Origin of the sequence: Xanthomarina spongicola (assembly GCF_003148645.1) — a bacterium.
GTDB classification, from domain to species: domain Bacteria; phylum Bacteroidota; class Bacteroidia; order Flavobacteriales; family Flavobacteriaceae; genus Xanthomarina; species Xanthomarina spongicola.
Genome location: NZ_QGGP01000002.1, coordinates 62,672 through 120,342 on the forward strand (window position 1 = coordinate 62,672; position 57,671 = coordinate 120,342).

Consider the following 57,671-nt stretch of genomic DNA (forward strand, 5'->3'; position numbering starts at 1 on the left):
GTAGCTTCATAAGTAACAGCTGCTGTTTGTAATTGAATTTTTTTTGATTTAGAATTAGTATTAGAAAAATGTTGACTGAGTCTATTCTTGATGTTTTTGCTTTTACCTATGTAGATAATTTCTCCTTTATCATTATGAATATAATAAACACCAGTAGTATGAGGAAGATTGTTTAATATTTGCTTTAAACTAGGTTCCATTTTGAAAGTTGGTTCTACTACTATAGCATCTTGTACAATCACTTTTTTAATGTCCTTAGCAAGTAGCATTTTAAAAAGTTTTATAGTAGCCAATGCATCTCCATTAGCTCTATGTCTGTCGCTTACTGGAATACCTAATGATCTAGCTAATTTTCCTAAACTATAGGATGCTTGATCTGGAATAAGTGTTTTAGAAAGCGAAACTGTACATAAGGTTTTTCTTTTATATGGGAATCCTAATCGTTTGAATTCAGTTCTTAATATTCTGTAGTCAAATTCGGCATTATGAGCAACAATCACACAATCTTCGGTAATTTCAATAATACGTTTAGCTACTTCATAGAATTTAGGGGCATTTTTAAGCATATTGCTATTAATACCTGTAAGATTTACAACAAAAGGTTGAATGTCTCTCTCAGGATTAACCAGACTAATAAATTGATCGACTACTTGATGCCCATCAAATTTATAAATAGCTATTTCTGTAATGCCTTCTTCGTTATACTTTCCACCTGTGGTTTCTATGTCGACTATTGCGTAAATAAGATATTCGTTTATTTAAGTCGTAAACTGAAAAAATACGACTATAACTGTTTGTTAATTATAATTTCGTTCTCCAAAGATACTACTTCCAACACGAATCATGGTACTACCACAATCAATTGCTAATTGATAATCACCACTCATTCCCATAGAAATAATATTCATTTCTGGATGTATAGTTTTAAGCTGATTAAAAACGTGTTTTAGTTTAAAAAATTCGCTTTTAATTTGCTCTTGGTTGTCTGTAAAGGTTGCCATCCCCATCACACCAACCACGTTGATGTTTTTTAATTCTGAAAATTCTGTTGCTTGTAAAATCTTTGAAGCATCGCTTGCTGTCATTCCAAATTTAGAATCTTCTGAAGCTATTTTTATTTGAAGTAAGCAATCTATAACTCTATCATGCTTATTTGCTTGTTTATTTATTTCTTTAAGCGTTTTAAAATTTTCAACTCCATGAATTAAACTTACAAACGAAGCCATGTATTTTACTTTATTTCGTTGTACATGACCAATCATATGCCATTTAACATCTTTTGGCATTTGCTCATGCTTTTCAGTCATTTCCTGGATTTTGTTTTCCCCAAAAACACGCTGTCCAGCTTGGTAAGCTTCCAAAAGGTCGCTAACAGGTTTAGTTTTAGAAACAGCAACAAGTGTTACATGTTGTGGTAAGGTAGATTTTATGTTTTGTAAGTTTTGTTTTATGGACATTTTAAAATTCGTAAATAGTGACACCACTTCTTAGTTTTGGCTCAATATAAGTGCTTTTTGGAGGCATTTTTAAACCATCCTCTGCTATCTGTTTTAGTTCTTCTACTAATACAGGAACCATAACAAAACCAACTTTAAATTCACCACTATCTACACTACTTTTAATATTTAAAATATCTTTTTTTCCATTGATATAAGTAATTCTTTGATCGTTTCTTAAATCTTCAATTCCTAAAATAGGGTTTAGAATGGTTTTATATAGAATTTGAGAATCTAAACCATCTAAGGATGTTTCAATATTATAAATGGTTTTTCGTAAGTATAGAGAATAGAAATCGCCATCTAAATACATACTGAAATGATGCTTCTTTGTTGGTTGATATGGTATTTTCCCTCTATTTTCAATTCGATAGAAAGTATCCAGCTGAATTAAAAATTCTTCTTTAGTTAACCCGTTTAAATCTTTAATCAATCTATTAAAAGCATGAATTTGTAAATCGGATTCAGGTATTAAATAACTCATAAAAAAATTATAATCCTCATCTCCATGATGGTCAGGATTTGCATCTTTTAAATCTTTATAAAGTAAATATGAAGAAGCAGATCGATGATGTCCATCTGCAATATAAATTGTTGGAATATTATTGAATTCTTTCTGTATAATTTCTATTGTTTCGGGGTTGTCAACCTTCCATAGATAATGTGTGTCTCTATAGGTAGTAGTAAACTCAAATTCGGCTCTTTCTTTATGTGTTTCGTTTATTATTGAATCTATTACTGCATTATCTGGATAGGTTAGGAGTACAGGTTCTGCATTAAAACCAACAGTTTTTAAGTAATCTTTAAATACAATTTCCCTATAAGCAATGGTGTCTTCATGTTTTTTAATAACATTGTTTTCGTAATCAAGAGCACTTGCAGCTGCAATAATGCCATTAAATACTTGATGTTCTCTATCTACAATTTTATAGATATAATAACAAGGGTTTTCATCTTGAGCAAAAATATTATCTTCTATAAATTCTAAATATCTGTTTCTAACTAGGCTATATCTTGCTTCACCAGAAATTTCTTTGTCGAATCTATATCCAGGATTTACAATTTGTAAAAATGAAAACGGATTATCTCTAAGTCTGGATTCAAGCTGTTCCTTTGTATAGCTTTGGTATGATCTAGCTGCCACAAGACTTACTTTGTCTCGTGTAGGACGTACTGCTTTAAAAGGAATTATTTTAGCCATAATTTGTTTTTTTATGTCATTACGAGCTTATTTATTTAAAAAAAACGGATAATCTTAAAACGTGACTTTTCCAAAGAGATTGTCACGACCTTCGTCTTTGTAATGACAGCGCTTTTTTATTTTAAAAACTGCTTAGCAACTTTCTCTGCTTTTCTGCTTTCAGAATAATCGTAAAAGCCTTCCCCAGATTTCACACCTAGTTTTCCAGCCATTACCATATTAACTAGTAAAGGACAAGGTGCATATTTAGGGTTTTTAAAGCCATCGTACATGACATTCAATATAGATAAACATATATCAAGGCCAATAAAATCTGCTAGTTGTAATGGTCCCATTGGATGAGCCATGCCTAGCTTCATAACAGTATCTATTTCTTCAACACCAGCAACACCATTATAAAGTGTTTCAATAGCTTCGTTTAGCATTGGCATTAAAATTCTATTTGCAACAAAACCTGGATAATCGTTTACTTCGGTTGGAGTTTTACCTAATTGTTTAGATAGTTCCATGATAGTATTTGTAACCTCATCGCTTGTATTGTAGCCACGAATAATTTCCACCAATTTCATAATTGGAACAGGATTCATAAAGTGCATACCAATAACCATTTTTGGTCTGGATGTAACAGCAGCTATTTGTGTAATTGAAATAGATGATGTGTTACTAGCCAGAATAGTATCTTCTGGACAAGCGTCGTCAAGTTGTTTGAAAATTTTAAGTTTTAAATCAATATTTTCTGTTGCAGCTTCAACAACTAAACTTGCGTATTCAACACCTTCGTTAATATTAGTAAACGTTGTTATGTTACTTAATGTTTTAGCTTTATCTGCTTCGGTAATTTTTTCTTTAGCAACCATTCTATCTAAGTTTTTAGAAATGGTATCCATACCTCTTTTTAAAGAAGCTTCGCTAATATCTATAAGTTGTACTTTAAATCCACTTTGAGCAAAAGTATGTGCAATACCATTTCCCATGGTTCCGGCTCCTATTACTGCTACGTTTTTCATTGAAAATTTATTTTCATTCCCTTGAAAAAGGGAATCTTGTTAATTTTTATTTTATAATGTTTGCGTTTTTTTTCTTTTGTAAAATAATAGAAATGAGATTAAAATTGATCAATTATCATTGTTGCTACACGTAAGGCTTCTGTACCATCATGTAATGTAACTATTGGTGATCTGTTGTTATTTATAGCGTCTGCAAAAGAATTTAATTCATCCAGAATAGCGTTGTTGTTAGCTATTTCAGGATTGTCGAAATAAATTTGTTTTTTTACGCCTTCTGCATTTTGAAGAATCATATCAAAATCTCCAGGATTTTTTGGTGCATCTTTCATTTTTACTACTTCGCATTTCTTTTCCAAGAAATCTACAGAAATATATGCGTCTTTTTGAAAGAAACGCGATTTACGCATGTTCTTCAATGAAATCCTGCTAGCAGTTAAATTTGCTACACAACCATTTTCAAATTCTATTCTGGCATTGGCAATATCTGGTGTATCGCTAATTACCGAGACACCACTTGCAGAGACATTTTTAACTTTAGATTTTACAACACTAAGGATAATATCTATATCATGTATCATTAAATCTAAAACCACAGGAACATCTGTACCTCGAGGATTAAATTCTGCCAATCGATGTGTTTCAATAAACATAGGATTAACAATTTGATCCTTTACAGCCAGATATGCTGGATTAAATCTTTCAACATGCCCTACTTGCCCACGAATATTGTGTTGTGCTAAAAGTTCTCTAATATGCTCGGCTTCTTCAACCGTATTTGTAATAGGCTTTTCAATAAAAATATGTTTACCTTTATCTATGGCTTTAATGGCACATTCGTAATGCGAAAGCGTTGGTGTAACAATATCCACCATGTCAACAGCATCAATTAAAGCATCAATAGAATTGAAGTATTTATAACCAAATTCTGCCTCAATTTTTTTTGCATATGTTTCATCTGCATCATAAAAACCAACCAATTCATATTTTTCAGATTGATTAAGAAGTCTTAAATGAATTTTCCCAAGGTGTCCAGCACCTAGAACTCCAGCTTTTAGCATGATTTTACGTTTTCAACAAAAATAAGATTTTACTTTTAGAAATAGGATAATAGAAAATAGAAATTAATTGAAAGTTTAAAACTTTAAACTTTGAACTTGTTGCTTATTGAATTATTTTAGCCTTGAAAATTCACCTACCATTGAAAGATACTTTTAAACATAAAGGATTAAGACAACAACTTGTTGAAACTATAAAAAGCAAAGGCATTAAAAATGATAAAGTTTTAGAGGCTATTGGTAAGATTCCACGACATTTATTCATGGATTCCGGTTTTTTAGACCACGCTTATCAAGACAAAGCGTTTCCTATTGCTGCAGATCAAACTATATCTCAGCCATATACTGTAGCTTTTCAAACAGAATTATTGCAAGTAAAACCAGGAGATAAAATATTAGAAATTGGTACAGGTAGTGGCTATCAAACAGCTGTTTTGTGTGAACTTGGAGCAGTAGTTTATAGTATAGAAAGACAACGTGAGCTCTATAAGAAAACGAGTAAGTTTTTACCAAAATTAGGATATAGAGCCAAGAAACTTATTTTTGGTGATGGTTATATAGGCTTAAAAGCAGAAGCGCCATTTAATGGTATAATAGTAACAGCTGGTGCACCTTTTGTGCCAAAACCTCTTCTTAGTCAGTTAGCAATTAATGGTCGTTTGGTAATACCAGTTGGAGACGATATTCAAGTAATGACATTATTCATTAGAAAAGGAGTGAAAGATTTCGAAAAACATGAGTTTGGCGAATTTAGATTTGTACCTTTATTAGAAGACAAAAATTAATCTTTAGGCAGATATTCCATTGGGATTGGATTATCTGGAGTTTCTTGAGTCCAATAAATATTTAAAACCCACCATCTTTGGCCATCATTAAGCAATTGAATACTATTGATACCTCTCATAAAAGGTTCAGTATCGGTTTCACTATAAAAAGATTCATAGGTGCTGAAAACTTGAGTTATATTTCCAAATGTATCAACTTTCCTATAAATTTCTTTTTCAAAAAAACCATTTTCAACTAACCAAGTTCCAGAAGTATTGATATAATCTAAAGGAGTCATAAAACGAGCTTCATAAATACCTTCTTTGTTTTTTCCTGAAGGGATAAGCTTTGCATCTGGCTTGAATAAGTATTTAAATAAATCCCAATCTCTTTCTTCTCCTTTTTCACCAGAAATTACAGCATAAAGAGTTTTTATAGTGGTATCTAGTGTTTCTACTTTATACGAATATGCATCAGTGTTTTCTTGGGCATTTAATGTAAAAGAAAGTAATAATATAAATAGTAAAGAGATTAGTTTTTTCATTTTAATTAGCATTTAATGAAATTAAAATTAATGTTTTTTGAATAAAATGAGAGTTAAAAGATTAATAATTCTAATTAAAACTTTTTTTAACTCTGTCCAATCTTACTTTATTCTCTCGATCTTTTATTGTGTCTCGCTTGTCAAAAAGTTTTTTACCACGTGCTAGAGATATATCAAGTTTAGCTAAGCCTTTTTCATTAATAAATAATCTGAGAGGAATAATAGTTAAACCAGTATTTTTAACCTCTTTTTCAAGTTTTTTAAGCTCTTTTTTATTTAATAAAAGTTTTCTTGTAGCTTTTGGCTTATGATTATAATAAGTTCCATAAAGATATTCTTCAATAGTCATATTAACTACAAACAATTCACCTTGTTCATTAAATTCACAAAAACTTTCAGCAATAGAGGCTTTGCTATCTCTAATAGATTTTATTTCTGTTCCTGTTAAAACAATTCCAGCTGTATACTTATCCAGTAATTCATACTGGAATTTGGCCTTTTTGTTTTTTATGTTTACAGTTTTTTGCATGTTTGCCAAAGGTAATTACAATAAATGAAATTACAAGAGTATACAATAGAGTAATAAGATTTCTGAAGTTTAAGCTAGTTCAAGAGCAATATCTATCATTTCTTTAAACGTTGTTTCACGTTCTTTGCTAGTAGTACGTTCGCCTGTTACTAAAGAGTCTGAAATGGTTAAAATAGTCAACGCATTTACATTATGTTTTGCAGCTACAGTATATAATCCAGCAGTTTCCATTTCAACACAAAGTACTCCAAACTTAGACCACTTTTTATAAGATTCAAAATCGTCTGCATAAAACTCGTCAGAAGTAAATACATTTCCTGCTTTAAGAGGGATATTTTTCTTTTTTGCTACTTCAACTGCTTTTAGAAATAAGCCAAAATCTGCAGTTGGAGCATAATCTGCACCACCAAAGCGAAGCTCGTTTACACCAGAATTAGACGATGCTGCCATTGCCAATACTATATCTCTAATTTTAACATGTTTTTGGTAAGAACCAGAACTACCAACACGAATCAGGTTTTTAACACCATATTCTGTAATAAGCTCATGAGCATAAATGGAGATACTAGGCACTCCCATTCCTGTTCCCATTACAGATACACGTTTTCCATTGTAGGTTCCAGTAAAACCAAGCATGCCTCTAACTTTATTAAAACAAACAGGATTTTCTAAAAATGTTTCAGCAATCCATTTAGCACGAAGTGGATCTCCTGGCAGTAAAATAGTTTCAGCAATTTCACCTTTTTTTGCTTCAATATGAACACTCATAAGTTTAAATGTATTAGTTAGTTAATAGCCTGAATTCTGTAGAGTTGATTTGGTATTAGTAACAATAGTTATACCTGATGAGGTTCCAATTCTATCTGCTCCAGCATCAATATATTTCATAGCAGTTTCAAAATCTTTTATTCCACCAGAAGCCTTTATTTTAGCTTTATCTTTAATGGTTTTTTTTATCATTTTAACTGCAGTTAAGGTTGCACCTCCTTTAGAAAAACCAGTTGAGGTTTTAATAAAATCTGCATTAGCATCTAAACAAATCTGACAAGCTTTTAGGATTTCGTTTTTAGAAAGCTCGCTAATCTCTAAAATAACTTTTAAAGGCGTTCTACCAATACCTAGTTTAACATCGCAAATATCTTTGTATACAGCTACATAATTTTTGCTTTTTAACATGCCAATATTAATCACCATATCAATCTCGTCAGCTCCATCTTCTACAGCCTTTACAGCCTCAAAAACCTTAGCTTCAGTGCTCATGGCTCCTAAAGGGAAACCAACAACAGAACACACTTTTACATTGCTTCTGGTTAATAAATGTTTTGCTAATGCTACATAGTAACTATTGACACAAACTGAATAAAAGCGATGCTGTTTAGCTTCATCACAAAGTTCTTTTATATCTGTTTTAGTGGCAGTTGGTTTTAAAAGGGTATGATCTATATAATTGCTTATGGACATGATTTGTAGATTATAGGTTAAGTTGTAGCAAAAATACGATTAACTGTTCATATTATCATTAAAAATTTTGAACTTTATTACAATTTTATGATTATTATAATTTTTAAATCAATTAAGATTAAGCAATGTTTTTTAGTTGAAAAAAAAGTTTAAAAAATTTTACTGCGTATGTTTTTGATTTAAAGGTAGATGAAGCGTTATGGTAGCTAACATGATAATTGTCAGTATTTAGTTTTTATTATGAAGCTAATTTTGTGTTAAATAATAACTAAATATTTTACCAATGAAAAAAATAATTTTTAGCGCACTAATTGCATTTTTATTTGTTTTTAATGCTCAAGCACAAGACATCAACACTGAAACAACAAATGACTATAGTAAATGGCAAGCTCGTTTTAGAGTAATAGCTGTAATTCCTTCTCCAGGAGATAATTTAGATGGTGCAGATGTAGATATTTCAACATCTTTTGTCCCAGAATTAGATTTTACATATTTCTTTACTAAGAATATTGCAGCCGAATTAATTTTAGCAACTACTAAACATGATGTAGAGGTTGGAAATCAATTTGATAGTGCAGATTTAGGTCACGTATGGTTATTGCCACCAACGTTAAATCTACAATACCATTTCTATGCAGGAGATTTTAAACCATATTTAGGTGCAGGTATTAATTACACCATTTTTTATGGTATAGATGCAGGTGATGTTGTAGGAATGGATTACGAAAACTCATTTGGTTTTTCTTTCCAAGCTGGAGTTGATTATAACATAAATGACAAACTATTTTTAAATTTAGACATTAAGCAATTGTTACTTTCAACAGATGTGGATGTAGATACTGGAGAAGGCGTGTTGCCAGTAGAAGTAGATATAAACCCACTTGTAATAGGTGTTGGTGTTGGAATGAAGTTATAAAATAGATTTAATAAATTTTTAAAAAGCCACTTATATAGTGGCTTTTTTATTTTATAAAGGTTTTTAGATTGTTTTCTTTTAACTATTAAATATGTATCCTATCGAGTATAATAATTAAGTAGGATTTTATTATAAACTAATCTTTAGTAAAATAATAAAAACAAAAAGCAACGTGCCTCTTTTAAGATTTACGTTGCTTTTTCAATTAACTAACCAACTTATATGAAAAACGTTTGTTTTCTCGTTTTATTATTTAATATTCTTCTGCTACTAAACTAGATTGATTTCTAAACACCAATTTGTTATCAAAAGCATCGAGAAGAATAATGCTATCTGTTGTAACTTCCCCAGACAATATTTCTTTACTAAGCGCATTAAGCACTTCTTTTTGAATGACTCTTTTTACAGGTCTAGCTCCATATTCTGGATTATAACCTTTTTCAGCTAAATAAGCAATGGCTTCTTTAGTTGCATCGAACGTAATGTTTTGTTGTGCAAGCATTTTTGTAAGGCCTTTTAATTGTAATCCAACAATGTCTGTAATATTATCTTTTGTTAGAGGAGTAAACATAATAGTGTCGTCTATTCTGTTTAAGAACTCAGGTCTTACACTTTGTTTTAATAAAGCCAATACATCAATTTTTGCTGCTTCTATAGCAGATTCTACATCCTGAGTAGCTTCAAAACGTTCTTGAATTATAGAACTTCCCATATTAGAAGTCATAATAATTATGGTGTTTTTAAAGTCTGCAACACGTCCTTTGTTGTCTGTTAGCCTTCCTTCATCTAAAACTTGAAGTAATATATTAAAGGTGTCTGGATGCGCTTTTTCAATTTCATCTAGTAGTACAACAGAATAAGGCTTACGTCTAACAGCTTCTGTTAATTGTCCACCTTCATCGTAGCCAACATATCCAGGAGGTGCTCCAACCAATCTACTTACAGCATGACGTTCTTGATATTCGCTCATGTCTATTCTTGTCATTGCATTTTCATCATCAAACAAGTATTCTGCTAAAGCTTTTGCTAACTCTGTTTTACCAACACCAGTTGTACCAAGGAATAAAAAGGTTCCAATTGGTTTTTGTGGGTTTTGTAAACCAGCTCTAGAGCGTCTTACAGCATCACTTACTGCAATAATGGCTTCTTCTTGTCCAACAACACGTTTGTGTAGCTCATCTTCCAGCTTTAATAGTTTTTCACGTTCGCTTTGAATCATCTTAGTTACTGGAATTCCAGTCCATTTGGCAACTACTTCTGCTATATCTTCATAAGTTACTTCTTCTTTAATTAACGAGCTTTCAGATTGATTTTCTTGTAATTCTTTTTGAAGTTTTTCTAAATTCTCTTGAGCTACTTTAATTTTTCCATAGCGAATTTCAGCTACTTTACCATAATCTCCATCACGTTCAGCACGTTCGGCTTCAAGTTTAAAGTCTTCAATATTAGCTTTTGCAGTTTGAATATTATCAACTACTTCTTTTTCGCTTTTCCATTTGGCATTTATTTCATTTCGCTCTTCTTTTAAATTCGCTAAATCTGAGCGTAATGATTTTAATTTTGCCTCATCTTTTTCACGTTTAATGGCTTCAATTTCGATCTCTAATTGCATGATTTTTCTGTCTAAAACATCTAATTCTTCAGGTTTAGAGTTGATTTCCATACGTAATTTAGATGCAGCTTCGTCCATTAAATCAATAGCCTTATCTGGTAAAAAACGATTAGTAATATAGCGTTCAGATAATTCTACTGCGCCAATAATAGCTTCGTCTTTAATTCTAACTTTATGGTGTGTTTCGTATTTTTCTTTAATTCCACGCAAAATAGAAATAGCACTTTCTGTATCTGGCTCATTGACCATAACTTTTTGAAAACGTCTTTCTAGAGCTTTGTCTTTTTCAAAGTATTTTTGATACTCATCTAACGTTGTTGCACCAATAGCTCTTAATTCGCCACGAGCTAATGCAGGCTTTAATATATTTGCAGCATCCATGGCGCCTTGGCCACCACCAGCTCCAACAAGTGTATGAATCTCGTCTATAAACAACACAATATCTCCATCACTTTCTGTAACTTCTTTGATTACTGCTTTTAAACGCTCTTCAAACTCTCCTTTATATTTTGCTCCAGCAATTAATGCTCCCATATCAAGGGCAAAAATTTGCTTATCGATTAAATTTTCAGGAATATCTCCATCTACAATTCTGTGTGCTAAACCTTCAGCAATGGCAGTTTTACCTGTTCCAGGTTCTCCTACAAGAATTGGATTGTTTTTTGTTCGTCTAGATAAAATTTGAAGAATTCTACGTATTTCTTCATCACGACCTATAACAGGGTCTAATTTACCATCTCTTGCTAATTGGTTTAAATTCTTAGCGTATTTGTTTAATGAATTATAAGTCTCTTCCTGACTTTGTGATGTTACTCGGTCTCCTTTTCTTAACTCATCTATGCTCGCTAATAATTCTTTTTCTGTAGCTCCTTGATCTTTTAACATTTGAGCAATTTTACTATTGGATTTAAAAATAGCCAGGATTACATGTTCTATAGACACATAATCATCCTTCATTTTTTTAGCAATAATTGATGCTTCGTTAAGTGTTTTTCCAGCTTCACGAGACAACATGATGTCTCCACCAGATACTTTAGCATAACTTTCTAATTGCTTATCTACAGCCTGTAGTAAAACCGGAATATTAATATTCAGTTTTTTTAGGATAAATGGTAGTACGTTTTCATCAACTTCAGAAATGGCTTTAAAAAGATGCTCATTTTCTATTTGTTGATGCTCTAAGCTTTGAGCAAGTTGTTGTGCTTGCTGAATAGCTTCTTGCGATTTTATGGTATAATTGTTTAAGTTCATATTTATTATTTATTTACATTCTTCACTATCGATCTGAATGATATTTTTATTCTTTATGTTTACACGAACTATAAGTCAATTATCTTACCAATTCAAAAAGCAAGACAAAATGTCTGAAAACTCTAATGATAGCGTGACTTTTAGTCAGTTTGTAAGATTTTATATTCGTTTCGACTTATATAAAAAATAATTTGATTTCCATGAAGATGGGAATGATAATAATATTAATCTATGGGATTATTTAATAAAATATTTAGTGGTTCGTCTGAACCTAAGGAAGAAAAGCTATTGCCTTGGATTGCCTTGTCGAGAGTTGAACAATTGCAAGAAATAGCAGAAAAATCTAAAACTAAAACACAAGTTATATTTAAGCATTCTACACGTTGTGGGATAAGTAGAATGGTTATGAAGCAGTTTGTTGATGCATATAATCAATCTGAAACTAATTTAGATTTGTATTATCTGGATTTATTAAATTACCGAGAAGTCTCTAACGAAACAGGTTATAAATTTCAAGTGATGCATGAGTCGCCTCAATTACTCATTATTAAAAATGGAGTAGTAGTAGCACATGCATCACATGGATCTATTAACGATTTGAATTTAGATACTTTTATTTAGATTCTTTAGATATGGTTACCATTTTATAAACCAATTGCCCATTAGCATTCATACCATTAATAAACAGTTTGATGTTTTGGTTCTTTTTCGTGCTAATGGTTAAATAATTAGGCGTTTTAGAGTTTAAATAAAAATTAGGGACCCAATCAATTGTGCTGTATAATTCTTCAGACGTTTGATTAGGAAAATATATTTCAGAATTTTTAAATGTTTCTGTTGGTAAACTAAAACCAAATTCGCTTTCACTTACTTGAATGTCTGGGTTTATTACTTCTCCAATCCCTTTCATTAACTGTCCTGTTTTGCTATATAAATGAATTACACCACCAGTACCACGAAGCCCAAAACCTGATCCACTGGAGTTTATGGTTACTGAGGCAATATCAAACATTTGCATACCAATTAAATCTGTATGATCGTTCAATGGGATATCGTCTAAAAAAATAAGATAAATAGGAGGTCCACCTATAAGAGACCTTCTTCCTCTTGTGTTTAATATGTAAAGACTGATTGTATCTGGTTGAAACACTTGAACTCCTGGAAGTGTTCTTAAATAAAATATTACATCTGCACCAATAAACGTTTTTTCGTCTGGAATATATATATTAGTAAATCCTTTAGCTCTTACTTTATCTTCAATTCTTTCTGTTAAGATTTCTTTATCTGATTCTTTTTTAGTCTTTATTAAAACTTCATCCAAAATTTCTTCATCTAATAATAATGGTACATACTCGTCTTCAACTTGATAAATTGCTTCAAATTTAGTATTAATATATGCTTGTGCTGTTTTTGTTAATAAACTATCTGGACGATATTGGTTGAAGTTTTTATAGATGTAGAAATGGGCTTTTTCAATTTGTCCTTTTTCATTTAAAAGTGCCAATTTATATTTTGAAGGATGTGCCAGCATTAAGCTGTCAAATTCAAATTGTTTTTCACCTTTTAATGGTTTTACAAGTAAAATATTGTTTTCGGTTGAAGATAACATGACTTGATGTTTAGACAAATCTTTATCTTTAGTATTATTAATAGTACCTCTAATTTTTACACCATGTTCTGGTTTAAATACTAAATCGTTTTCAGATTTTAAATTATGGATGATTTTATTACTTTTTAGTGTTGTTTGAATTAACAAATCCATGCTGTGTTTATTGCCTTTGGTTTCGTTATAAAAATCTGCTAGGCTAAAACTAGTTGTATTTACATATGGAGCAAGTTGAAATTCTGTTATAATATTTTGTTGGTTGTTATAAGAAATGGTTGCTTCAGGCAACACAGAAATACTTAAATTGGCATCAGCCAATTTGTTAAGCATACTAAAATTAAGAGTTAGAGAATCGGTTGAAGCTTCAAATTGTGTAACTTCTAATTCAATGTTTTCTGGTGCGTTCCAAAAAGAATATTCAGAAATTGGCTTGTTATTCTTGTCGAATAAGGTTAATGTGTTTATGCCAGAAAATAAATTTTCCTTTAAAAAGTTTATTTGATAATTGGCTGTCTCTTTGTTAATTTCAATAGGTGCAACAGATTTTGCAAATCCATTTCTATGTAAAACCAATATTAAAGACTCTTTATGGTAATTAGAAGCTGTTTGAGTATTTGTTTTTAATAAGATGGAAGTTGTGTTTTCGTTGCTAGAATGTAATTTTTTCTGTATAATAAAACCTAGAGGATTTGCTTTAGGTAGAAAAAAAGATTTTTCAACTCCATTTATATTTAAAACTGCAGAATAAGAACTATTATAAAGTAAATTAAATCTGCCCATTCCATATTTATCACTCATAAAATTTGAAATGGTTTCTCCAGTATTATTATCTATAATTTTTCCAGAAGCCTTAACAGGAACTTGATTGTTTTTTATGGTAAAAGCTATATTGTTTGTTTCGTCTTTTAGAATGGTTTGACTTTCTGGATAAAAACTAATAGTATAATGTGTTTCGCTATTAACTGAATTTGAGCTCTCAACAGCAATTGGTGTAATGGTCTCAGCTTGATCTTTAGTAGTGCTTAATATTTCAATAGGAATAACAGAACCATTTTTAAAATTTTTATTTTTATGTGTATCAACATCAATATAATAAGTTCCAGGAATTAATTCTGGATTCAAATCTATTTCACCATAGGTAAAACCAGCTGAGACATAAAAAAGCTGACTGCTTATTAATTTTTTTTCTGGTGAATAGAAATTCAAAAATAGATTAGAAGTCGTATAACTTGGTTTGTTGTTAGAATCTTCAACAACATAAGCTTTAAACCAAATTTTTTCACCCGAATAATAAGTAGTCTTATTGGTGTGTAAATAAAAATTTTCTTTATCTACACTTGTTAAATAAGTGTTTCCTGATAAATAATCTTTTGTTTGTTCTGAAAAATTTTCTTGACTAGAAATGGTTAAAACAACTAGAAACAATAGAATGGAGAGTAGATTTGATTTCATATGAATTAGTTTAGATGTAGGACATTTATCACAATTATAATGCCAAAATGTTAATTTTTTAACAATTGTAATAATATATGGTTAATGTAAATCTAAGCAAATTTCAGTTTTAATTATTTATTAATAGCAATTTTTAATGCTTTGTTTGAATGCTTTAAAGCAATATTTTATCTTTGCCATCTTAAAGCACAAAGCAAACATGAAGATTTCTTACAATTGGTTAAAACAATTTATAAAAACTACTTGGACACCAGATGAAATTAGTGAATTACTTACCGACTTAGGTCTTGAGGTAGAAGGTGTTACGTCTTTTCAGTCTGTAAAAGGTGGTTTACAAGGTATAATAGTTGGAGAGGTTTTAACATGTGTTCAGCATCCTAATGCAGACAGGCTAAAAGTAACTACTGTAAATGTTGGTTTAGAGAATCCACTACAAATTGTTTGTGGTGCTCCAAATGTTGCAGCTGGACAAAAAGTACCAGTTGCTACTATTGGTACTACTTTATATACTGAAGAAGGCGAAGCTTGGACTATAAAAAAAGGAAAGATAAGAGGCGAAGAGAGTTTTGGAATGATTTGCGCTGAAGACGAACTGGGATTAGGTAAATCTCACGATGGAATTATGGTTCTTGATTCCAAACTTAAAGTTGGTACATTGGTAGCTGATATTTTTGAAGTTGAAAACGATTATGTCTTCGAGATTGGACTAACACCAAATAGAGCAGATGCCATGAGTCACTTAGGTGCTGCAAGAGATTTAAAAGCAGGATTGCTTCAAAAAGAGGTTAATATAGAATTAATTACACCTTCTGTAAGTGCTTTTCATGTAGATAATAGAACATTAAGAGTAGATGTTGATGTTAAAAATAAAGACTTAGCTCCAAGATATTGTGGAGTTACTATCTCTGGTATTAAAGTAGAAGAATCTCCTAGCTGGTTGCAAAACAGATTAAAAGCTATTGGTTTGACTCCTAAGAATAATATTGTTGATGCTACAAATTATGTATTACATGAGTTAGGACAGCCACTTCATGCTTTTGATGCAGCTAAAATAACAGGTAATGTAATTGAAGTAAAAACACTGCCAAAGGGAACTAAGTTTATAACTCTTGATGAGGTAGAAAGAGAATTGCATGAAGATGATTTAATGATTTGTAATGCCGAAAAACCTATGTGTATTGCTGGTGTATTTGGTGGTATTGAATCTGGTGTTACAGAAGCTACAACAAGTATTTTCTTAGAAAGTGCTTATTTTAATCCTGTAAGTATTAGAAAAACAGCTAAAAGACACAATTTAAATACAGATGCTTCATTTAGATTTGAAAGAGGTATCGATCCAAATATTACTGAATATGCTTTAAAACGTGCAGCATTATTAATTCAAGATATTGCAGGAGGTGAAATAACTAGCGATGTTTCGGATTTTTATCCTAATAAAATTGAAGATTTCCAAGTGCGTTTAAGTTTCGATAATGCTAAAAAATTAATTGGCGAAGAAATTCCTAGAGATATAATCAAGAGAATTCTAATGTCTTTAGATATAAAAATAAACAATGTTACTGAAACAGGTCTGGGTTTAACCGTTCCTGCTTATAGAAACGATGTGCAACGAGAAGCAGATATTATTGAAGAAATTCTTCGTGTGTATGGTTATAATAATATAAAAACAACCGATAAACTTAATGCTTCAATCTCTAATACATCTAGATTTGAAGACTATAAATTACAAAATGTTGTTGGGAATCAATTAGCTTCTCAAGGGTTTTATGAAACCTTAACTAATTCTTTAACATCTCCTGATTATATAGAATTAAGTGAGCAATTAAAAGAAGAATTTAACGTAGAAATGCTTAATCCATTGAGTAACGATTTAAGCGTTTTACGTCAGTCTGTTTTATTTTCTGGGTTAGAGAATATTAGTCATAACATTAATAGAAAAAGAGACAATTTAAAGTTGTTTGAATTTGGTAAAACATACCATGATTTCAATGGAACACGTGAAGAATACAAGCATTTATCAATGTTTGTATCTGGGAATAGACATAAAGAAAGATGGAATTCTTTAGTAAGACCAAGTGATTTCTTTTATTTAAAAGGAACAATAACAAGTGTTTTAGAGCGATTAGGATTGACAAATTTTAAAGCATCTCCAATTAAAAATGATGTGTTTAGCGAAGGTGTTGTTTTTTCAATTGGAAAGAAGAAATTAGTTGAATTTGGTTTAGTTAAGAAATCTATTTTGAAGCATTTTGGTATTTCTCAAGATGTAATGTTTGCCGATTTTAATTGGGATCATGTTATTGAAATGGCAAAACACCAAACAGTTAAATTTAATAGCATTCCAAAGTATCCTGAAGTTAAAAGAGATTTCGCTCTTTTATTAGACGATAAAATTACATTTGAAGATATTGATAAAATTGCAAATCAAACTGAAAAGCAGTTGCTAAAAGATGTTAATTTGTTCGATGTTTATCAAGGAAAAAATTTACCAGATGGAAAGAAAAGTTATGCTGTTAGTTTTACGCTTCAAGATGAAAACAAAACACTTACAGATAAACAAATAGATAAAATAATGAAAAAGCTTCAGGCGAATTTTGAAAAGGAACTAGGAGCAGAGTTGAGATAAAAACTTTAATTATTAGATATAAAAAAGCCTGCATTTAGCAGGCTTTTTAATTTCATCAATAAGTTAAATATATATTATAATACTTTAACGTTTACTGCATTCATTCCTTTTCTACCTTCTTGTAAATCGAATTCTACTGCATCACCTTCACGAATTTCATCGATTAATCCAGAAATGTGTACAAAATGTTCTTTGTTTGTGTCGTCTTCAACAATAAATCCAAATCCTTTAGAATCGTTGAAAAATTTTACTGTTCCTTTACTCATTGTAATAATTTAATTAATTTAATATTAAACAAATATAATCATATAATTCTATAATGAGATATTTTGTTGTTTTTTTTGAAATTGACCAGTATCATGGCTAAACTATTTTCTAATATTTTATTATTCTTAACATCTTTTTAGATTGTTATTTTGTATCTTTAAGAGAATGCTTAATTATAAAGAATATGGAATCAAGTTATCAAAAAATATATACAGGTAGTTTTATTATAGCGCAATTAATTGTAGATAAGTTGGAGGCAGTTGGAATAAGTCCAATTGTAAAAGACGAAACAGAATCTGGAAGATTAGCTGGATTTGGATCTTCAATTCCAGGTTATCAAGAAATTTTTGTTAGTGAAGACGAGCTGGATGAAGCAGTTCCTATAGTTGAAAGTGTAACTGCAGAATTACAATCTTAAATAAATAAAAAGGCTCTGTTTTTACAGAGCCTTTTTATTATACAGTAACTGCATACATTTTATTTCGCAGTTCTTTAATTTTTGGGTTTTGCATATACTCATCGAAAGTTGTATGTCTATCAATAACTCCATTAGGTGTTAGTTCTACAACTCTGTTTGCTACTGTTTGAGCAAACTCATGATCGTGAGTTGAAAACAAAACGGTTCCTTTAAAGTTTTTTAATGAGTTATTAAAAGCTGTAATACTTTCTAAATCTAAATGGTTTGTTGGTTCATCTAACATTAATACATTTGCTCTAACCATCATCATTCTACTTAACATGCATCTTACTTTTTCTCCACCAGATAGGACATTCGATTTTTTTAGTGCTTCGTCTCCACTAAATATCATTTTTCCTAAAAATCCACGAATATGTACTTCTTCACGTTCTTCTTCAGTTTTAGCCCATTGACGTAACCAATCTACTAAAGATAAATCATTCTGAAAAAACTCACTGTTATCTAATGGTAAATAAGATTGTGTAGTTGTAATTCCCCAATTAAAAGTTCCAGAATCGGCCTTTTCTTTTCCATTTAATATTTGATAAAAGGCTGTTGTAGCTCTAGAGTCTTTAGAAAACAATACCACTTTATCTCCTTTCACTAAATTTAAATCTATCTTGCTAAAAAGTACTTCTCCATCTAAAGATGCAGATAAATTTTCAACGTTTAATATCTGGTCTCCAGCTTCTCTGTCTCTATCAAAAATAATTGCTGGATATCTACGACTAGAACGTTTAATATCTGCAATATTTAATTTCTCAATCATTTTCTTTCTACTTGTTGCTTGTTTAGATTTAGCAACATTGGCAGAAAAACGTCTAATAAATTCTTCTAATTCCTTTTTCTTTTCTTCAGCCTTTTTATTTTGCTGTGCATGTTGTCTTGCAGCTAATTGAGACGATTCGTACCAAAAGGTATAATTACCAGAAAAATGATTAATTTTTCCAAAATCAATATCGGAAATGTGAGTACAAACAGCATCTAAAAAGTGTCTATCGTGAGATACAACAATAACACAATTATCATAGTTTGCTAAAAAGTTTTCAAGCCAAGAAATGGTTTCATAATCCAAATCGTTAGTTGGCTCATCCATTATTAATACATCAGGATTACCAAAAAGTGCTTGAGCAATTAGCACTCGTACTTTTTGTTTTCCGTCTAAATCTTTCATTAAAGTGTAATGCAAATCTTCTGAGATTCCTAAGTTAGATAGCATAGCAGCAGCATCGCTATCTGCATTCCAACCATTCATTTCTTCAAATTGGACTTGTAACTCACCAATTTTCTCTGCATTCTCATCAGTGTAATCAGCGTATAATGCATCAATCTCAGTCTTTAACTTAAATAGTGGTTTATTACCCATAATTATAGTTTCCAAAACTGTATGATCATCGTAAAGTGAGTGGTCTTGTTCAAAAACAGACATACGTTTTCCAGGCTCTAAATGAACATGACCTGATGTAGGATCTTGTTTTCCAGCTAAAATCTTTAAAAAAGTAGATTTTCCAGCGCCATTTGCACCAATAATACCGTAGCAATTACCTTGATTAAAAGTCGTGTTTACTTCATCGAAAAGTATGCGTTTTCCAAATTGAACAGATAAATTAGAAACTGATAACATGTTTGTTTGATTTAATTTTTACTCAGATAATTATTACTTAATAAATTGGACTTGGTGAACTTACAAAATAATAAATTTTACTCCTTGACATAAATTTTTCTTGTAAGTTTTGCAAAAGTAGAAAAAACCAACAACAACATGAAACAAAACCAATCTTATTAATATTTAACAACGAATTAACAACACCTTTAACAAGCAACTTTTACTTTTGTAGCTAATAGTAACTATATTGAGTTTTATTGAAAAAACTATGAAGTATTTTTATTTAATATTATTATTTGTAGTAACTCTTGTTTCTTGTAAAAAAGATTCTAAACAGGAAGATGAAGGTGATGTTGCTTTTATTGGTGGAGAATTAATAAATCCTACTTCTAGTTATGTCATATTATCAAAAGGAAAAGAAGTTCTAGATACAATCTCGTTAACAGATAAAAACAGATTTACTTATAAGATTTCTAATATGGAACCTGGGTTGTATACATTTCACCATGGTGTAGAATTGCAAATGGTGCTTTTAGAACCGAATGATAGTATTATGTTTAGGTTAAATACAATGGAATTTGATGAGTCATTAGTATTTACAGGAAAAGGAGCGAAAAAGAATAATTACTTAATTAACTTATTTCTAAATAGCGAGATTGAAGAAAAAGCTATTTTGGGGTTCAGTCAATTATCTGCAGTCCTGTTTGAGGATAAGTTAGATTCTATTCGAGATAGTAAATTAGCCAAATTGCAAATATTTAGTGCTAAACAAACTACGTCTTCTTTGTTTAAAGAATTAGTTGAAGCTAATATAAACTATGATTATTATTTAAGTAAGGAAGTTTATCCTTTTGTTAATTATACGTATACTGAACGTGAAATTTTAGAAAGCTTACCAGAAGATTTTTATAGTTATAGAGGTCAATTAAACTATAATGAGAATAACTTACAAGATTATTTCTCTTATTATTCATTTTTAAAACATCATTTTGAAAATATGGCTTTAGCTGAACATTTTAAACGTTCTAAAGATAATATTTTTAATAGGCAGTCTTTAGATTATAGTTTAATTAAATTGAATTTAATTGATAGCCTGATGAAAAATGAAGATATTAAAAATTCTTTATTATAGCAGGTTCAACTATTGAATTTATAAGTAATAATAAAAATGTTGAAAATTACGACGCAATCTTAAAATCTTTCATTGATAAGAGTACAAATACCGACCAAAAAGAATATGTAAGCAATATAGTTTCATCTCTAAAAGAATTAAAATCTGGAAATAAATTACCAGATGTTAAAGTTTTTGATGTTCATAATAACGAGTTGAATTTACGTTTCGTTACCAATAATAAACCAAGTGTGTTTTTCTTTTGGTCTCAAGCAAATTTAATGCATGTGAAAGAATGCCATGATAAAGTAAATGAACTTAAAATAAAATATCCAGAAGTAGCATTTGTTGGAATAAATGCTAATAATGAGAATAAGGAACTTTGGAAAAAAACATTAGAAAAATATAATTTGTTAGATGAAACAGAATATATTTTTAAATATCCTAAAGAAGCTAAACAAGCCTTAGCCATATATCCAATAAATAAAGTAATTATTGTTAATGGCAAAGGGTTAATTGAAAATGCCCATACTAATATGTTTTCAATTAATTTTGAAGAAGAGCTTCTTGGTGCAATAAATCAATAAAAAAAGCCTCAACTATTGTTGAGGCTTTTTTTTAAATAATTAATGCTAGTTTCCCTTTTTATAGTCTTCAAGAAATTTAGCAAGTCCACTATCTGTTAATGGATGTTTTAACAAGCCTTCAATAGCGCTTAAAGGACCAGTCATAACATCAGATCCAAGTTTTGCGCAATCAATTATATGCATGGTATGACGAACAGATGCTGCTAATATTTGAGTTTCAAAACCATAGTTATCATAAATATGACGAATTTCAGCAATCAGGTTTAAACCATCTGTAGAAATATCATCTAATCTACCAATAAATGGAGAAACGTAAGTTGCTCCAGCTTTAGCCGCTAATAAAGCTTGACCAGGTGAGAACACTAAAGTCACATTCGTTTTTATACCTTTATCACTAAAATATTTACAAGCTTTAATACCATCTTTAATCATTGGTAATTTAATAACTATTTGCTCGTGTAATTCTGCTAAAGCTTCACCTTCGCGAACCATGCCTTCAAAATCTGTAGAGATTACTTCAGCACTTACATCTCCATCAACAATATTACAAATGTCTACGTAATGTTTTAAAATGTTATCATGACCAGTAATGCCTTCTTTTGCCATTAAAGATGGGTTTGTGGTAACACCATCAAGAACGCCTAAATCTTGTGCTTCTTTAATCTGGTCTAAATTTGCAGTATCAATAAAAAATTTCATAAATATTAATTTTTTAATTCCTTTAGAAAGGAAAATGAGTTTGTTTTAGTTGTATTTTATCGAATTGCAAAATTACAATTTATAATGGTTTAACAGTAGTTTCTCATAAACTTTGTCTGGAAGGATTCTTTTTAACACAATAGAAAACTTTTGCATAAACTCTCCAACCTTATAATGTATTTTTGGGTTTTGTGTATTAATTATTTTATAAATAGCTTTTGCCATTAGTAATGGATCTTTACCAGAATCAACATGAGTATCCATAAGTTTTAACGTATTGCCATAAGGTTTTTTATATGGGGAACTATCAATAATTGGAGCATGATAACGTCCGGAAGCTATATTTGTAGCAAAATCTCCAGGAGCTACATTAGTCATGTGTATATTAAAATCTTTTAATTCCATTCTAAAGGCTTCGGTAACTAATTCGAAAGCACCTTTACTTGCGCTATAAATACCTCGATAAGGCAAACCCATATATCCAGCAATAGATGTAATATTAATAATTAAGCCTGAACCATGTTCTCTCATACTTGGTAAAACGGCTTTAATTACATTAATAGGTCCAAATAAATTGGTTTCGAAATTGTTTTTAATTTCTGCCTCAGGAATTTCTTCTATTGGACCAGTAATGCCAACTCCAGCATTATTAATTAATACATCAATACGTCCTTCTTTAGAAAGAACAGCTTCAATAGCTTGAGTAATAGTTTGATTATTCGTTACGTCTAATGCAACAATTGGAAATTTACTTGAGGGATATTTTTCTGGAGATCGACTGGTTCCATAAACTATATAACCTTTTGAGTTTAAAAATTCACCAACCGATTTTCCAATTCCTGAAGAACCACCAGTTATTAAAACAACTTTAGACATATTCTTAATTTAGAATTTCAAAAATACAATAATAAAAATAATGATAGAGACTTTTAAAGTTGAGATATAATCTATTTACAGCAGAATTTTCAACATCAAAGGAAGGTGTTTAAACTAAAAAATCTTGATTAGCTATAGCTTTCAATATTTGAGTTTAAGGCACAAAAAAAGGCAAGCTACCTACATCACACCGCTACGACCATTTACCTTTGCTGTGTTCCCACCCTGGAGGATTCAACAGGAGCTGGTTGTGTAGGACTTGCCGAGTGCAAAGATACAATCTTTTAAATTTATCACAATGATTTTTTAAACTGAATTTTAATAAATAACTTGCTCAAAATTTATAAAGTCAAAATGAATACATTTAAATATCTTACAATCATATTTTTAGGAAGTTTTTTAATTTCTTGTGGTAGTAATTCTGCTCAGAAAAAAAATGATATTTCTATAAAAATAAATGCCGAAGGACAAGCAATTACTATTGATAAAACTTTAGAATTGGAGATTTCTAATCCTAAAAAACATGAAATTTCTTCTGTAGAGTTTATGCTTGATGGAGCTGTAATTTCAGAAAAGGTGGACTTAAAGTCTTTAAAACTTGGAGATCATACTATAGAAGCAAAGTTACAATTAGGCGATGATACTGAAACCATATCACAAACTATTACACTTTTAAATAATCAAACTCCTAAAGTGTATTCATATAAAATTATAAATGAATATCCACACGATATTACATCTTACACGCAAGGATTAGAGTTTTATAATGGCGAATTATACGAAAGTACAGGTCAGTATAGAGAATCCAAACTTAGAAAAGTAGATTACAAAACAGGAGAAGTGCTAAAAAATATTGATTTAGCTGACGAGTATTTTGGTGAAGGATTAACTGTTTTAAATAATAAAATTTACCAGCTTACTTGGAAAAGAGGTACAGGATTTGTTTACGATGTAGATACATTTGAGAAAACGGGAAGTTTTAAATATGGAAATAGCGTTGAAGGATGGGGAATTTGTAACGATGGAAAGAAACTTTATAAGAGTGATGGTACCAAAAAAATATGGACATTAAATCCAGAAACTTTAACCGAAGAAAGTTATATACAGGCTTACCATAACAAAGGAAAAGTAGTAGAGTTAAACGAGCTCGAGTGGGTTAATGGTAAAATTTATGCCAACCGTTATAATAAAAATGGTGTAGCCATAATAAACCCAGAAAATGGAGCAGTAGAAGGTGTTATCGATTTTACGCCTTTAAGAAAAAAAGTAACCCAACATCCTAAACTAGATGTATTAAATGGTATTGCTTACAATCCGGATACACAAACCTTGTTTATTACTGGTAAGCGTTGGGATAAATTATTTGAAGTAGAAATTATAGAAAACTAATTTTGCAGACATACGAATCCTTATTAACAGTTACTGAAGACGATTTAGACGAACTAAATCATGTTAATAATGTACGATATGTGCAATGGGTTCAAGAAGTTGCTAAAGAACATTGGGTTGAGTTTGCTCCAGAAGAACTTAGAGAATCTAATTTCTGGATTATGCTAACACATTTTATAGAGTATAAAAGTCCAGCATTTCTTAACGATGTACTTAATCTAAAAACGTACGTAATAAAATCTGAAGGTGTTACTTCAACTAGAATCGTAGAAATTCTTAATAATAAAACCAATAAATTGCTGGCAAAATCAGAAACAACTTGGTGTTTTATGAGTTATGAAACTAATAAACCAGCCCGAATTACTAATCAGGTTGTAAAATTATTTCACTAAAAAATTACTTTCATACTAAATCATCAATTCAAAAGTTATATTTTTACCAAGCACATCGTGTATATTTAATAAATTATCATTTAAAAAATGAAGCAAGCTTTTTACATTATATTTTGCCTAGGTATATTAATCTCTACAAATTCTTGTCGAAAAGATCTTGATTTTGGTCCAAGTACAGGAAATCTAGAATTCTCTAAAGACACCGTTTATTTAGATACAGTTTTTACTAATATTGGTTCTAGTACCTATAATCTAAAAGTATATAATAGAAGTAGCGATGATATTAGTATTCCATCTATTCGTCTAGCTTTAGGCGAAGATTCGGAGTATCGATTAAATGTCGATGGTATTTCAGGGAAAACGTTTGAAAATGTGGAGATTCTTGCCAAAGACAGTATGTATGTGTTTATTGAGACAACTATAGATATTAATAATTTGCCTAATTTAAATGGTGAATTTCTTTACACAGATAAAATAGAATTCGATTCTGGGTCAAACTTCCAATCGGTAGAATTAGTTACCTTGGTTAAAGATGCTGTTTTTATCTATCCTGATAAAGACAATACTACTGGAGTTATAGAAACGTTGACTTTAAATATTGGAGGAGAGGTTGTAGAAACAGAAATTCAAGGACGTTATTTATTGCCTAGTGAATTAACATTTACTAATGAGAAGCCTTATGTAGTCTATGGTTATGCTGCTGTTCCAAATAACGAAACCCTAACTATTGAAGCTGGAGCACGTGTGCATTTTCATGCAAATTCTGGAATTTTAGTAGCAGAAGATGCAAGCCTGCATGTTAATGGAATGTATAGTAGTGATCAAGATTTATTAGAGAACGAAGTTGTTTTTGAAGGAGACAGACTGGAACCTTCTTTTTCAGATGTGCCAGGTCAATGGGGAACTATTTGGCTAATCGATGGAAGTGTTAATAATATTATTAATTATGCAACCATAAAAAACGCAGCAGTTGGTATTTTAAGTGAAGGAAATCCAGACGCTATAAATAACAAATTAACCATAACGAATTCGCAAGTATACAACTCAAGTAATTTTGGAATTTTAGGAAGAAATACGTCTATACTTGCCGAAAACCTTATTATTAATAATTCTGGACAAAGTTCTTTTGCTGCAACCTATGGTGGAAAATATAACTTAACACATTGTACGATTGCCAATTACTGGAATAACAGTTTTAGACAATTTCCAGCCTTATTGGTGAACAATTTTTTCGATACAGCAGATACTAGATTTATTACCGATTTAACTGAAGCTAATTTTAACAACTGTATTATCTACGGAAACGATAATCCAGAATTTATTTTAGATGAAATTGAAGATCCTGGAGTGGTATTCAATTTTAAATTTACCAATTGTTTGTTGAGGTTTGACGATATTAATAACAATTTTACAGGCGAAAATTACGATTTCAATAATCCTGCTTTATATGAAGGGAATCTATTTAATGAAAATCCAGATTTCATGGATACAGATGCCAATGAAATGATTATTGGTGAGGAATCTGCTGCAAACGGTCTAGGAAATCTAATTATTGCTGGACAGGTACCATTAGATATTTTGGAAGTTAATAGAACAGCTTCGCCAGATTCTGGAGCATATCAGCATATTATGTTTTAGATAAAATTCAACTTTCACGATAATGTTTTTTTGCAAATCTTAATGCAGTTTTTATAGCAATATCTTCATAATAGGAAATTACATGTTTCATATAAACATACTGTTTTTCAGAATAATTACTATCTGCAAACCAATTATTCATCTTAGTGATAATTGTTTGTTTCATAGAATTTAATTCTATCTCTACTATGGAATCGTTTACTTCAAAAATGGCGTTTTTTATATAATGTTTGAAGTCTTCAAAAGCACTTTTAACAACTCTTTGACATTTGTAATGTAATATCTTTAAATCCATAACTAAAAAAGTGTATTTTTTTCTACAGGTACAACTATATAAGGCTTGTTAGTGTTTATTCCTTTTTTATATAAATCTCTACTAACTGGATGCGCTTGAAATTTGTTAGAAGTAAAACCATGTGCCATAAGCTCATTTAAAGTTTGAGAATTACTTCCATCATCAAGCCAATCTTCATATAAATCTTCTGCTAATACTAATGGCATTCGTTTTTTTTTGTTATGAACTTCTGAGAAAAAATCATTGGCCTCAATAGTAATAATTGTTGCTGTAAACAAGTTGTCATCCAATTCTGTATAAAGTCCAGCAAACATAAACAAATCTCCTTCTGGATATTCTTCAGAAGGTTGATAACAGAAATACGGAATAGACAAACCATTTTCGTGATGTGGTTCATAAAATCCATCTGCTAAGATTAAACATCTTTTTTCTTCAGCACTTTGTTTAAAAGAGCTCTTTTCAAATATTGTTTCACTTCTTGCATTTAGTGTATTACTCTTTTTTAGAAACGATTTAGGATCTTGTTTTGCCCAATCTGGAACTAAACCCCAACTTGCAGGATAAATGGATTCTTGCTCATCCATTTTTATAATATAAAAATTACCATGAGTAAATCCGTTCAAATGATAATATGGCTCGTATTCCAATGGGATTTTAAAATTAGCAGGCATCTGACTTAGCAGTTTTTTCTCTATTTCCTCTCTATTTTTACGTAATGAAGTTGAAAAGCACATGTCTAAAAAATTAGACTCTAAATTAAAAAATAATCAAAGACGATATTGAAAATGATATTAACAAAATACTTTTAATTTCAAAACGGAATAAAACAGGAGCTTTGCAATAATTCACATGAAAAATAGAACACATAAAAAAACCTGCTAAATCTGCAGGTTTTTTATTTTTAAATATATATGTTATTAGCTTAAGCAAACAAAGGTAAGTCGCTCATCATGGCATTCACTTTTCCTGCAATAACAGTTAGTTTGTTTTCGTCTTGATAATTCATTAAAGCTTCATCTACCAAAGCAACAATCCCTTCCATATCAGCTTCTTTCAAACCTCTAGTTGTAATTGCTGGTGTTCCAATTCTAATACCAGACGTTACAAATGGCGATTTATCATCAAAAGGAACCATGTTTTTATTGACAGTAATATCTGCTTTAACTAAAGCTTGTTCGGCATCTTTTCCAGTCAAGTTTTTGTTTCTTAAGTCAATTAACATCATATGGTTATCTGTACCACCAGAAATAATATGGTAACCTCTATCTACAAATGCCTTAGCCATAGCTTGTGCATTTTTCTGAACCTGTAACATGTAGTGCAGATATTCGTCGGTTAAAGCTTCGCCAAAAGCAATAGCTTTAGCAGCAATAATATGCTCTAAAGGACCTCCTTGGTTTCCAGGAAACACAGCAGAATCTAATAAAGAAGACATTTTACGTAAATTTCCATTCTTCAAAGTCAATCCAAAAGGATTATCGAAATCTTGTCCCATCATAATCATACCACCTCTTGGACCACGTAAGGTTTTATGTGTCGTTGTAGTTACTATATGGCAATGTGGTAGTGGATCGTTTAAAATACCTTTGGCAATCAATCCAGCTGGATGCGAAATATCGGCTAAAAGTAAAGCGCCAACACTGTCTGCAATAGCTCTAAAACGTTTAAAATCCATATCTCTGGAATAAGCAGATGCTCCAGCAATTATTAGTTTAGGTTTTTCTCTTTCTGCAACTTCAGCAACATGGTCGTAGTCAATTAAACCAGTTTCTTTTTTTACACCATAAAAAACAGGATTGTAAAGTTTCCCAGAAAAGTTTACTGGCGACCCATGTGTTAAGTGACCACCATGTGACAAATCGAATCCTAAAATAGTGTCTCCAGGTTTTAAACAAGCAGCATAAACAGCTGTGTTGGCCTGACTGCCAGAATGTGGTTGTACGTTTACATATTCTGCATTAAATAGCGTCTTTGCTCTATCAATGGCTAATTGTTCTACTTCATCAACAACTTCACAACCTCCATAATAACGTTTTCCAGGATAGCCTTCAGCATATTTATTAGTTAAAACAGAACCAGCAGCTTCCATTACTTGGTTGCTTACAAAATTTTCTGAAGCAATTAATTCAATGCCTTCTAATTGTCTGTGTTTCTCAGCTTCAATTAATTCAAATATTTGTTCGTCGCGTTGCATAAATTTTAGTTATAGTTAAAATCATGTCAAAAATAACAAATTGATTAGTTTAATACATCAAAAAACATATATTTACTTCGCTTTTAATAAATCTTTTTTTACAGAAAGCGAAACGACATTTTCTCTTTATTATTAGTATAAAAATAAAAAGTTATGTAGGTTTGAATAGAATTTAATAACAATTAATTAACTACAAGTTATGCCAATGTCAGCTAACAATCCAGATAGAAGATCGTGGTTACACGTCGATAAAAACTCAGATTTCCCTATTCAAAACATTCCTTTTGGAGTGTTCTTAACACGAGACGATATTATTACCATCGGAACGCGAATTGGAGATACAGCCATAGATTTAGGGGCTTTGCACCAATTAGGTTATTTTGAAGGGATTCCGTTAACCGACGATATTTTTCTTCAAGATTCTTTAAACGATTTTATAGCTGACGGAAGAAAAACTTGGCGTTTAGTTAGAAATAGAATTGCTCATATTTTTGATGCAGAAAACGACGATTTAAAAAATAATAAGAAGAATAAAGAGACTGTTTTATTTCGCTTAGACGAAATAGAAATGCAATTGCCAGTACAAATTGGCGATTACACAGATTTTTATTCAAGTATAGAACATGCTACTAATGTAGGAACCATGTTTCGAGATCCAGAAAATGCTTTAATGCCTAACTGGTTGCACATTCCTGTTGGATATCATGGTAGAAGTAGTTCTATTATTCCTTCTGGAATCCCTGTTCATAGACCACAAGGACAAACATTACCAGCTGGAAGCGATACGCCAGTTTTCGGACCATCGAAATTAGTGGATTTCGAACTTGAAATGGCTTTTATTACTACAGATGCTAACGATTTAGGAGAACCAATTCCAATTGATGAAGCCGAAGAGTATATTTTTGGACTCGTATTATTTAACGATTGGTCTGCAAGAGATATTCAGAAATGGGAATATGTACCATTAGGACCTTTCTTAGCTAAAAACTTTGCGTCTTCTATTTCACCTTGGATAGTAACACTGGATGCTTTAGAGCCTTATCGTGTGGAGAGTCCAAAACCATTAAAACCACAATTGCCTTATTTACAATATAAGGGGAAGAAAAGTTACGATATTAAATTAGAAGTAGCCATCAAACCTAAAACAGCAAAAGAAACTGTTGTAAGTAAATCAAACTTTAAATACATGTACTGGAATATGGTGCAGCAATTAGCGCATCATACAGTTAATGGTTGTCCAGTAAATTCTGGAGACATGATGGGAAGTGGTACTATATCTGGCGCAACACCAGACTCTTATGGTTCTATGTTAGAATTAACTTGGAGAGGAGAGAAGCCTTTAAAATTAAAAGATGGCACAGAACGTAAGTTTATAAATGATTACGATACGGTTATTATGCGAGGACATTGCGAAAAAGATGGCACCAGAATTGGTTTTGGTGAAGTTTCGACCCAATTGCTTCCAATATTTAATCCGAAGAAAAATAAATAAGATGAAGCGACCAACTGGTCGCTTTTTTCTTTTAATGCAAATTGTCATCCAGAGCTAAGCGAAGAATCTCTTCAATATAAATAATTAGTATTATGAAAATATACCCTCTGTTTTTTATTCTCCTTGTTTTAGTTTCCTGCAAAGAGGAAAAACAACAAGTACCAAAAACCTTGCAGATAGGAACCTATCAAGCTGTTTTAAAAGTAAACGATAGTATCGACATGCCTTTTGTTTTTGAGGTGTTATCTGAAAGTAAACTAAACATCTTTAATGCTGAAGAAGTGATTGAAGTCGATGAAATAACTTATAGAAGCGATTCTATTTTTATAAAACCTCCAGTGTTCGATAGTTATATTGCAGCAGCTATTACAAATGAAGGATTAAAAGGAAGCTACATAAAAGAAGATTTAAACAGATCAGTTCCTTTTAAAGCTATCTACGGAAAGAGCAATCGGTTTGAAGCTACAAACAAAGCGACTGCAAATCTGTCTGGTATTTGGGAAACCACGTTCAGTCCAGACTCTGAAGAAGATAGATACATTGCAAAAGGTATTTTTAAACAGGATAACAACAAAGTAACCGGAACTTTTAGAACCACGACTGGAGATTACAGATACCTAGAAGGTGTTTTAGATGGCAACCAATTAAAACTTTCAACATTCGATGGTTCTCATGCCTTTCTATTTACAGCAACCGTTACAGATAGTTCTATGCATGGCATGTTCTACTCTGGAAATCATTTTAAAGAGCCTTTTACAGCAAAACGCAACGAAGCTTTCGAATTACCTGATGCTAACGATCTAACCTTCTTAAAGGAAGGTTACGAGAAAATGGCTTTTACTTTTCCAGACGAAAATGGAAATATGAAGTCCTTAGAAGACGAACGTTTTAAAAACAAAGTCGTTTTGGTGCAAATTATGGGAACCTGGTGTCCTAACTGTTTGGATGAAAGCAAGTACTTGACTAAATATTACAAAAACAATAAAGACAAAGACCTTGAGATTGTTGGTTTAGCATTTGAATACACCAAAACCGAAGACAAAGCCTTTGCTAATATCCAAAGACTGAAAAACCGATTAGATATAGAATATCCAGTGCTATTGGCCCAATTTGGTACTGCCAGCAAAGTGTCTGCTCAAGAAAAACTCCCCATGTTGAACCATGTATTAAGCTATCCAACCACTATTTTTATAGATAAAAGTGGAGTAGTACGTAAAATCCATACAGGATTTAATGGTCCAGCAACTGGGGAAAAGTATAAGGAGTTTACAACAGAGTTTGAAGAGTTTATGAATGGGTTGTTGGAGGAATAGGTTTTTTTGACCTTTCGTTTATCAGTCTAGTAGAGTTGTAAGATTAGTTTATGCTTAGGAGCTTGATATTCAGTTAATAATTAAAACCCCTGCTTTTTTATTACTTAAATACGTTAAATTCTTTTGGTCTTTTGAACCTGTAGTTTTGGTATATAATTAAAACTTTTGGGGTTAAAATTTAAAAGTAAATTATTATTAGAATGATTTAAAAACGGAAAGGTTAATTTAGTTTCCAGAGTTTTTCCCAGCCTAAATCAGTGAAACAAGGTCCTTGTGTAGCTTCAGAAAATTTAATGTCGTTATGAGACCCATTCCACTCCATTACTTGTATATTGTTATTCTCATCAAGTATCATATCCCATCCAATACTTCGAGTAAATGGAACCATTTTATGAAGATCAAGTGCAGCTTCAATACATTTGTTGAAATTTGGAATTTGTTTTTTATCAAATAAATAGTTAGTATCTGGGTGATTTTCTATTTGAATCCAATTAGTTGTGTAACCATATTTATTAAGTGTACCAGTGGCAATGTTAACAGGAACCCTTATATGTGAAGCAGATTTAACATGTGTATCTGAATCACGACCAACTCTAAGATAGCAAGCTCTAACAGATACTATCCCTTCATCATTAATAACGCTTGTAACACGTATGGTTGTAACTGAATTTGGCATGATATCTTCAAAAAATGAATGCTGTTTAATATATTTTTGTAAGACGCCATTACCTAATGATTTTAACTCTTGACTGTCGAAATTATTTTTTTCAATAAAAAAGACCCCTCTACCTTGAAGTGAATTATCAATTTTAAAAACAACCTTTTCTGATTCTTTAAATGCAATGTTCTTTACTTCCTTATCTGAAATAACTCGGTAATCTGTTGAAAACCATAATCCATTAGCATAATATAAACAATCTGGGAAAAATGAAGACTTAAAGATAAGACTGGTTAATGAATTATAATCTGCTATTACTCCATAGTTTCCTTTCAATTTTGGAACTACTATTTTACCATAATAATTGTCAGGAATCCACCCCTCTTTAAAAGTTTTAGCCATTGCACTATAAACATGAAGCCATGGAGCAAACCCTTTCCATCCTAAGATATCTGAAGCATATTCATTTGATAATTTTATAAATTTTGGATTCGTTTTTCCATTAACAGACTCAATATTTTTTAAAATTCTAAATGCAGATTTTTTGTGAGATGAATGATAACTCCAATTCTGATATTCCTCAACTAGATTTTTTGCTGTTTTTTTTATCATTTTATATTTTCTATAACGTTGATTATTATGCTCCTTTGTTACTCTTTTTTTATAAATGACAGTGCTTGTCTATATAGCTATTAGTCCTTTTTTTTTTCAAAAAAACTAAATGGAATTTAATGTCTACATATATGTTTATGTCTGTAATAGTGTTTTACAATTTAAAAATTACCTATAATTATGCAAAATGTAATTGTTATAATGTTTTGTATCAGGAGGATATGCTAAGTTAGTATTTTTTAACTAAATAGCCCATACGTAGTAATACGAATTATTGTTTCAAAATTAGTTTATAGTAGTTGTTATATAATTCAGGTAATTTTAGTATTCTATTTATTGAATTGAATTTCTGGATTTATAAACTGATATTCATTTTTGTTAATTATAATAGTAATCATTTCATTCTTAATCATTTAAATAATATCATACCTAGATGGAATCTCAAGTTTTACGAATGAATAAAACAGCTGGAAAATTTCTAAACGTAGAGTCTTTTTTGTTTCGTATTTATTATAGGTTTCCATACATGCTAGAAGTTACTCTAACATTTTGCTTTATAATAGATTCATTTGAATTATGGCTAGTTCGAACCATAACAACTAATGAGTTCTTGAATCTATCATGCTCTTTAAAGTAATTAATCAAGAAATTATTGGCCGAATTAGTGCCATATTTTATATTCTGTAAATCTCCATCTAGTTTTATAAAGTCTTACTTATTGTTTTTATATAAATATGGAAGAAGCCTCGGATATTTGCTTTTATATGGATAATGATAAGGAATAAGGTCTTTTTCGTTTAGACTATATCTGTTGGTTCTTGAGAAATTGTTGGTATAGAAATCTCATTTGTTGGTCCACAGTTAATAAAATTAATAAGGTAATGCTAAATTAGAATTTTCTGTTCAAAATTATGAGTTTGATTATAAAAATTTATATTTATCAGTAATAATATCCAAAAATAGTAACACGTATATTCAACTAATATAATTCCAGATATTCTTGTATTTGCTAAGTTGTTGGTAGGTATGCAAGATGGTTTTATATTCTGGAGCCATTAATGTTGGATCAATACTAAGTACTTTTTTAGCGTAATATCTGGCAGATTGTAAAATATCTTTATCTTTTATTAAATCAGCAATCTTGAGGTTTAAGACACCACTTTGTTGGGTTCCCATAATATCTCCTGGACCACGTAAACGTAAGTCTACTTCGGCTATTTCAAAACCATCGTTGGTTCTAGTCATAGTTTCTAAACGTACTTTGCTATCATTACTCAGTTTATGGCTCGTCATTAAAATACAATAACTTTGTTCGGCACCACGACCAACACGTCCACGTAATTGATGTAATTGCGATAATCCAAAGCGTTCGGCACTTTCTATAACCATGACTGAGGCATTAGGCACGTTTACACCAACCTCAATAACGGTTGTGGCAACCATAATATTGGTCTCGCCTTTAATAAAGCGTTGCATTTCGTAATCCTTGTCTGCAGGTTTCATTTTTCCATGCACGATGGAAATTTGATATTTAGGCATCGGAAAATCTCTTACAATACTTTCATAACCATCCATTAAATCTTTATAATCCATTTTTTCGCTTTCTTGAATTAATGGATAGACGATATAAACTTGTCTGCCTTTTTCAATTTCATCTCTAATAAATCTAAAAACGTTCAGTCGGTTTTTATCGAATCGATGAACCGTTTTTATGGCTTGTCTTCCTGGAGGTAATTCGTCGATAACTGAAATGTCCAAATCGCCATAAACAGACATGGCTAAAGTTCTAGGAATTGGCGTAGCAGTCATGACTAAGATGTGTGGAGGAGTAGGCGCTTTTTTAGTTTCATCATGGGAGGATTTAGATGGGCCTTTTTTCCAAAGTCTACTTCTTTGCTCGACCCCAAATCGATGTTGCTCATCAATAATTGCAAGCCCTAAATTTTTGAATTTCACCTTGTCCTCAAGAAGTGCATGCGTACCAATTAAGATGTCTAATTCGCCATTTTCAAGCAATTTATGAATTTCTTTTCTTTCTGAAGTGTTACTTGAGCCAGTAAGCAGTTTAATTCTGATATTCAATTTGTTAGACAGCTCAAGTAAACTGTTGTAGTGTTGGACTGACAAAATTTCAGTCGGAGCCATTAGGCAGGCTTGAAAACCGTTGTCAAGCGCTATTAGCATTGACATGAAGGCTACAATGGTTTTTCCAGAACCAACATCTCCTTGCAATAACCTATTCATCTGTGCTTTACTACCTAAATCTTGTCGAATTTCTTTTAAAACACGTTTCTGTGCGTTGGTTAATTCAAAGGGTAAATGTTCGTTGTAGAACGTGTTAAAATTGTCGCCAACAAATTTAAAAGGCAACCCTTTAATTTTCGATTTATGGATTAAATTTTTAAGTATTAATTGCAATTGAATATAGAATAATTCTTCAAATTTTAATCGGAATTGAGCTCTTGCTAATAACTCTTGATTTTTCGGAAAATGGATGTTAAAAACAGCTTCGGATTTGGATATTAATTTAAGTTCAGAAATGATATTTTCAGAAAGAGATTCTTGAAATCGACCCTTTGTTTCAATAAACAATTGTTGCATGATTTTATTAATCACACGATTGGTAATGCCTTTATTTGTTAGTTTCTCTGTTGAAGGGTAAATTGGCTGCATTGCTGAACGCAAATTCTTCTCATGCTCTTCCAGGAATTCCATATCTGGATGCGGCATACTAAAAACACCATTAAACCAATTGGTTTTTCCAAAAACTACATAAGGTTTCTTGAGTTTTAAGCTTTCACGAATCCATTTTTGTCCTCGAAACCATACTAATTCCATAGTTCCTGTTTCGTCTTTAAATATTGCTACTAGGCGTTTTCCACGTTTTTGAGCTACTTCTTTTAGACTAATTATTTCGCCAACAATTTGAACTTCTGTGCTGTTTCTTTGTAACTGATTGATTTTATAATATTGGGTTCTGTCTAAATATCTGTTTGGAAATAAGTTAATTAAATCTTGATATGTGTGAATGCCTAATTCCTTCCGTAGTAAATCTGCTCGATTTGGACCGACACCTTTTAAATAATCTATAGGAGTTTGTAGCATTTTAAGGCTAAAATGAATTAATTGTTGGTAAAACTAAATCTAAATTACAAGTTTATGGTAAAAAACACTAATATTTTATAACTTGCTAGAAATTACTAATTAAACTATTTTTTAAATGAAATTTCTATCTAATGTTAAGGTGCTGTCTGTGATTACGCTTATGTTTGTTTTGTTTTGTTGTAGTAGCGATGATTCTTCACAAGGCACTACCACACCAACTCCAACGCCAGGAATAATTTTAACTGGTGCTGTTTCTCCTTTTGCTGAAACGGATGTTTTAAGTTTTTCCGAGTCTCAAAGTGTGCAGGTAAAAGGTATGAATTTAACGGCTAATTTGACGATTGACACAGATTCTAATTTTCAAATATCTTTAGATGATATATCTTTTACAACAAATCTGATTATTGATAAAGATGATGCAAATTCAGGAAATCAAACCATTTATGCGCGTTTTGCTCCTGCTGAGTCTGCAGTTGGCTCTAATGAGGGACAGATAGTTTTTAAAAGCGATGGTGCAGCTTCTAAAACGTTAAACTTGAGTGGTGTAGGAGTAAGTATTACGCCAGTTATTACTGTAAGTGAAGAAGAATTGGATTTTGGGGATGTAGCAAATGCAACTCCATCAGAATCTTTAACTTTGAATGTTAATGGAGACAATCTAGTCAATAATATCTCACTATCAACTACTAGTCCTTTTGAGATTTCTTTAGATAATGTAGTTTTTAGTACATCTCTTCAAATAGATGCAGCAAATGCGAATGATGATACTTTGATCTATCTAAGGTATACACCTTCTGCAGTTGGTACGGAAACAGGATTGCTAACGCTTCAAAATGATTTAACAGATGATGTTTCTGTTTTGTTAAAGGGAGTTGGGTTGCCGGTTACTCATAACTATGTAGCATTCGATAATGAACATTTAGCATTTGGTGGTGGTTTTAGCCAATCTTCTGAGCAAATAATTACTTTGCATGACGATATTTCAAATATTGAAACCATTAATATGTATGTGCAATTAGATTGTCCTTCTGGAGGTTGTGATGCGTGGGATGTTTTTGCGAATATTTCTGTTCGAGATGAAGACTCTAATGATTGGTATGAAATAGGGAGGTATATTACACCTTATGGAGTTGATAATAGCGATTTAGAAAGAGGTTTCATGATTGATGTTACAGATTTCAAATCTTTATTAATTGGAGAGTTAGAATTAAGAGCTTATATAGAGGTTTGGGGTTCTGACGGGTGGAATCTTTCAGTTGATTTTGATTATATTGAAGGAACGCCAGATTATCCTTATTATGCTATTGCAGAAGTGTTGCAGTATAATGAAAACTCTTTAGAAGGCGTAATATATGGAGAAGATGATTCAGCTTTCGTTTTAGCAAAATCTATTTCTATACCTGTTAATGCTGAAAGCACACATTTAAGAACTATTATTTCAGGTTGGGGTCACGCAACTCCAAGCGATTCTGATGGTCGTCCTTGTGCAGAATGGTGTTATAGAACGCATGATGTTATAATAAACAATGTAGACATGTTTCAACATAATATGGGGCCAATTGGATGTGCTTCTAATCCAGTAAGTCCACAGAATGGAAACTGGCAACCAGATAGAGCTGGATGGTGTCCAGGAATGGCAGTTCCTGTAAGAATAGATGAATTCGATTCATCCATGGCTGGAAATACGTTTGGATTTAAATATGATTTTGAGGATTGGGTTAACGATTTGCAGTCAACAGCAGATAATGTTCATGCATATTATGCAATTTCAACTTTTGTAGTTGTAAAAAGTGATACACCAATTGCTAAGCCAAATGTAACACTTTAATATTTAGCTAAAATTATTATATGAAAAAGCACGTTAATTATTAACGTGCTTTTATTTTGGCTTAAGGTTTGCTATATTCAACCTATGAAAATATTTATCTGTATTTGTGTTTGTTTTACTGCTATGTTTTCATTGGCTCAACAAACGGAATCTGTTAATTTTACTCGTGCCAAGGCTAATTTAAGTTTCGATATGGATTCTTCTAAGGTATTTGGATTAGTAGAATATCAATTTAAAATTTTAAAATCTGTAGACTCCGTTTTTATAGATGCAATAATTATGAATTTTGATGACGTATTGCTTAACAATAAAGAAGTGGCTTTTAAAAACAATAAAAAGCAGCTTGTGGTTTATTCTAGATATGTAGCTGGCGAAACCTATCAATTAAGCTTTAAATATAATGCTAAACCCAAAAAGGCAATGTATTTTATTGGTTGGAATAATGAAGCACCAAACCAAATTTGGACTCAAGGGCAAGGAAAATACACAAGTAATTGGCTGCCTAGTTTAGATGATACCAACGATAAAATAGAGTTTGATTTATCGATTACATTCGATAACGATTATGAAGTGATTTCGAACGGTATCCTTATAAATAAAGAGGTCGAGGCAGATAATACAGCTTGGCATTTTGATATGAAAGAGCCTATGTCAAGTTATTTAGTGGCTTTAGTAATAGGGAAATATAACAAAGTAGAAGAGGCTTCAAACAGTGGAGTACCTCTTGAAATGTACTACTATCCTAAAGATTCCTTAAAAATAGAATCAACTTACAGATATAGCAAACAGATGTTTGATTTTCTTGAAAATGAAATTGGTGTGGCTTATCCTTGGCAAAATTATAAACAGATTCCTGTACACGATTTTCTTTATGCAGGAATGGAAAACACAAGTGCAACTATTTTTTCTGATGCATTTGTAATCGATTCTATAGGTTTTGTAGACAGAAATTATGTGAATGTGAATGCACACGAATTAGCACATCAATGGTTTGGCGATTATGTAACTGCCAAAAGTGGAGAACATCATTGGTTGCAAGAGGGTTTTGCTACTTATTATGCGTTATTGGCTGAAAAAGATGTGTTTGGTAAGAATTATTATTACTGGAGAATGTACGAATATGCTCAGGAGCTAATGGATCAAAACAGATCTGGAAGTAGTACTTCGTTGTTAAATCCCAAATCTAGCAGTACCACTTTTTATAAGCGTGGTGCTTGGGCTTTGCATGTTTTAAGAGAAGAAGTTGGTGATAAAGATTTTAAGAATGCAGTAAAAAGCTACTTAGAAGCGCATCCTTTTGCAAATGTGGAAACATCTGATTTTATTTCAGAAGTAGAAAAAGCCAGTGGGAAAGATTTAACTGAATTTGTAAATACTTGGTTGGTTCAAGTTGAATTCCCAATAGATAAAGCCTTTGAAAGTTTGATGCAATCTACTTTTATTCAGGAGTATGAAATGGTAGATTGTGAGTTATTAACATCTAAATGCGATTATTATTTAACAGCTCCTATTTCAGATCAGGCTAAGCGTAAAGTCATTTCTCAAATACCAGATAGAGTTACTTCAGAAGTGTTCAAAGGTTCTTTAATGGCAAGACAAGCCATTGCGCAAAACGTGACAGAAATACCTTTAAATCTCAAAATTAATTACGAATCATTATTAAAAGATTCTTCATATCTAACTATTGAATCTGCACTATATCATTTATGGATTAATTTCCCAGAAGATAGAGAAATGTATTTGAATGAAACTAGTAGTATTGTAGGTTTAAGCGACAAGAATGTTAGGCAGCTTTGGTTGGCTTTGGCGCTTTCAACACCTGCTTATCAAGTAGGTAAAAAAGAAGATTTTCTAAATGAATTAATAAGTTATTCAGCTCCAAAATACGGTTTCGAAGTAAGACTCGCGGCATTTAATTATTTAAACTCTTTGGGCATCTTTAATGAGCAAATTTTGTCTAATTTAGTGGAGGCATCAAATCATTATAACTGGCAATTTAAAAAGTATACAAAAAATATGTTGGAAGAGTTGTCTAAAAATCCAGACTATCAAAATATTATTTTAAGATTACAAAATTCAAAATAAATGAGAGCATTGGTCATTTCGGGAGGAGGAAGTAAAGGTGCGTTTGCTGGAGGCGTTGCTCAATATTTAATTGAAAATAGAGCACATAAATACGATATTTTTATTGGCACATCTACTGGTAGTTTGTTGGTGTCTCATTTGGCATTAAAAAATGTTGAGAAAATTAAAGAAGTATATACGAATGTCAATCAAAATTCAATTTTTAGTTTGTGTCCATTTAAGATAAAGAGAAAAAAAGGGTTAGAAACTATTAGTATCAATCATGTTAATGTGTTGAAAAACTTGGCTAGAGGCCGAAAAACATTTGGCGAAAGTTTTAACCTTAAAAAGCTTATTAAAAACACATTGTCGGAAACAGAGTTTAATCAATTAAAGGCATCAGGTAAAGATGTAGTTATAACAGTCTCTAACTTATCTTTAAACCAAGTAGAGTATAAGTCTATTAAAGATTTTGACTATGAAGCATTTTGTGAGTGGGTTTGGATTTCCTGTAATTACACACCATTTATGTCTTTAGTTAAGAAAGATGGTTGCGAGTATGCTGATGGAGGCTTGGGCTCTATGGTGCCAATAGAAGAAGCTATAAAGCGAGGTGCAACACATGTTGATGCTATTATTTTGCAAACAGAAATTACGCACTTAAATAGAATGCCTTCAACTAACGCATTTTCTTTATTAACAAATATGTTTGCTTTTATGTTAGATAGAATTGAAAGTCAGAATATTAGAATCGGAAAGTTTGTTGCTTCAAATCAAAAAGCAATTATAGATTTTTATTACACACCAACTGTATTGACAACAAACGCATTAATTTTTAATAAAGAAAAGATGACAACTTGGTGGCAAAGTGGGTTTAAATTTGCTAAATATAAAAACGAAGAAATAAGTCCATTAGAAACAGAATGAGAGCATTAGTAATATCAGGAGGAGGAAGTAAAGGTGCTTATGCTGGAGGTGTGGCACAATACCTTATGGAAAATCAAGGGAGTAAGTATGATATGTTTTTAGGAACATCTACAGGAAGCTTGTTGATACCGCATTTAGCTGCAAATAATATTCCTAAACTGTATGATATTTTTACAAACGTACAACAGCATGATATTTTTAGTGTGAGTCCGTTTGTACAGCATAAAAAAGGGAAAAGAGAATATGTGTCAATAGATTTTTTAAATTCTATGTGGCAATTTATTAAAATGAAGAGAACCTTTGGTGAGAGTAAATCATTACGAAGAAATATTAAGCGAAATTTTACAAGAGAAGAGTTTGATGAAATTAGAAGAACAAAAGAAGATGTTGTTGTTACAGTTACTAATTTATCTAGAAATAAAGCTGAATATAAATCTATAAATGATTGTAGTTATGAGGAGTTTTGTAACTGGATATGGATTTCATGTAATTATGTGCCATTTATGTCTTTGGCAAAAGTAAATGGTTATGAATATGCAGATGGAGGTTTAAGTTGTGTGGTTCCAATAAGAGAAGCAGTAAAGCGTGGTGCAACAGAGGTAGATGCTATTATTCTGGAGTCTGAACACATGGAGCACAACAAGGTTTTAGGTAAAAACCCATTTTCATTAATGATGAATTTATTTGGACATTTAATGGATCAGGTTGAAAAACACGATGTGGTTATTGGAAAGCTGGCAGCAAAAAACAATGGTGTAAAATTAAATCTGTATTTCACACCAACTAAACTCACTGAAAACTCATTGATTTTTAGTAAGGATTTAATGCAAGAATGGTGGAAAAAAGGGTTTGATTATGCCGAAATGAAATTTAATGAATCTGCAAAAACTATTGTAGATAATTAATGTATCTACCACATATCATTTACTTCTTGTTTAATAAAAGATAAGGCAGCATCACTTGGTGCTCTTTTCTCCATCATTTCAGTTAAAATAACTTCTCTTAGTTTGTTCGAGGTATCCGTTTTTTCAAGTAAACTAGCCTTTCTTACTAATTGAATAGTAGCGTTTTTTGCAGCTACAATAATGTTCCAACAATCGTCGCTTATGTATATTTGCTGAGATAAATTGTGTTCAAATTCTTGTTCAATTGATGCTATAAGTAAGCTCTCGTAATCTTCTTTGTTTGAAGAATTTGGACTCATTCTTATTAATAATTTTGAAGGTGTAATTCTCTCTAAAAACAAAGCCATACGTTCATAGGCTTGTAGTCGTAAAGGCATAGCATTTACTTGCATATCTTTATGCAATAAAAAACGCCTTCTACCATCTTCATTTTTTGTGTGCTCTTTAAAAAAATAGTATGCTATCAAACCTGTAATAAGTGTAGGAATAGCAAACATAAATAAGTCAATAATTCTTTCGGAATCCATAAGTAGATTTTAGTTTTTGGTATTAATTTTACCTCCCAAATATAAACAATCTTTTAAATCTTGCATAGAAGTAAATGGAACAGGAACTTTGTGGTACATATAAGTTCTGTCTAATTCTTTAGATAAATGCTGGTCATCAACATTTACATCAATATCACTCATTTTAAACTGACAAGGATGTTCGTAACCAGCAGCATGAGTAATTTCTACTAATTCTTTTCTAAACGTTTTAAAATATTGGGCTAGGCGTTCAGATTTTAAAGTTGGATCAATACCATTTTGTAACCATTTGCTTTGGGTAGCAATACCACTAGGACAACGATTGGTATGACAAACTTGTGCCTGTATGCATCCAATACTCATCATGGCTTCACGGGCTACATTAATACAATCGGCTCCCATGGCAAAGGCCATTGCAGCTTTTGCTGGAAAACCTAGTTTTCCACTACCAATAAATACAATTCGCTCGCACAAATCTCTTTCTTTAAACATTTTGTACAAATCGCTAAAACCATATACCCAAGGTAATGAAACATGGTCTGCAAAACTTGGTGGAGCGGCTCCAGTACCACCTTCGCCACCATCTACTGTTATAAAATCTGGTCCTTTTCCAGTTTTTTGCATAATGGCTGCTAACTCTTTCCATTGATCTAATTTTCCAATGGCTGCTTTAATACCAACTGGTAGTCCAGTCTTTTCAGCTATGTCTTCAATAAAATCAACTAATTCTTGAACATTGGAGAAAGCAGAATGGTTAGGAGGTGAAAGCACATCTTTTCCTAAAGGAACATGGCGAATATTTGAAATTTCTTGAGTTATTTTAGCTGCAGGTAAAACACCACCTTTTCCTGGTTTAGCTCCTTGAGAAAGCTTTACTTCAATAGCTTTTATAAAAGGATTTTTATTTACTAAATCTATTAACTTTTCCATCGAAAAATTACCATCGTCACCTCTTACTCCAAAATAACCTGTTCCAAAATGAAAAATAACATCTCCTCCATTGCTGTGATAAGGAGATAAGCCACCTTCACCTGTATTATGATATGCTCCAGCTATTTTTACACCTTTGTTCATCGATTCTACTGCTCTGGCTGAAAGAGAGCCAAAACTCATAGCAGATACATTTATTACAGAAGCTGGACGATAAGGTTTTTTTCGTTGGTTGTAGGCTCCTATAACTTTTGCGCAAGGCAGGAACGTTTTATCAATGCTATTTGGGTGGTTTTCATCAATCTTATAAGGCATCATAGCATTGTTTATAAAAATATGCTGATGCGAATAAATGTCTCTATCTGTGCCAAATCCTTCGTAATTATTTTCTTTTTTTGCCGAAGCATAAATCCAACTACGTTCTATTCTATTAAAAGGAAGTTCTTCTCTATTGTTAGCCACAAAATATTGACGAATTTCTGGACCAATATTTTCCATTAAATACCTTAAATGGCCAATAATTGGAAAATTATGACTAATAGTATGTTTTTTTTGGATAAATACATCGCGAATTGCAACCAATACTAAACCTATTAGAATCCATTGCCACCAACTAATATCGCCTAGAAAATTTAAAACTGAACTCATAATTCATAATAATTTTGAGTAAATATATTTAAAATAAACTTGAAAAAATGGATATCTTTATGAAATGGGCAAGCAAAAAAGTAATTGGTTAAAATTTTTTGGAATTATTGCAATTATTCTTGTTTTAGTTGTTTTTATAGCACAGTATGTGATAAAATCTAAGATTGAAAGGGTGTTGTCTACCAATTTACCAGAAACAATAAATGTAACTTACAGCGACTTACATTTAAGCATTTTAAAAGGAAAAATAGAGGTAGAAGATATTAAACTTACCAATTTTGGAAAAACAATAAAAAAACCAAATGCACAAATTAACATAGAGCAACTCTCCATTAATGGATTAAGTTACTGGAATTATTTATTGAGTAATTTGATTCAGATAGATGAGATTTACTTGAAGAATCCTAATATTTCCTATTATCACAACCCATTGATTCCAAATGAAGAATATCTAACTTCTAATAAGAAATCTATAAGTAAACAGATCCAAATTAAAGAAATTAATATTGATAAAGGTCATGTATTAGTGATGGATTCTGAAACAGATTCATTAAAGTTCCAAACAGAAAACATCTATTTAAAGCTAGAAAAAATAGTTTTTAATCAAGAAACTCAAACACGTAAGATTCCTTTTGATTATGATAATTATCAGATAAATTTTGATTCGTTTTTTGGACAGTTAGGAGACTATGAATGCCTAACTGTTAAACATGGGAAATTAACCAAAGATGCAACAGAACTAACAAGTTTAAGACTTTATACAAAATATACTAAAGAAAAATTATCTAGAATTATTCCTTTTGAGCGAGACCATTTTAATTTACGAATAGATTCTGTACAAGTAGAAAAACCACATTTTGGAATTATAGAGGATTCCATTTGGCAGTTTTCTAGTAATAAAGTAGCGTTTTTTAAACCAGATTTTAATGTGTATCGAGATAAATTGGTAGCAGACGATAAACGTATAAAACCTCTTTACAGCAAGATGCTTCGTAATTTAAAAATGGATTTAACCATAGATAACGTATTAATTCATGATGGAGATATTATTTATTCTGAAAGAGTAAAGGTTAATAGAAAAGCAGGTGAAATTACTTTCTCTAAGTTTAATGCAGACATTAAAAATGTAAGTAACACTTATCAATCACCTACCAAAACAACCCTAAATTTTGACATGTTATTTATGAAACATGCACCACTTGAAGTGGTTTGGTCTTTTGATGTTAATAATTTATCAGATTTGTTTGAATTTCAAGCAGAAATCGGACTGCTTCAAGCAAGATATTTAAACACTTTTACGGAACCTAATTTAAATGCACGATTAGAAGGTGAATTAGATAAAACTTATTTTACAATTTCAGGTACTGATGATACTTCGACTATAGATTTTAAAGTGAGATATAAAGACTTTGATGTCACTGCCTTGAAAGACAATGGTAAAGACAAAAATAAATTCCTAACAGATGTTGCAAAATTATTTGTTAATAAAAGCAGTCAATCTAAAAAGCATCCCTTTAAAGAAGCTGTAAAACACAATATTGAACGCAATAAAACAAAATCTGCATTTAATTTTATTTGGATAAGCGCACGTGCTGGATTATTAAAAACTATGACAGTAGAATAATTAGTCTCTAAGCAAGTTTTAAATTGTTTATAATTATTCATAATTCTAGCCCTTAAAAAGACTTACAATAGTTATTTTTAGCTTTTAAAATGAAAGAGATTTGGAGAAGTATTTAAGTCAGTTAAACGACGCACAGTTAGCACCAACTTTACAAAAAGATGGTCCTATGATAGTAATAGCAGGAGCAGGTTCTGGGAAAACAAGAGTGTTAACCTATAGAATTGCTTATTTAATGAGTCAAGGAGTCGATGCGTTTAATATTCTGGCATTAACATTCACCAATAAAGCAGCTCGGGAAATGAAAGAGCGTATTGCAACTATTGTTGGTACGAGTGAAGCTAAAAATTTGTGGATGGGAACCTTTCACTCCGTTTTTGCTAAAATATTGCGTTTTGAAGCAGATAGACTAGGTTATCCAAGTAATTTTACCATTTATGATACTCAGGATTCCGACAGATTAATAGCATCTATTATCAAAGAGATGAATCTGGACAAGGATCTCTATAAATACAAACAGATTCGTTCCAGAATTTCATCTTATAAAAATAGCCTAATTACAGTAAAGGCCTATTTTCAAAATCCAGAACTTATTGAAGCAGATGCCATGGCTAGGCGTCCAAAAATGGGTGAAATTTATAAAAACTATGTAGATAGATGTTTCAAGGCAGGAGTCATGGATTTCGACGATTTGTTATTGAAAACCAACGAACTACTAACACGTTTCCCAGATGTTTTAGCCAAGTACCAAGATAAATTTCGATATATTTTGGTAGATGAGTATCAAGATACAAACCATAGTCAGTATTTAATTGTTAGAGCTCTTTCAGATCGTTTTCAAAATATTTGTGTGGTTGGAGACGATGCACAAAGTATATATGCCTTTCGTGGTGCGAACATTAATAATATTTTAAATTTTCAGAAGGATTATGATGATGTGAAACTCTTCAGGTTAGAGCAAAATTATCGTTCTACAAAAAACATTGTCAATGCAGCCAACTCAATCATTGATAAAAACCAAACCAAACTTGATAAGGTAGTTTGGACTGCAAACGATGAAGGTGCAAAAATAAAAGTGAACCGTTCTTTAACAGATGGAGACGAAGGCAGATTTGTAGCTAGTTCCATTTTCGAAAACAAAATGCAAAATCAATTAATGAATAGCGATTTTGCTGTGTTATATAGAACCAACGCACAATCTCGTGCTATTGAAGATGCTTTACGAAAACGAGATATTCCTTATAGAATTTATGGAGGATTATCTTTCTATCAACGAAAGGAAATTAAGGATGTCTTGTCTTATTTACGTTTAATAATAAATCCGGCTGACGAAGAAGCGTTAAAACGTGTTATTAATTATCCAGCAAGAGGAATTGGTCAAACAACTCTTGATAGGTTAATTGTAGCTGCAAATGGCTATAATAGATCAATTTTTGAAGTTCTTCAGAATATCGATAAAATAGACATTAACATTAATTCTGGAACTAAAAATAAACTAAAAGACTTTGTAACCTTAATTGAAAGTTTCCAAGTATTAAACCAAACAGCGAATGCCTTTGAATTAGCTGAACATGTAACAAAAGCGAGTGGTTTAATTCGTGAGTTTAATAAGGATGGTACACCTGAAGGTGTTGCCAGAATGGAAAATATTGAAGAGCTCTTAAATGGGATGAAGGATTTTGTTGAAGGACAAAAAGAAATTGTTGATGCCACTGCGACTTTAGCTGAATTTTTGGAAGATGTGGCTCTTGCAACCGACTTAGATGCTGATAAAGGAGATGCAGACCATGTGGCTTTAATGACCATTCATTTAGCGAAAGGCTTAGAATTTCCGTATGTGTATATAGTTGGTTTGGAAGAAGATTTATTTCCAAGTGCTATGAGCATGAATACAAGAAGTGAGCTAGAGGAGGAGAGACGTTTGTTTTATGTAGCATTAACAAGAGCCGAAAAGCAAGCCTATTTAACATATGCATTATCACGTTATCGTTGGGGGAAATTAATCGATTCTGATCCAAGTCGTTTTATTGAAGAAATTGACGAAGAATATCTGGATATTATTACACCTATCGAAGAACGACGATTTAATCCTATGTTAGACCCAGATATTTTTGGAGACGATATTCCAGAAACTAGAAGAGTAGCAGACGCAAATAAAATCCGATTTAAAAAACCTGTTCAGCCATCTTATAAGAAAAAGCTATCTTCAAAAGAAAGAGCATCTGAAAAAATAACTATAACTACACCAAAAAACCTGAAGCCAGTTAGCGAAACAGGTGGTAAAGCAAATTTATTTGATAGTAAATTAGCAGTAGGAAATTTAGTGGAACATTTACGTTTTGGTAAAGGTGAAGTTTTAAAGATAGAAGGTGCAGGAAGTGATACCAAAGCCGAAATAAAATTTGATAAGGGTGGTGTTAAAAAATTATTACTTCGTTTTGCGAAATTGGAAATTATTGGTTAAAAACTTAATCGAAATGCGCTTCAATAAAAGCTTTTAGCTTGAAGCTTGTGTCTAGTAAATCCAGCCCAATCCAGCCATGACCAGCATTAGGATATAAAGTAAACTCATGAGTTACACCTAAATCTTGTAGTTTATCTCTCATGGCAGTTCCTTGAGTTGTTGGCACCAATGGATCCAAACCACCATAAAACAATATTGTAGGAGGAGCAGATGCAGTAACTCTATGATACGGACTTACTTCTTCAAGGTATTCTGTAGTAGCATCTAAACCATATAAATCTAATAAAATCTGTAACTCTGGATTTGTATTATTCAAATAAGCAGGATCGGTAAAATTGGTTGGGCCAACAATACTGCAAACCATATCAATATTATTATTCACATCAAATGCATAACTCCATAATAGGGACAAATGTGCACCAGCACTTACTCCTATAAACGCAAAATCATCATCAATTACATAGTAATCCTGTTTTGTTTTTAAATGATTAATGATTGAAGTAATATCGTTTATTTGCATAGGATAAGGTTGATTATTCTCATCAGCAAGTCTATAATTAATGTTTACTATTCCCATATTAGGGAATTCGCTTCGTAAAAAGTCTTTAAAACCATTCATGTCATTTTTATCACCAGCAGACCAACCTCCACCATGTACCAGAATCATGACTTCTGTTTCTAATGTTCTATTTGCTGGTAAATATATATCGAATACTTGATCGCTATTATTACCATAAGGCACGTTAAGTTCTTGGTAATATTCAAGTGGATTTAAGTTGTTGTCAGGATTATTTGTTCCATTTTCAGTATCATCAGAAGAACATGAAACTAAAGAGATAATAAGAAATAATAGAAATAAGTAGTTTTTAATAACCTTCATAAAAGATATAATTAATTACTTTGCATAAGTTAACGAATTTTTGAGACATATAGTATGGCTGAGTTTATTAAAATATATGAAGAGAACCCGAATCCTAAAGAGATAGCGAAGGTTGTAAAGGTATTAAAAGCAGGAGGATTGATAATTTATCCAACAGATACAGTTTATGGATTAGGATGCGATATCAATAATTTAAAGGCTTTAGAGCGTGTTGCTAGGATTAAGAATGTGAAATTAGAAAAATCTAATTTTTCATTTATATGTGAAGATTTAAGTAATTTAAGCGATTATGTAAAGCAAATAGATACATCTACTTTTAAAATCTTAAAAAGAGCACTTCCAGGTCCATACACGTTTATTCTTCCAGGAGCTAAGTCCTTACCACATCCATTTAAAAAGAAAAAAACAGTTGGTATTCGTGTGCCAGATAATAAAATAGCCATTGAAATTGTTAAACAATTAGGCAATCCTATTATTTCTACATCTATTCATGATGAAGATGAAGTATTAGAATATACTACAGATCCAGAACTTATTTATGAAAAATGGAAAGACAAAGTAGAATTAGTTATTGATGCTGGTTATGGAGATAATCACGCTTCTACTGTTATAGATTTATCTGAAACTGAACCAATTATTGTAAGGGAAGGCAAAGGAAGTTTAGAGATATTTTAATTAGAAATAAGATAAAATAAAAAAACATAAAAAAAGCTCAATCTATTAGATTGAGCTTTTTCATATTTATAAATTTTGATTACTATTTACCGTCAGCAGCAAGGTTTTTCATTTCCTTGTCAATCATGTCGTAGAATTCATCAATTTTTGGAAGTACAATAATTCTAGTACGTCTGTTTTTTGCTCTATTTTCAGCAGTGTCATTATCTACTAAAGGTTGGAACTCAGCACGACCAGCTGCAATAAGTTGTTTAGGTGCTACACCTAAATCTTCTAATACACGAACTACAGAAGTTGCACGTTTAACACTTAAATCCCAGTTATCAATAAGTGGTGGTTTGTTGTAAGGAACAGGATCTGTGTGTGCTTCAACCATACATTCAAATGTTGGTTTAGCTTTTACAACTGTTGCCACTTTACCTAAAATCTCTTTAGCTCTAGTTGATACGTTGTAGCTACCACTTTGGAATAATACTTTATCTGCAATTGAAATAAATACCACACCTTTTTCAACATTCACTTGTATATCTGGATCGTTGATTCCTACTTCTTTCTTTAAACTTGTAACAAGCGCCAACATAACACTGTCCTTTTTACTAACAGCATCTTGTAATCGAGAAATTCTTAAATCTTTTTCTTTTAAGCTTTCAAGAGATTTTTCAACATTACTAGCTCCTTTAGTTGTAAGCATCGTTAAAGATTCATTACTTTGAATTAAGTTTTCATTAGATTTTTTTAAATCAGCAATACGATCCTCTAAACCTTTTGCACGAGCTTCTGCTGATGCTTTATCTGATAAACAAGAATTTAATTTAACGGTTGCTGTGTTTAATAAATCTTGTGTATTTTTTTGTTTTTCTTCTAAAGCAGCATAATCTTTTTTAGATACGCAAGAACCTAGAAGTATTAGGGCAAATGAGCCTAAAATCAATATTTTTTTCATAATTGTTTTCAGTTTTTAGATGTTATTAATTAACAAACCAAAATTATATAAAAGTTGAATAGAAAAGATACGTATTAACAAAAATTTTAACAATTTTATAAACAATTGAAATTCTTGTGTTTACGCATAAAATAATCCCAAATAATAGAGGTTTTATAATAGTAGTTTTTCTTTTTAGAAAATGACGCGCGTTTTTCTAAAAGTTTTGGCAATTTGGAGTAAAAACTAAAGTGTGCTTTAATAATAGCTATGGTATGTTCAATCTTAAATTCGATTAGAAATTTAACACCTGCAATACCATCTAAAATCAGTCTCATTAAGACTAAAAAAAAGATATTACCATTGGCATTTTTAACTAAAGCAAATAGGCTGTTTCTAAAGTTTAAATATGTCTTTTTTGGATTTGTGTTTTTAAGTGTGGCTCCACCAACATGATACACACTAGAAGCTCCAACAAAAGTAGTTTTATAATTTTGATTAAACGCTCTCCAACACAAATCTATTTCTTCCATGTGTGCAAAAAAAGATTCATCGAAACCTCTTAAAGCATTGAAAGCATCTTTTCTAATAAAAAAACAAGCTCCAGATGCCCAGAAAATGTTAGTTGTATTGTTGTATTGACCAAGATCTTCTTCAATAGTGTTAAATATGCGTCCTCTGCAAAATGGATAACCAAATTTATCTATATAACCTCCAGCAGCTCCAGCATATTCAAAATAATTTTTGTTTTTGTAATCTAATATTTTTGGTTGAACAATAGCTGTTTCAGGGTTGTTTTTAAAAGTTTCAATTATTGGAGTTAGCCAGTTTTCAGTGACTTCAACATCGCTGTTTAACAAACAATAAATGTCTTCCTCTACCTGTTTTAAAGCATCATTATAACCTTTGGCATAACCTCCATTTTCTTTATTCTTAATTATTTTAATAGAAGGAAAGTGCTCTTTAACAAAATATACCGAATTATCTGTAGAAGCATTGTCTGCTACATAAATAGTAGCATTTGGAGAATGAGCCATAACAGAAGGTAAGAACTGTTCTAATAATTCTTTACCGTTCCAATTTAATATAACAACTGCTATTTTCATTTACTGTATTCTGGTATGTCTTTTAAAAACTGATAACGTTCATTTTTAAAATCCATCTGACAATAATAATGATTTAATCCGTTTGTAACCATTAAATAAGTTGCATTTAACGTTAGATTATAACGTGCAATTTGGTCGAATGTATCTTGATTAATGTGTATTTGTGGTGCTTTACATTCAACAATTAAGTGTATGCTTCCATCTGGATTAAAAACCACAATATCGTATCGTTTCTTTAAATCGTTTACCTTTAATTCTTTTTCAACATTAATTAATGAGATAGGATATTTTTTTTCCAGAATTAGATATTGCACACAATGTTGGCGAACCCATTCTTCTGGTTGTAAAATCACAAATTTTTTACGAATACAATCGAATATAGATATTTTATTTTCGCTATTTTTGAAACGAAACGGAAACTTAGGAAAATGAAGTTCTTGCATCAATGCAAATTGGTTTTTTTCAAAGTTAATGTACATTCATCAAAAACCAAATAACAATAGCTTATTTTGGAATTTGTATTAATTAAAATGGAATTTATAGAGATTTGGACGAAGTCAAACAAATAGTAACAGATATAAAGAATAAAAAGTTTCGACCTATTTATTTTTTAATGGGAGAAGAGGCTTATTATATTGATAAGATTTCAAAATTTATTGAAACCAATATCCTTTCTGAAGAAGAAAAAGGCTTTAACCAAATGGTTTTATATGGTCGCGATGTGACTATAGAAGATATTGTTGGAAACGCCAAACGTTACCCAATGATGGCAGAACACCAAGTAGTTATTATAAAAGAAGCTCAGGATTTATCGCGTACTATTGAGAAACTGGCAGACTATGCCGAACAGCCACAGCCATCTACTATACTGGTTTTAAACTATAAATATAAAACCATTGACAAGCGTAAAAAGCTTTATAAAACACTTAGTAAAAATGGTGTTGTATTTGAAAGTAAGAAACTTTACGACAATCAGGTAGCAGAATGGATAAGACGTGTTCTTTCTGGACAGAATTATACCATTTCTCCAAAGGCAGCACAAATGCTTGCAGAATTTTTAGGGACCGATTTAAGTAAAATTTCTAATGAGTTGGATAAGCTTAAAATTATTCTTCCTGAAGGCACACAAATAACTCCTGAACATATTGAGGAAAATATTGGGATTAGTAAAGACTATAATAATTTCGAGTTGCAAAAGGCTGTTGGTGCTAGAGATGTATTAAAAGCAAACCAGATTATTAAATATTTTGGCGAAAACCCAAAAGACAACCCAATGGTTGTTACTGTGTCGTTGTTATACAGTTTCTTTTCTAAACTCTTGCATTTACATGGATTACAGGATAAATCGCCAAGAAGTGTGGCTTCTTCATTAAAAATAAACCCCTATTTCGCAAACGAATATATTGCAGCTGCTAGAAATTACCCAATGAAAAAAGTAAGTTCTGTAATAGCTACTTTAAGAGAGTTTGATGTAAAAAGCAAAGGTGTTGGGTCTAATGCTGTAAGTCAAAGCGATTTACTAAAGGAGTTGATGGTAAGGATAATGAATTAATACTCTGAATTTTCTTACTGAGTTTTTTGTTTGTCTTTCATTATTTATTAGCATATTTTGCCATATTAAGATTGTCTAATTTCTCCAAAAGCTCATTTGTAAGCTCAAGTATTTCGCCATATATATTATACATATTATAATGTGAGATATACAACTTTTTATAAGCTAGATAAAATTTTTCGTTTTGGAATAAGTCGTTAAAATCTGATTGGAATGGGACTTTGTCAAAATCCATAGGCATTGGAACTAATTCATTTTCAAAATATGCTTTTAAATCCTCTGGTGACGTTTCTTCAAAGCTATTGTTGTAGTCCTCTTTAGAAAGATACGTATTAGGCATCACATCAAATATAAGTTCTTTGCCTTTTCTAAAATAGCTTTCTTCATGTCTTTTTATGTCTATAAGCTTGGCATCTACTTTTTCAACATAGGAAACAATGTCATTTTTAAGCTCATAAGAGCTTAGTAAATCTATTTTCCCAGAACTAATAAGAGATCTTGCTGTTCCTAATATTGGGCTATAAATTCGGGTAATCCCAGGTATTTCTATATACTTCGAAATGGAATCAGGTGGTGTTTCAGTTTTCCAAAAAGAACGAAGTACTATAGCGCATGCCTTTGTTCTTTCTTGATAAACATCGATTATTTTTTCTAACTCTATTTGCGATTTTTTTAAATCATTTTGAAGTTGTGTTAATACAATTTCTTCAGCTTTAGCCTGATGACGTTGGTTACTCCATTCATTCACTTGAAAAGCAATCAAAATTCCAATAACTACAAGTATAATTTCTCCTATGGCATACAGCATGTATTTACTGAACTTGTTTTCGTTTAGCATTTTCTGTCTAATCTTTCGAAAGAATTTTATCATAGGCTATTTGGTTATTAATCTCAGTTTTTTATTTAACACTTTCTAATTGTTTATGAGAACCATCACAATTTGGTTTTCTTTTTGATAAACCACAAGTACAATCGTTTAATCCATAACCTTCAAGAATTCTATCAATACTTTTTTTTATTCGTAACACTCTAGTTTTTGCCTGTTTTGGTTTTGTAAAATGCAAAAGATATCCTCTTTGTCTTCCTGGAGTCAGATTTTCAAATGCTTTTTTAAATTCGGGACTTTCTTTGAACATTTGGTTTAATTCCTCAGGTATTTCAAAGTTTGTTGTTTTTTTCTTTTTTACTTTCAAGCCCGCTTTTTCCACTTCGATCGCTTCGTAAATATATTCTTTAATGGTTGACTTAAGCTCTTCAATTAGTGATACATCTGTAAATCGGATTTGTCTAGCAGATTGTGTGTTTTCTGTTTGTTGGACTAAAATATTTTTTTGGTCTGACAATAAAGCTCCTTTGTGAAAAAGAATGGCACAGTAATTTTTAAATTCATGAATTAATACAATGTTTTTTTCTTTATATGTGTAACAAGGATGCATCCATTTGTATTCTTCATTTAAACCACAATCAACTATTATTTCACGAAGCCTCGTTAATTCTTTTTGCCATTTATTAAGATTGTTAAGATATGTATCTACTTCTGGTTTCATTTATAATTAAATTCTGTTTTAAATAAACTAAAAGATCGTTTCTGATTTCTTATCTTGTTTACTAAGATTCTGTATTAATTTTCTAAATCTTCTAACTCTAAATTATAATCGTATTGTAAATCTTCATGCAGTGTTGCCATTATTTTTCTAATAAGTACAATTTGTCTTTCATAAATATTAGTAAGTGTCACATTTCTTTTTATAGATGGCTCAAAATCTTTTAAGGTTTGACAAAAATGGAGAAGAAGTTCTACTTCAGTTTCTTTTTTTAAAGAATAACGTGCGTACTTTTTTATATTTCTTAAAATTTTACGTACACTTTTTTTAATGTAAAAATAACTGTCTGTGTTGATGGTTTCAAACTGCTCGTTTATTTCTTGCTTTACAGTTTCTATATAACCAGATTCATCATGAGATTCAAATAACAAATAGGTGAGGAGCTCTTTGTTTTCTTTTTTAAATTTCGATAAACGTAAACAGAGTTCCATCAACTCTTCTGTGGAACGATGTTGTAATTCTTTCTTTATAGTAACTACTGAAACAGCTTTCATAGGTGTTTTTCTTGTAAATAAAAAAGGTTTTATTTTAAGCGTTATAGTGTTTTCTAATTAATTTTCTAACATAAATTAATCTAATAACTCCAATCAATAAAATCACTGGCGAAACAATAACCAATATAATTCCAAACGATTTAAGTTCAGTAAATATTTCAAGTTTCAAAATAGTTACTCCAGTTCCCAAGAGTACAATAAAGGTTCTAAAATAAGCTAGAAAAGTGCGCTCGTTAGCAAGTTTAGTTCGCTCAATGGCTAGCCAATCTCTTGTAATTAAAGAGGTGTTTTTTTCTTCAGACATTTGTTTGATTTACTTTTTGTTGTCAATAGCATATTTTCCAGGACCTGCTAGAAAGATAACTATAAAACAAACTAGATATAAAAGAGCTTTTTCCTTTGTGCCAAAATCGTCTTCTAAATGCACTATAAAAGCAGCTACAAACATGGTTATTGCTGCTGGAATAGCTGCTAGTTTTGTTTTAAAACCTACAATTATAAATAAAGGTGCAATTACTTCTCCAATTAGCGCAAGAATTAAGGATAGCGTTGGACCAACACCAATTGGGTCTCCAAACTCTATGGGACTTGAAAAAAGGCGTTCTATTTTTGGGATGCCATGTACAAGCATCATTCCTGAAATGGAAATTCTAAAAAAGGCTAGTGCAAAATCTGTGAAATTTTTAGTCATGTTTATATTATTTAATTATTAGTTCCTTTTAATAAATTAATACTCACTGTTGCCAAATCATTATCTGGAAATCTTGAAAAATAACGTTCGTCTGGCTCTAATCCTGCTTCTTTGGCAATGTTTTTAAAAACATCTACTTCTAGAATATATTGGTCGCTAAAACCATGTGTGGCATCATAAGCAGTTGCAGCTGTTTTGCCAATATTCTTAGCTGTTAATTTTGGGTTTATAGTATGTAATTCAATAATTAATAAACCAAACTGTTCAACATAAGGCTTCCATTTTTGTAGATGTTCTAGTAAAGAATCTTCAACAGAATTATTATTTATACGTTTTCCCAGATACGCATAAGCTCCAGTAGAGCTACTTATTCTATTGGTTATGGTTTTTGGCTTTTCCCAAATACGATTGTGGTCTAGAAAAGTTCTTACATTAAGTAAGTCTTTTAATTCAATATTATAATCTTCTTTTAAGTCTTTAGCTAATAATTCTGGTCTGCCAATATCTCCCCAAATTACTTTTGCCCAAATATCTGCTTTAATTAAATTAGCTCTGGTTACTTTTAAAGCAGCTTGATTAAAATCTGCTCCAACCAATAATAATGGATGTTCTTCAAGCATTTTTCCTCTTGACGTTTGATGTTCAATGACATCGAAAATATGCTGAATAAAGGCGCCATTACCACAACCCATATCTAAAATGCCTTTAGGTTGCTTGTCTATGGGTTTGTTAAATAATTCAATTACTACTTGATCTACAATTTTGAAATAGGTTGTGTGTGCTCCACCAGAACCCCAAACATTCATTTCTCGATGTACGTGTTTTTCTGGGTCACTTAGAGAATCAGTTTTTAGAATTAATGGATTGCCAAATAATAAATCGTCTAAAGCTAAGAATGTTGGTAAATATGAAACTGTTACACCATAAGCTGAAGCTCGTTTAGCAAAAAACAATCCTTCATCTGTAAATTGATAGGTGTTTTTCTTCTTTTTAAACCATCCTAAATACGAAAAGAAGTCAAGTATTTTCTTGAAACTTTCTGGGTTTTTATGATATTCTTCAGCAGTAAACGAAGCTTCCATAAAATATTTATGAAACAAGCCATTTACACCAAGTAATACAATTATTGGAGCCACAATGCAGCCTTCAATATGCTTTAAAATTTGTTTTTCTATTTCAGTATTACCTGTTAAACCTAAATTCTTTTCATATTTTTTAAAAATCCGTTCCAATGCTATAAAAGCGTCACTTCCAATTCGTTCTTCAGGAAATTTAACCGAATAATTTAGGAGTGTAACAGCATCTTTGTAAATAGGAATTATTTTAAAAGCTTCTTGGCTTTTATCATTTATTTCAAAAATAATTTCGTCTGTACTATTATTAATTCTTTGTACTAACCAACCTTGAGAACATAATATTCTTAAAGCCACATTTAAATAACCTTCATTTGCGTTAAAAACTGAAACTAATTCTTTTAGAGAGACTTTTTTATTTTTCAGTAAGTAATCTAAAATGTCTTTTTTGTGGAGTGAATAAGCTGTAGTAGCTGTAGCTAAACCGTCAAGGTGTCTAAAAATAGTGCCACGAAGTTGTTCTTTATCTTGCTTGGTTAGCATGTGTG

The 57,671-nt window shown here is 31.2% G+C and carries 52 protein-coding genes and 1 other RNA gene (1 of these 53 cut by a window edge); 20 read left to right on the top strand and 33 right to left on the bottom strand.

From position 1 onward, the window contains the following. The 5 genes from LX78_RS04305 to LX78_RS04325 form a co-directional block, all read right to left on the bottom strand. On the bottom strand, positions 1-743 hold the 5' portion of the coding sequence (locus LX78_RS04305; protein WP_109681426.1) for an exonuclease domain-containing protein. It extends 628 nt beyond the left edge of the window; only the first 743 of its 1,371 coding nucleotides appear in the window; its start codon is at positions 741-743; its stop codon lies beyond the left edge, outside the window. A gap of 54 nt (positions 744-797) precedes the next feature. Next, a complete protein-coding gene (locus tag LX78_RS04310) occupies positions 798-1,457 on the bottom strand; it encodes a YggS family pyridoxal phosphate-dependent enzyme (RefSeq protein WP_109681427.1) in 660 nt (219 codons plus the stop codon). A 1-nt stretch (position 1,458) separates the two neighbouring features. Then, entirely contained in the window at positions 1,459-2,697 is a 1,239-nt protein-coding gene (locus tag LX78_RS04315) for a DUF1015 domain-containing protein (protein ID WP_109681428.1), read from the bottom strand. A gap of 116 nt (positions 2,698-2,813) precedes the next feature. Further along, positions 2,814-3,704 (bottom strand): 3-hydroxyacyl-CoA dehydrogenase family protein, encoded by an 891-nt coding sequence (locus LX78_RS04320; RefSeq protein ID WP_109681429.1) that lies wholly within the window; start codon positions 3,702-3,704, stop codon positions 2,814-2,816. Between the two features lie 98 nt (positions 3,705-3,802). Further along, positions 3,803-4,762, bottom strand: a complete 960-nt coding sequence (locus LX78_RS04325) for a Gfo/Idh/MocA family protein (protein ID WP_109681430.1) — start codon at positions 4,760-4,762, stop codon at positions 3,803-3,805. 140 nt (positions 4,763-4,902) lie between these two features. On the opposite strand from LX78_RS04325, the gene LX78_RS04330 reads away from it, so the two are divergent. Next, positions 4,903-5,544: a protein-L-isoaspartate(D-aspartate) O-methyltransferase gene (locus LX78_RS04330; RefSeq protein WP_109681431.1), complete on the top strand. Its 642-nt coding sequence runs from the start codon at positions 4,903-4,905 to the stop codon at positions 5,542-5,544. Here LX78_RS04330 and LX78_RS04335 read toward each other — a convergent pair. From LX78_RS04335 to deoC, 4 genes are all read right to left on the bottom strand, one after another. Then, the gene (locus LX78_RS04335) at positions 5,541-6,068 is read right to left on the bottom strand and encodes a hypothetical protein (protein ID WP_109681897.1); all 528 of its coding nucleotides are present in this window, start codon (positions 6,066-6,068) and stop codon (positions 5,541-5,543) included. The two genes, LX78_RS04330 and LX78_RS04335, sit on opposite strands and share 4 nt — an antisense overlap. 70 nt (positions 6,069-6,138) lie before the next feature. Next, a complete protein-coding gene (gene smpB, locus LX78_RS04340) occupies positions 6,139-6,597 on the bottom strand; it encodes an SsrA-binding protein SmpB (RefSeq protein WP_109681432.1) in 459 nt (152 codons plus the stop codon). Positions 6,598-6,666: 69 nt separating this feature from the next. Beyond that, positions 6,667-7,365, bottom strand: coding sequence for a purine-nucleoside phosphorylase (gene deoD / locus LX78_RS04345; protein WP_109681433.1), 699 nt, complete (start codon positions 7,363-7,365; stop codon positions 6,667-6,669). Positions 7,366-7,386: 21 nt separating this feature from the next. After that, the gene (gene deoC, locus LX78_RS04350) at positions 7,387-8,058 is read right to left on the bottom strand and encodes a deoxyribose-phosphate aldolase (protein WP_109681434.1); all 672 of its coding nucleotides are present in this window, start codon (positions 8,056-8,058) and stop codon (positions 7,387-7,389) included. Between the two features lie 283 nt (positions 8,059-8,341). Between deoC and LX78_RS04355 the strand changes: the two genes are divergently transcribed. After that, complete coding sequence (locus LX78_RS04355; protein WP_109681435.1) at positions 8,342-8,974, top strand: OmpW/AlkL family protein; 633 nt, start codon at positions 8,342-8,344, stop codon at positions 8,972-8,974. A gap of 253 nt (positions 8,975-9,227) precedes the next feature. On the opposite strand, the gene clpB is transcribed toward LX78_RS04355, so the two are convergent. Continuing rightward, positions 9,228-11,837, bottom strand: coding sequence for an ATP-dependent chaperone ClpB (clpB, locus tag LX78_RS04360; protein ID WP_109681436.1), 2,610 nt, complete (start codon positions 11,835-11,837; stop codon positions 9,228-9,230). 231 nt (positions 11,838-12,068) lie between these two features. Here clpB and ytxJ point away from each other — a divergent pair, with 231 nt between their 5' ends. Further along, positions 12,069-12,458, top strand: coding sequence for a bacillithiol system redox-active protein YtxJ (gene ytxJ, locus LX78_RS04365; RefSeq protein WP_109681437.1), 390 nt, complete (start codon positions 12,069-12,071; stop codon positions 12,456-12,458). On the opposite strand, the gene LX78_RS04370 is transcribed toward ytxJ, so the two are convergent. Next, complete coding sequence (locus LX78_RS04370; protein ID WP_146192541.1) at positions 12,451-14,895, bottom strand: Plug domain-containing protein; 2,445 nt, start codon at positions 14,893-14,895, stop codon at positions 12,451-12,453. The genes ytxJ and LX78_RS04370 overlap by 8 nt on opposite strands. Positions 14,896-15,094: 199 nt before the next feature. On the opposite strand from LX78_RS04370, the gene pheT reads away from it, so the two are divergent. Continuing rightward, a complete protein-coding gene (pheT, locus tag LX78_RS04375; protein ID WP_109681898.1) occupies positions 15,095-17,521 on the top strand; it encodes a phenylalanine--tRNA ligase subunit beta in 2,427 nt (808 codons plus the stop codon). Positions 17,522-17,595: 74 nt separating this feature from the next. Here pheT and LX78_RS04380 read toward each other — a convergent pair whose 3' ends face one another. Further along, entirely contained in the window at positions 17,596-17,787 is a 192-nt protein-coding gene (locus LX78_RS04380) for a cold-shock protein (RefSeq protein ID WP_109310084.1), read from the bottom strand. A 185-nt stretch (positions 17,788-17,972) separates the two neighbouring features. Between LX78_RS04380 and LX78_RS04385 the strand changes: the two genes are divergently transcribed. After that, positions 17,973-18,206 (top strand): putative signal transducing protein, encoded by a 234-nt coding sequence (locus LX78_RS04385; protein ID WP_109681439.1) that lies wholly within the window; start codon positions 17,973-17,975, stop codon positions 18,204-18,206. Positions 18,207-18,243: 37 nt separating this feature from the next. On the opposite strand, the gene LX78_RS04390 is transcribed toward LX78_RS04385, so the two are convergent. Next, positions 18,244-19,869, bottom strand: a complete 1,626-nt coding sequence (locus tag LX78_RS04390) for an ABC-F family ATP-binding cassette domain-containing protein (protein WP_109681440.1) — start codon at positions 19,867-19,869, stop codon at positions 18,244-18,246. 250 nt (positions 19,870-20,119) lie between these two features. Between LX78_RS04390 and LX78_RS14890 the strand changes: the two genes are divergently transcribed. Then, positions 20,120-20,983, top strand: a complete 864-nt coding sequence (locus LX78_RS14890) for a hypothetical protein (RefSeq protein WP_245881470.1) — start codon at positions 20,120-20,122, stop codon at positions 20,981-20,983. A gap of 194 nt (positions 20,984-21,177) precedes the next feature. Beyond that, positions 21,178-21,549: a hypothetical protein gene (locus tag LX78_RS14895; RefSeq protein ID WP_245881471.1), complete on the top strand. Its 372-nt coding sequence runs from the start codon at positions 21,178-21,180 to the stop codon at positions 21,547-21,549. A 45-nt stretch (positions 21,550-21,594) separates the two neighbouring features. On the opposite strand, the gene fsa is transcribed toward LX78_RS14895, so the two are convergent. The 3 genes from fsa to ffs all read right to left on the bottom strand — a co-directional run bounded on the left by fsa (position 21,595) and on the right by ffs (position 23,389). Then, positions 21,595-22,248: a fructose-6-phosphate aldolase gene (gene fsa / locus LX78_RS04400; RefSeq protein ID WP_109681441.1), complete on the bottom strand. Its 654-nt coding sequence runs from the start codon at positions 22,246-22,248 to the stop codon at positions 21,595-21,597. A 72-nt stretch (positions 22,249-22,320) separates the two neighbouring features. Continuing rightward, a complete protein-coding gene (locus tag LX78_RS04405) occupies positions 22,321-23,124 on the bottom strand; it encodes an SDR family oxidoreductase (protein WP_109681442.1) in 804 nt (267 codons plus the stop codon). Positions 23,125-23,290: 166 nt separating this feature from the next. Continuing rightward, positions 23,291-23,389: signal recognition particle sRNA small type (gene ffs / locus LX78_RS04410), an RNA gene on the bottom strand. A gap of 89 nt (positions 23,390-23,478) precedes the next feature. Between ffs and LX78_RS04415 the strand changes: the two genes are divergently transcribed. From LX78_RS04415 to LX78_RS04425, 3 genes are all read left to right on the top strand, one after another. Then, positions 23,479-24,513, top strand: a complete 1,035-nt coding sequence (locus LX78_RS04415) for a glutaminyl-peptide cyclotransferase (protein WP_109681443.1) — start codon at positions 23,479-23,481, stop codon at positions 24,511-24,513. Between the two features lie 2 nt (positions 24,514-24,515). After that, a complete protein-coding gene (locus tag LX78_RS04420) occupies positions 24,516-24,905 on the top strand; it encodes an acyl-CoA thioesterase (protein WP_109681444.1) in 390 nt (129 codons plus the stop codon). A gap of 87 nt (positions 24,906-24,992) precedes the next feature. Further along, positions 24,993-26,543, top strand: a complete 1,551-nt coding sequence (locus LX78_RS04425; RefSeq protein WP_109681445.1) for a hypothetical protein — start codon at positions 24,993-24,995, stop codon at positions 26,541-26,543. 7 nt (positions 26,544-26,550) lie between these two features. Here the strand turns inward: LX78_RS04425 and LX78_RS04430 are convergent, their stop codons facing one another. From LX78_RS04430 to LX78_RS04440, 3 genes are all read right to left on the bottom strand, one after another. After that, positions 26,551-26,838 carry a hypothetical protein gene (locus LX78_RS04430; RefSeq protein WP_109681446.1) on the bottom strand — a complete coding sequence of 96 codons (288 nt, stop codon included), beginning with the start codon at positions 26,836-26,838 and terminating at the stop codon, positions 26,551-26,553. 2 nt (positions 26,839-26,840) lie between these two features. Beyond that, positions 26,841-27,572: an SOS response-associated peptidase gene (locus LX78_RS04435; RefSeq protein WP_109681447.1), complete on the bottom strand. Its 732-nt coding sequence runs from the start codon at positions 27,570-27,572 to the stop codon at positions 26,841-26,843. A gap of 188 nt (positions 27,573-27,760) precedes the next feature. Then, on the bottom strand, positions 27,761-29,032 hold the full coding sequence (locus tag LX78_RS04440; protein WP_109681448.1) for a serine hydroxymethyltransferase: 1,272 nt from the start codon (positions 29,030-29,032) through the stop codon (positions 27,761-27,763). Positions 29,033-29,231: 199 nt separating this feature from the next. Between LX78_RS04440 and fahA the strand changes: the two genes are divergently transcribed. Together fahA and LX78_RS04450 are read left to right on the top strand one after the other, a co-directional pair. Then, positions 29,232-30,524 (top strand): fumarylacetoacetase, encoded by a 1,293-nt coding sequence (gene fahA / locus LX78_RS04445; protein ID WP_109681449.1) that lies wholly within the window; start codon positions 29,232-29,234, stop codon positions 30,522-30,524. A 92-nt stretch (positions 30,525-30,616) separates the two neighbouring features. Next, positions 30,617-31,837, top strand: coding sequence for a TlpA disulfide reductase family protein (locus LX78_RS04450; protein WP_109681450.1), 1,221 nt, complete (start codon positions 30,617-30,619; stop codon positions 31,835-31,837). A 220-nt stretch (positions 31,838-32,057) separates the two neighbouring features. On the opposite strand, the gene LX78_RS04455 is transcribed toward LX78_RS04450, so the two are convergent. Both LX78_RS04455 and recG read right to left on the bottom strand, forming a co-directional pair. Next, a complete protein-coding gene (locus LX78_RS04455) occupies positions 32,058-33,107 on the bottom strand; it encodes a sugar-transfer associated ATP-grasp domain-containing protein (RefSeq protein ID WP_109681451.1) in 1,050 nt (349 codons plus the stop codon). Between the two features lie 975 nt (positions 33,108-34,082). Next, the gene (gene recG, locus LX78_RS04460; protein WP_109681452.1) at positions 34,083-36,212 is read right to left on the bottom strand and encodes an ATP-dependent DNA helicase RecG; all 2,130 of its coding nucleotides are present in this window, start codon (positions 36,210-36,212) and stop codon (positions 34,083-34,085) included. 115 nt (positions 36,213-36,327) lie between these two features. Here recG and LX78_RS04465 point away from each other — a divergent pair, with 115 nt between their 5' ends. The 4 genes from LX78_RS04465 (at position 36,328) to LX78_RS04480 (ending at position 41,936) form a co-directional block, all read left to right on the top strand. Continuing rightward, positions 36,328-38,040 (top strand): peptide-N-glycosidase F-related protein, encoded by a 1,713-nt coding sequence (locus LX78_RS04465; protein ID WP_221407895.1) that lies wholly within the window; start codon positions 36,328-36,330, stop codon positions 38,038-38,040. Between the two features lie 84 nt (positions 38,041-38,124). Continuing rightward, positions 38,125-40,125, top strand: coding sequence for a M1 family metallopeptidase (locus LX78_RS04470; RefSeq protein WP_109681453.1), 2,001 nt, complete (start codon positions 38,125-38,127; stop codon positions 40,123-40,125). Next, on the top strand, positions 40,126-41,031 hold the full coding sequence (locus tag LX78_RS04475) for a patatin-like phospholipase family protein (protein WP_109681454.1): 906 nt from the start codon (positions 40,126-40,128) through the stop codon (positions 41,029-41,031). It abuts the gene before it with no gap. Then, entirely contained in the window at positions 41,028-41,936 is a 909-nt protein-coding gene (locus tag LX78_RS04480) for a patatin-like phospholipase family protein (RefSeq protein ID WP_109681455.1), read from the top strand. The genes LX78_RS04475 and LX78_RS04480 overlap by 4 nt, the downstream gene beginning before the upstream one ends. A 5-nt stretch (positions 41,937-41,941) precedes the next feature. On the opposite strand, the gene LX78_RS04485 is transcribed toward LX78_RS04480, so the two are convergent. Together LX78_RS04485 and LX78_RS04490 are read right to left on the bottom strand one after the other, a co-directional pair. After that, positions 41,942-42,463 (bottom strand): DUF7935 family protein, encoded by a 522-nt coding sequence (locus LX78_RS04485; RefSeq protein ID WP_109681456.1) that lies wholly within the window; start codon positions 42,461-42,463, stop codon positions 41,942-41,944. A gap of 9 nt (positions 42,464-42,472) precedes the next feature. After that, positions 42,473-44,041, bottom strand: coding sequence for an FMN-binding glutamate synthase family protein (locus LX78_RS04490; protein ID WP_109681457.1), 1,569 nt, complete (start codon positions 44,039-44,041; stop codon positions 42,473-42,475). 64 nt (positions 44,042-44,105) lie between these two features. Here LX78_RS04490 and LX78_RS04495 point away from each other — a divergent pair, with 64 nt between their 5' ends. Then, a complete protein-coding gene (locus LX78_RS04495) occupies positions 44,106-45,665 on the top strand; it encodes an AsmA family protein (RefSeq protein ID WP_245881472.1) in 1,560 nt (519 codons plus the stop codon). Between the two features lie 100 nt (positions 45,666-45,765). After that, positions 45,766-48,126, top strand: a complete 2,361-nt coding sequence (locus LX78_RS04500) for an ATP-dependent helicase (RefSeq protein ID WP_109681458.1) — start codon at positions 45,766-45,768, stop codon at positions 48,124-48,126. A gap of 4 nt (positions 48,127-48,130) precedes the next feature. Here the strand turns inward: LX78_RS04500 and LX78_RS04505 are convergent, their stop codons facing one another. Further along, positions 48,131-49,006, bottom strand: a complete 876-nt coding sequence (locus tag LX78_RS04505; protein ID WP_109681459.1) for an alpha/beta hydrolase — start codon at positions 49,004-49,006, stop codon at positions 48,131-48,133. 54 nt (positions 49,007-49,060) lie between these two features. On the opposite strand from LX78_RS04505, the gene LX78_RS04510 reads away from it, so the two are divergent. Beyond that, positions 49,061-49,681, top strand: coding sequence for an L-threonylcarbamoyladenylate synthase (locus LX78_RS04510; RefSeq protein ID WP_109681460.1), 621 nt, complete (start codon positions 49,061-49,063; stop codon positions 49,679-49,681). An 82-nt stretch (positions 49,682-49,763) separates the two neighbouring features. On the opposite strand, the gene LX78_RS04515 is transcribed toward LX78_RS04510, so the two are convergent. From LX78_RS04515 to LX78_RS04525, 3 genes are all read right to left on the bottom strand, one after another. Beyond that, positions 49,764-50,624 (bottom strand): OmpA/MotB family protein, encoded by an 861-nt coding sequence (locus tag LX78_RS04515; protein WP_109681461.1) that lies wholly within the window; start codon positions 50,622-50,624, stop codon positions 49,764-49,766. A gap of 95 nt (positions 50,625-50,719) precedes the next feature. Next, the gene (locus LX78_RS04520) at positions 50,720-51,709 is read right to left on the bottom strand and encodes a glycosyltransferase (RefSeq protein ID WP_109681462.1); all 990 of its coding nucleotides are present in this window, start codon (positions 51,707-51,709) and stop codon (positions 50,720-50,722) included. Then, complete coding sequence (locus tag LX78_RS04525; protein WP_109681901.1) at positions 51,706-52,152, bottom strand: type I restriction enzyme HsdR N-terminal domain-containing protein; 447 nt, start codon at positions 52,150-52,152, stop codon at positions 51,706-51,708. The genes LX78_RS04520 and LX78_RS04525 overlap by 4 nt, the downstream gene beginning before the upstream one ends. Before the next feature lie 104 nt (positions 52,153-52,256). On the opposite strand from LX78_RS04525, the gene holA reads away from it, so the two are divergent. Continuing rightward, entirely contained in the window at positions 52,257-53,261 is a 1,005-nt protein-coding gene (holA, locus tag LX78_RS04530; protein ID WP_109681463.1) for a DNA polymerase III subunit delta, read from the top strand. Between the two features lie 40 nt (positions 53,262-53,301). Here the strand turns inward: holA and LX78_RS04535 are convergent, their stop codons facing one another. The 6 genes from LX78_RS04535 to LX78_RS04560 all read right to left on the bottom strand — a co-directional run bounded on the left by LX78_RS04535 (position 53,302) and on the right by LX78_RS04560 (position 57,666). Beyond that, on the bottom strand, positions 53,302-54,132 hold the full coding sequence (locus tag LX78_RS04535) for a DUF6090 family protein (RefSeq protein ID WP_146192542.1): 831 nt from the start codon (positions 54,130-54,132) through the stop codon (positions 53,302-53,304). Positions 54,133-54,160: 28 nt separating this feature from the next. Further along, entirely contained in the window at positions 54,161-54,808 is a 648-nt protein-coding gene (locus tag LX78_RS04540; protein ID WP_109681465.1) for a DUF1801 domain-containing protein, read from the bottom strand. Positions 54,809-54,882: 74 nt separating this feature from the next. Beyond that, positions 54,883-55,359, bottom strand: a complete 477-nt coding sequence (locus tag LX78_RS04545; RefSeq protein ID WP_109681466.1) for a hypothetical protein — start codon at positions 55,357-55,359, stop codon at positions 54,883-54,885. 34 nt (positions 55,360-55,393) lie between these two features. Further along, complete coding sequence (locus tag LX78_RS04550) at positions 55,394-55,663, bottom strand: DUF202 domain-containing protein (protein WP_109681467.1); 270 nt, start codon at positions 55,661-55,663, stop codon at positions 55,394-55,396. Positions 55,664-55,672: 9 nt separating this feature from the next. Then, positions 55,673-56,050 (bottom strand): DoxX family protein, encoded by a 378-nt coding sequence (locus LX78_RS04555; protein ID WP_109681468.1) that lies wholly within the window; start codon positions 56,048-56,050, stop codon positions 55,673-55,675. An 11-nt stretch (positions 56,051-56,061) separates the two neighbouring features. Next, a complete protein-coding gene (locus LX78_RS04560) occupies positions 56,062-57,666 on the bottom strand; it encodes a class I SAM-dependent methyltransferase (RefSeq protein ID WP_109681469.1) in 1,605 nt (534 codons plus the stop codon). Positions 57,667-57,671 lie beyond the last annotated feature (5 nt).

Excerpts from the sequence above, each read along its gene's own strand:
- LX78_RS04310 (WP_109681427.1), bottom strand. The coding sequence starts at position 1,457 with ATGTCCATAAAACAAAACTTACAAAACATAAAATCTACCTTACCACAA.
- LX78_RS04315 (WP_109681428.1), bottom strand. The coding sequence starts at position 2,697 with ATGGCTAAAATAATTCCTTTTAAAGCAGTACGTCCTACACGAGACAAA.
- LX78_RS04320 (WP_109681429.1), bottom strand. The coding sequence starts at position 3,704 with ATGAAAAACGTAGCAGTAATAGGAGCCGGAACCATGGGAAATGGTATT.
- LX78_RS04325 (WP_109681430.1), bottom strand. The coding sequence starts at position 4,762 with ATGCTAAAAGCTGGAGTTCTAGGTGCTGGACACCTTGGGAAAATTCAT.
- LX78_RS04335 (WP_109681897.1), bottom strand. The coding sequence starts at position 6,068 with ATGAAAAAACTAATCTCTTTACTATTTATATTATTACTTTCTTTTACA.
- smpB (WP_109681432.1), bottom strand. The coding sequence starts at position 6,597 with ATGCAAAAAACTGTAAACATAAAAAACAAAAAGGCCAAATTCCAGTAT.
- deoD (WP_109681433.1), bottom strand. The coding sequence starts at position 7,365 with ATGAGTGTTCATATTGAAGCAAAAAAAGGTGAAATTGCTGAAACTATT.
- deoC (WP_109681434.1), bottom strand. The coding sequence starts at position 8,058 with ATGTCCATAAGCAATTATATAGATCATACCCTTTTAAAACCAACTGCC.
- LX78_RS04355 (WP_109681435.1), top strand. The coding sequence starts at position 8,342 with ATGAAAAAAATAATTTTTAGCGCACTAATTGCATTTTTATTTGTTTTT.
- clpB (WP_109681436.1), bottom strand. The coding sequence starts at position 11,837 with ATGAACTTAAACAATTATACCATAAAATCGCAAGAAGCTATTCAGCAA.
- ytxJ (WP_109681437.1), top strand. The coding sequence starts at position 12,069 with ATGGGATTATTTAATAAAATATTTAGTGGTTCGTCTGAACCTAAGGAA.
- LX78_RS04370 (WP_146192541.1), bottom strand. The coding sequence starts at position 14,895 with ATGAAATCAAATCTACTCTCCATTCTATTGTTTCTAGTTGTTTTAACC.
- pheT (WP_109681898.1), top strand. The coding sequence starts at position 15,095 with ATGAAGATTTCTTACAATTGGTTAAAACAATTTATAAAAACTACTTGG.
- LX78_RS04380 (WP_109310084.1), bottom strand. The coding sequence starts at position 17,787 with ATGAGTAAAGGAACAGTAAAATTTTTCAACGATTCTAAAGGATTTGGA.
- LX78_RS04385 (WP_109681439.1), top strand. The coding sequence starts at position 17,973 with ATGGAATCAAGTTATCAAAAAATATATACAGGTAGTTTTATTATAGCG.
- LX78_RS04390 (WP_109681440.1), bottom strand. The coding sequence starts at position 19,869 with ATGTTATCAGTTTCTAATTTATCTGTTCAATTTGGAAAACGCATACTT.
- LX78_RS14890 (WP_245881470.1), top strand. The coding sequence starts at position 20,120 with ATGAAGTATTTTTATTTAATATTATTATTTGTAGTAACTCTTGTTTCT.
- fsa (WP_109681441.1), bottom strand. The coding sequence starts at position 22,248 with ATGAAATTTTTTATTGATACTGCAAATTTAGACCAGATTAAAGAAGCA.
- LX78_RS04405 (WP_109681442.1), bottom strand. The coding sequence starts at position 23,124 with ATGTCTAAAGTTGTTTTAATAACTGGTGGTTCTTCAGGAATTGGAAAA.
- LX78_RS04415 (WP_109681443.1), top strand. The coding sequence starts at position 23,479 with ATGAATACATTTAAATATCTTACAATCATATTTTTAGGAAGTTTTTTA.
- LX78_RS04425 (WP_109681445.1), top strand. The coding sequence starts at position 24,993 with ATGAAGCAAGCTTTTTACATTATATTTTGCCTAGGTATATTAATCTCT.
- LX78_RS04430 (WP_109681446.1), bottom strand. The coding sequence starts at position 26,838 with ATGGATTTAAAGATATTACATTACAAATGTCAAAGAGTTGTTAAAAGT.
- LX78_RS04435 (WP_109681447.1), bottom strand. The coding sequence starts at position 27,572 with ATGTGCTTTTCAACTTCATTACGTAAAAATAGAGAGGAAATAGAGAAA.
- LX78_RS04440 (WP_109681448.1), bottom strand. The coding sequence starts at position 29,032 with ATGCAACGCGACGAACAAATATTTGAATTAATTGAAGCTGAGAAACAC.
- fahA (WP_109681449.1), top strand. The coding sequence starts at position 29,232 with ATGCCAATGTCAGCTAACAATCCAGATAGAAGATCGTGGTTACACGTC.
- LX78_RS04450 (WP_109681450.1), top strand. The coding sequence starts at position 30,617 with ATGAAAATATACCCTCTGTTTTTTATTCTCCTTGTTTTAGTTTCCTGC.
- LX78_RS04455 (WP_109681451.1), bottom strand. The coding sequence starts at position 33,107 with ATGATAAAAAAAACAGCAAAAAATCTAGTTGAGGAATATCAGAATTGG.
- recG (WP_109681452.1), bottom strand. The coding sequence starts at position 36,212 with ATGCTACAAACTCCTATAGATTATTTAAAAGGTGTCGGTCCAAATCGA.
- LX78_RS04465 (WP_221407895.1), top strand. The coding sequence starts at position 36,328 with ATGAAATTTCTATCTAATGTTAAGGTGCTGTCTGTGATTACGCTTATG.
- LX78_RS04470 (WP_109681453.1), top strand. The coding sequence starts at position 38,125 with ATGAAAATATTTATCTGTATTTGTGTTTGTTTTACTGCTATGTTTTCA.
- LX78_RS04475 (WP_109681454.1), top strand. The coding sequence starts at position 40,126 with ATGAGAGCATTGGTCATTTCGGGAGGAGGAAGTAAAGGTGCGTTTGCT.
- LX78_RS04480 (WP_109681455.1), top strand. The coding sequence starts at position 41,028 with ATGAGAGCATTAGTAATATCAGGAGGAGGAAGTAAAGGTGCTTATGCT.
- LX78_RS04485 (WP_109681456.1), bottom strand. The coding sequence starts at position 42,463 with ATGGATTCCGAAAGAATTATTGACTTATTTATGTTTGCTATTCCTACA.
- LX78_RS04490 (WP_109681457.1), bottom strand. The coding sequence starts at position 44,041 with ATGAGTTCAGTTTTAAATTTTCTAGGCGATATTAGTTGGTGGCAATGG.
- LX78_RS04495 (WP_245881472.1), top strand. The coding sequence starts at position 44,106 with ATGGGCAAGCAAAAAAGTAATTGGTTAAAATTTTTTGGAATTATTGCA.
- LX78_RS04505 (WP_109681459.1), bottom strand. The coding sequence starts at position 49,006 with ATGAAGGTTATTAAAAACTACTTATTTCTATTATTTCTTATTATCTCT.
- LX78_RS04510 (WP_109681460.1), top strand. The coding sequence starts at position 49,061 with ATGGCTGAGTTTATTAAAATATATGAAGAGAACCCGAATCCTAAAGAG.
- LX78_RS04515 (WP_109681461.1), bottom strand. The coding sequence starts at position 50,624 with ATGAAAAAAATATTGATTTTAGGCTCATTTGCCCTAATACTTCTAGGT.
- LX78_RS04520 (WP_109681462.1), bottom strand. The coding sequence starts at position 51,709 with ATGAAAATAGCAGTTGTTATATTAAATTGGAACGGTAAAGAATTATTA.
- LX78_RS04525 (WP_109681901.1), bottom strand. The coding sequence starts at position 52,152 with ATGCAAGAACTTCATTTTCCTAAGTTTCCGTTTCGTTTCAAAAATAGC.
- LX78_RS04535 (WP_146192542.1), bottom strand. The coding sequence starts at position 54,132 with ATGATAAAATTCTTTCGAAAGATTAGACAGAAAATGCTAAACGAAAAC.
- LX78_RS04540 (WP_109681465.1), bottom strand. The coding sequence starts at position 54,808 with ATGAAACCAGAAGTAGATACATATCTTAACAATCTTAATAAATGGCAA.
- LX78_RS04545 (WP_109681466.1), bottom strand. The coding sequence starts at position 55,359 with ATGAAAGCTGTTTCAGTAGTTACTATAAAGAAAGAATTACAACATCGT.
- LX78_RS04550 (WP_109681467.1), bottom strand. The coding sequence starts at position 55,663 with ATGTCTGAAGAAAAAAACACCTCTTTAATTACAAGAGATTGGCTAGCC.
- LX78_RS04555 (WP_109681468.1), bottom strand. The coding sequence starts at position 56,050 with ATGACTAAAAATTTCACAGATTTTGCACTAGCCTTTTTTAGAATTTCC.
- LX78_RS04560 (WP_109681469.1), bottom strand. The coding sequence starts at position 57,666 with ATGCTAACCAAGCAAGATAAAGAACAACTTCGTGGCACTATTTTTAGA.